We start from the raw sequence: 57,671 nt of genomic DNA, 5'->3' as shown, positions 1-57,671 counted from the left end.
CAGTTCCAAGTGAAGCAACAATCCATCCAAAGATAATCATTGACGCACTACTACCAGCAAAAGCAATGATGATTTGACCAATTGCTGCAATCGCAAATCCGATGATTTGGGTATGCGTTTTCAGAAATCTTTTCACAATAAATGGGAGAATCGTGATCGATACCATTTGAAAAACGACAAGCCCGTTTAAGATTGATGCTAAGTTTTTATTACCAAGATTATATTCTGAATAATATATAACTGTTGAAGTTCTAGCTGTATTTCCTAACCAATAGAAGATAAAAGCAAGAACCAAAGTAATCCAAGGCCAATTTCCCTTCATTGCTCCCAAGCTTTGCTTAATAGGAATCGATTTGATACTTTTTGTATTGATTTCTTTCGTTCCAGCAAAAGCAAAGAGCAGTAAGGCTATGGCAATCACGGCGTAAATGCCTACGGTTACTTGAAAACCGAATTTATCGTTTCCTTTACCAAAAAACGAGACCAGAGGCAAAGTGAATGAAGCAGTAATTAAATACCCAATCATCCCACCATTACTTCTCCAAGAATTTAAACGAACACGTTCAGTAGAGCTATTTGTTAAATTCGGTAAAATCGCAGTGATAGGTGTTCCAATACCTGTATAGACGACACCAGCAAGAATATAGGTGATTAAAGCATAGGTGAACTTGGCACTAGCTGATAAATCTGGAGTTAAAAAGGCTAAAAATACCATGAGCCCAAAAGGAACGGATAGCCACAGCCAATACGGACGGTTTTTTCCCCATTTTGTTCGTGTGTGGTCAATGACTAATCCCCAAATAGGTGCATCCAAAGCATCAAAGATACGCGCAATAAGCAGAATTAATCCGGCTGAAGCGATCGAAATTCCAAAAACATCCGTATAAAAATACATAATAAAACTAGTAAGTGTACAATATAGTAAATTACCAGCCGTGTCTGTACTAGCATATGCTAATACTCGTTTTAAAGACAATTTGGAGCTTGTCTCTTCATTTATACCGATTTCTAATTTTTTCGCTGTGTTTCCCTCCATCATTCATCTCACTCCCTAGTAAGTAATACATCTTTGTTTATTTTAAATTTCCCATCTACTAATAAAACTTGTGGAATAGTTTTCCCATTTCCCGAAACAAAATGTAAATTTCTGTCATAGAAATGATATTCAGTCGGGTAAGGTGCATAACTAGTAATCAAAAGTCCTTCGTCAGTCTTTTCAATCGAGCCATTTACAACGGAAACGGTTCCATTTTCTTCATATAAGAAGGTCTTCTTCCCAAATCCATCTAAATAGGCAACTAGCTCTTCTCCCATATCCCAATCAGCGGTTTCTTCTTCTTTCGTAAATAAACGAGTAAAGATGCCTCCGTCTCTAAAGAAAGTCGACTGGCCAAAACGATTTCGTGATAAGTCAGGCCGATTAATATGAGGTCCAGCTATACTGTAGGTGGAAGCTGCTTCCCCAGCTGTTAGTTTCATATCCGTAGCTTTTGCATTAGTATCATAGCAGTAAAGAATTCCGATAGTCGCTCGATAGGCGGCTTTTAAGTATCTACTATCATGTATTTCTTCGTAAGCTTTAAGACACGCTGCAGCTGTTACTCCTCCCCAAAGGGAATGAATCATGTAAGATAAGGCTTCCCACCAGCGATCGGGGCTTTGAGCACGGAAATCATTTGAAAAGCCAATATTTGCAAGAACTAATTCCCCATATTTTTTTGCAGCATCGAAATGTTGAGTGCTTGCTAACGCACCTGTTGCAGGACCAAATCCAGCGTTATCATAGAAATGCTCAGTAACTGCAGCTTTAAAAGTTTGGCTATTCATTGCTACATTCTGCGCGATCTTAAACCATAAAGAAGTGATTTCCTCATATTTCTCCGTTAGTCCACGACTTTTAAGCTCTTCCATTAATTCATCGATGTACAAGAAAAACACGCCTAACATTCCTGCTTCTTCTTTTCCTCGGTGGTTATCATGTAAATCAGGATTCACCCGTAAAGAGAACACGTCAGCTGCCCAGGATAGATAAGTATCCGGATGGTGTAACTGTAAAATATTCTCTTCAAACTGTGAAAGAAGATAAAAGACATGAGCAATATATTCGAAATCCATGCAACGGTAAAAATCACCATATACCTTGTTTGGTTTAGCAAAATCACCGTTTTGGAACCACTTTTGACGAATATAATAGACGCAGCTTGATTCTACTTTTTGAACTTCCTTGACATTCGTATGACCTAACAAATTATTTTTTAGCACTAAACTTAATTTCCCTAGAGATTCACCCTGATTGGAAATCGGTGAGTAGCTGTACGGGATTTCACTGTTTTCCCCATTAAACAAAACATCACTAATATAATGGGAACGATTTTCAATTATTTTTTTGATTGGTTCCATCACATTGAGGATAACGCTATCATAATATTGATTATTTATTTCAATCGTGATTTTATGTTCCCCTGGTATAGTGAAGAAGAGGTGAGCATGATGTTTATTCTTTTCATGTTTAATATCCGCAAAGATACTTTCTCTTTTTCTATCAACAGCTGCATCTAAGTATTCAACATAGGCATCTGTCAAATACTGATCACCAGGTAATTCAAAAGCGAATTCATAATTTTGTTCCGCAATAGCGAGTGGTTCGAACTCAAAGATGGGATGGCCGTAATTTTTTTGACCAATCCGATAAAAATCGCTTTGATCTTTAAAAGGCTCTAAAGAGTATTCCCATTCTTTTTCGCTTAGACCTGAAAGAATGAACCCCTCTTTTTCATATAACCAATCGGCATTTTCAAACCCTTCTGGATATCCGCCGGCTAAAATTAATTGATGAAAAAGAAGTCCATCTAAAGACGGGGAAACGCTTTCGAAAAATAGATTATTATACGCACAATAAGTTCCTACTGATAACGTTTGTCCCTTCGTTTGATACATCCCTAAATGGGGTGCCTCATTACTTCTGCGAACACACGCCAACTTAGAATAGCTCTTTGAGATCGATGGAAAGACCGCAGCAGAATGATTGGTTTGTAAGTTCAAATCATTGAGACGGAACATCACATAAGAAAAAGAAGACCATATCACAAAATCTGTAATATTCAATGCGTTTGCTGTACGATTTTTTAATGTAATATTCCATACGAAACGATTCTTTGATTGTGTTAAATCATACTTCATGATGGCTTCTACTTGATCAAAAGTATACGTGACTATAGCTTGTCCATCATCTTGAAATATGGTCGGGAATATTTCTACACTACTTATTATTTTCCCATCTATTTTTAGAGAAAAATTTCCAAACAATTTATCTTTTTCATCATATCCACTTTGAGTTAGATAGGATGAATCAATCACCCAATTCATTTTATTAGTATCTTCTTTTAATACTAAATTCGTCAAATTTCCACTCGGTGAAATTTCAATTCTAAATTGTTTATTCTCCAAAAAAATTACCCCCTTTTCAAAAGTTTTCTACAAGAAAACGGTTAAATAACTGTGTAATTAATAGTATCTTAAAGGTATAATGAATTGTAAGCGTTAACCGCCTCTAAAATATATCAAATAAAAAAAGGAATGAAAATAAATTATTCTAATCAGTTTTTAAGATATTTCACACAGTTTAACATTTTTATAAAAAAATGTTTTGGTTTGGGATAAATATTTATAATGACATTTTAAGAATAAAGTTAGAGGTGATTCATATGGAAATCGTGTCAATTGCAGTGCCGCCTTTCCCAATCTTTATTGAGGGGAATATCACAAAATATGAAAAAGGCGCATCACATCCAGATAGAAGTGATTTAGAGTATTTCGATATTATTTTTGTGAAAAAAGGGAGGCTTTACTTAACAGAGGATGGGAAAGATTTTACTGTAAATAAAAATGAAATGCTTGTATTACTGCCTTTGAAACACCATTTTTCGACCCGCCCGACAGATGAAGAAACAGAATTTTATTGGCTGCATTTCTATACAAATAGTTACTATACAGAAGGAGATGAACCGAGCAAACTAAAATCAGAAATTCCAATCCCGTCTCTACACTTTCACAATCACAGCTATACCCTTCAGTTACAAAAAAAGTGTAAATTAGTAGATTATGATGAGATTTACAAAAAAATAGATCAGCTTTTATTAGCTACGACAAACGAAAATAAAGAGTTATCATTTTGGGACATACAAATCAGTTTTTTTTCTCTTATCAATCTATTGGAGTCTCAAGGAATGGCGAAGGATAGTGGTTACATTATTTCAGAAAAGGTCGCCCAATTTATAAGAGATCATTACCATAAACCAATTACAAGCTCCATGTTAGCAGATCAATTTAACATTCATGAAAATACAATCGCTAAGTATATGAAAAAATTCTATAAAGTAACGGCACTTGAGTATTTAAATACCTATCGTCTAGAGCAAGCACGAATTTTGCTGTTAAAAACAGATTATTCCATTCAATCGATCGCAGAACAGTGTGGTTTCAGTTTTGGACCCTATTTCTCAAGCGCCTTCAAAAAAACTTATTGCATTTCGCCTCTTAACTATCGGAAACAGCATATGAGGAGTGTAAAAGGAAAAGGTTGAATTAACAAGCTTTTTCCTGTTAAGTTTTGGTTGACTGTAAATAAAAAGAATCCCATTTTATTAAACTGGGATTCTTTTATTTGAATTATTGCATAGAAAGGTAAATTCCAGCCGGCACCGACTGTCAACTTTATCAACATTCGCTGGTATTGCTTACCTTTTCTCTGGATAAAGCCTTTTGAAACTGTTCAATTAAAATAGGGACGATTTCAAAGGCATCGCCGACAATTCCATAATGACAGGACTGAAAAATTGGGGCTTCTTTGTCCTTATTAATCGCAATAATTAAACCAGAATTTTTCATTCCCACTATATGTTGAATCGCACCGGAAATTCCAATCGCAAAATAGATTTTTGGCGTAACCGTCACACCGGTTTGCCCGACTTGATGAGCATGTTCAATCCAACCCGCTTCCACCACGTCCCTGCTTGCACCAACCGCTCCCCCAAGTGTTTCTGCCAATTGGTGTATTAACTGAAATCCCTCAAAGCTTCCTAGCCCTTTTCCACCTGCAACAATGATATCTGCTTCGTCGATTCTTACTTTCTTTACCGTATCCTTTACAATTTCCAAGACTTTTGTCCGAATATCTTCTTCCTTAAGGGATATTGTTTCTTCAATGATCTTGCCAGTTCTCCCAGACTCTGGTGTCAGCGCCTTCATGACTTTGGCGCGTACTGTCGCCATTTGAGGCCGGTATTTTTTACATAGAATGGTCGCCATAATATTTCCGCCAAAAGCCGGCCTGCTCGCTAATAGTAACCCTGTGTCCTCTTCAACATCCAGCTCCGTTGTATCCGCCGTTAAACCTGTCGGCATATCGGTGGCTACCGCACTTGCCAGGTCTTTTCCTGTTGAGGTGGCCCCGTAGAGGATAATTTCCGGTTTATATTTATCCGTACAATCCAGCAGCGCCTTCATGTAGGACTCGGTCCTGTAATGTTGAAAGATGGGCTGATCATATACATACACTGTATCTGCTCCGTATTCAAAAACGGTCTTCGTTAAATGTTTAACATTTTCCCCGATTAGAATACCCGCTAATTCCACTCCCCGTTTGTCCGCCAACTTTCTACCGGCACCCAATAGTTCAAGGGATACGGAAGCAATCACTCCATCCTTTTGTTCAATAAATACCCAAACACCTTTATAATCTCGGAAATCCAATTACATTTCCTCCTTTGTTTCAAACAACTCTTTCTTTTCAAGCAGGACAGAGACCAATTGGTCTACTTGTGTCATTGGGTTTCCTTCAAGGAACGTTCCCCCTGCCGGCTTTTGTGGCGCCCAAACCTTGGAGACAATGGTTGGAGATCCCTTCAAACCAAGCTGCTTCACATCAACCTCTTCCAGGTCATCAACAGACCAGATATGAGGTTTATATCTGGCAGCTTTTATCATGTTTGGAAACGGGGAATATGGCACTTCATTGATTGTTTTTTCAACCGAAAACAAACACGGCATTGTGGACCTTACGACTTCATATCCGTCCTCCAGCTTGCGATGAACAATGACATATCCTTCTTCTTGTTTAATATCAACTACTTTATTCACAGAAGTCAGCGGTGGAATATCGAGCCTTCGTGCAATTCCAGGTCCAACTTGCCCGGTATCTCCATCAATGGACATTTTTCCGCAAATGATTAAATCTACGGGGTGTTGTTTTCCTATTTTTTCAATCGCCTTTGTCACGGCATAACTCGTTGCCAATGTATCCGCTCCCGCAAACCGGCGGTCCGTGATTAAATAGCCTTCATCGGCGCCAATTTCTATACACTTTTTAATTGCGGTAACCGCTGGAGGCGGCCCCATTGTTACAACAGAAACGATTCCACCATACCTATTCTTTAGACGAACCGCCTCTTCAACAGCATGGGCATCATACGGGTTCAATATCGCTGGCGCTGTCCTGCGATCCATCGTGTTTGTTTTTGGGTTCATCTTGATAATTTTGGTGTCAGGTACTTGCTTGATACATGCTACAATATGCATTTAACCCCTCCCCATTAATTAAAAAAGAACATGGTTCCTTTACATACCGCAATATGAAACTTTCTGGCTGAATGCCTTTTTACGACCGTTTACATTTACTTTATTAAAGAAGATGTCCTTACATTCGAATTTTCTGACAAATATCTATATAAATGTTACTAATCAATCTTCAAACTGAAAAAAGCAATGGCATCATAACTAAGCTACCGGGATGGTCTTTTCCGTTTGTTCTAATATTATTGGAGGTTTCTGCGGGGTATCCAATCTGATATCCGAGATTAAAAACACCATATTGTATGTTTCTAATCGTTTTAACAGATAATACGACTGTTAGAATCTAATTCCAACCAAAAGAGGTGAATAAAATGAATACAAAGGATGATTTTTTAGAGGGAGCCAAAGTGACCCAAGATAATCAAATATATGGAACACCAAATAGTAAGAGTAAGAGTAAGAATGGAACAGGCGATTCACCAAATGATAACGTTGGCAAGAATAAATCAGAACATAACCGTTGAACTAACAGCCAAGATATTCTTGGCTGTTTAGTAATACTTAGTTGTCAATATGAACTGCGGCCGAATTGTATGCAGATATCGTCGAAGCTATTCGTCATTTCCGTCAAAAGCATCTATCTCAAAAAGCCGCTTTGATGACAAAAAAACGCGACCCTATAATAAATGTCAAAGGTTGCGTCCATTGCCTGTGTGAATAAGTTCTTAAAGATTTTCAATTAATAAATACTATTGCTCTGATACTGCACCGTCGTCTTTATTACTTTGATACCCTTCATTTTCTTGATTGTCTTGATTACTTTGATTACCTTGCTCTTTAGAAAGCATATAAAGTTTGTAAATAATAAATAACCCAAATAGACCAGGCATCGAAATACCAAACAATATAAACCAGCTCGTGTTAATAATGTGTAAATAGATCCAATTGGACAATTTACCTCCCACCTAATCCTCTTTTCCATAGTGTGTCCAAATAACAAAAAAGCACCCATAATCATGAGCGCCTCTTTTCATTATGAAGTGCCGCAAGTTATAGCAGCCAATATCAGGAGGATAAAGAATCCCTCCCACTTCGGTCTTGGGGTTGCGGTCTTGTAATCCAAACCGGTAAAAAAAGTTCTAATTTAACGCTAACCGTTAGAAATATGTATATATTAACCAATATAATTATTTAATGTTTGCTGTAAGGTTGCTTTTGTTTCAGTATATCTAGAAAGATCAATTCCTAAATGAACCATTTTTCTAACAAGTTCTGGGCGTAATCCGGTTATAACTGATTTAGCCCCCATCAACGTGATACCAATCAACACTTTTTGAAAATGAGCAATGGTTACTTCGTCCATATCTGATATTCCTGATAAGTCGATAATTAATGTTAGAAGCCGCAACTTTGATATATCTGTTAATACTTTTTCTTCAATAATTTCCATTCGATAAGAATCAAACGTACCAATCAAAGGCAATACCGCTACCGTTTGGCTAACTGGTATGATCGGTACAGAAAGATGTTCGACTAACTTCCTTTGGGCAAGGATTAATTCATCTTTATAATGTGAATAACTAATGAAAAACGAGTTTAGAAACTCATCAATTCCATCATTAACCCTCTCTTCCAATTCGAAAAAATTGTCAACAAAATTAATATTCTCATTTAACCGATCATAAAGCCTGATAAAATACCATAATGAACGTCTTATTGCATGTACCCATTCTAATTTGAACGCAAGGGTTAGCGAATGTTTCGCCCATGCAATTCCTTCTTCATTAGCAAAAGCAATGAGGTCATCTTTTCTATTTTCCACAACATAAAAAACTAGCTTTTGAGCATTTTTCAATAAATCAATATTACCTTCTTTTAAAATACCCTCAATATTTGAGGCAACATTGACAGCCTCGGATAATAGTTTCTCCTGAAATTCATCCTTATGATTGTTGATATATTCCGAAATATTTTTACTATCATAGAACTTTTCCAATTTTGCTCCTCCTAAGGTAAGTCTCTTTTACACTTTACAGAGGTATCTATGTGTTAATACCCGTTATTAAAATAAAAAAACATATTTTATTAAAAAAGTTGACCTACGATATAAGTCAGGTCGTCTTTTCCTGTCTTCGTATAGACCTCCAAATGGTTCGAGAGTTCTTCAATCGAACAGGAGGAACTTACTAATGACTTAATACTGGGAATCGCAATACCGTCCGTATGAAGAATAAATTTTGCCCCCTTTTCATAAGAAAAGGTTTCGCATCGGTATTTTTGAGGTTTTCCTGATAAATATCCTAGGACAGGTAGTGGATAGATAAACCGACCAGAGGGGCAAGAAAGAACAAATTGAATGTTTCCCACCGAACTATAGGTGAATGTCTTTTGTAAAAAATGTACCTTTAAAATTGAAATGGTTGCACCCCTTTTATTCTTGAGGACCTGATTGCAATTATCGATTAATACCTCTACCTCTTTATCATGGTTATTTTTCACCTCTTGACGAATAGCGTTTGATGAATGATAGGCATGCTCCCCGCTCCCTAAACCGTCGGCAACCGCACAAATAAAGTAGTCGTCATTTACTTTCATATAAAAGCTATCCCCGTTAAATATATTACCTTCTTTTGGAACCTGATAGGCTATTGCCTGAATATGTTGGTTAAAGTCTAGTTCAAGCATTTTTTTACCCTGCATCTTCACCAAGTGCCTTTCATATATTTTTGATTTTTTTTTAATTTATCTCCAAATACCAAATATCCCTATATAATCCAAGTTGTTTGTTAAAACAAAACAAGAACCTTGGCATACGTTTAATAAAAACTACCCCAATTAAAAAGTTTTAAACTCTTTTTATAATGATTAGCGTAAAATCATCCCTTAACTCAAAATTCTGAAGTCTCTCGATATGACGATAAATGTTTTCCACCATTTCTTGTGCGGATAAATGCATAAAGGTTTGAATTAAATCGGTAATTAACGAACGTTCGATAAATCCATTTTCCGTCCTTGATTCAGTCACACCGTCAGATAGCAACACGATCATATCTCCGGGTTTAACCATTTTTTCATATTGCTCATATGTAATATTCTGTTCTACACCTAACACTATGCCTCTTGTTTCTAGGTCCTCAAAGGAGTGAGAAGAGGCGTGATAATAGAACCCTTGTTCATGCCCCGCAGCAGCATATGTAAATGAATGCTTAATGACATCATATATTCCGTAAAACATAGTAATAAACATACTTGAATCAACATTATTTTCTACGACTCTATTTAGATTTGTTAATACATCTTTAGGATTATTTCTGGACTTTGGTAAACTATCCATTGCATATTTAATCATAGACATACAAAGTGCAGCAGGTATTCCTTTGCCTATTACATCGGCAATAGCAATACTAATATTTTTTTCATCCTCTACAAAGCTGTAAAAGTCTCCATTCATTTCCTTTGCCGGTATACTTATGGCACCAATATCTACTCCCTCTAGCTTCGGAATTGGTGTTTCCAATAAGTTTTCTTGTATGCTGGCGGCAATTTCAATTTCCGATTTAATTTCAAATTGCTTGTCCCGCAAGCTTAGATGTTCTTGATAAGCTAAGCCATAGTTCATCATAAATTCAATGAGAAAATCAAACGAAGCTAAAATTTCATCACTAATATCTGGAAATAGATCCTTTAAGACTTTACAATGAATACTAATAATTTCTTCAGGAGGTATTTGCTGTTCAATGGATTTCCTGCTAAACATTTGTCCTTGATACAGTGCTGTTTCGGAAGATTCTTCTAAATATCTACGAAGTATTTCCCGATAACTTGATTCTAAAATCAGTTTAAAATCCATCTTCTAACCAAACTTCCTTTCTCGAAGCCATTTTACTACCCGAATGGTTGTCCCCTCCCCGATAGAAGAGGTCAGATCGAATTCATCCATTAAACGTCTCACTCCTGGTAATCCTGCCCCTAATCCACTAGATGTTGAAAACCCATCCTCCATTGCTCTCCTAATATCCGGAATTCCTGGGCCATGATCAACAGCAGTTACTTTTAAACCTTTTTTTTCAAAATTATTGACAGGCTCGAAATGAATCTCTCCCTTACCTGCATATAAATAGATATTACGTGCCAACTCAGAAATGGCTGTGGTGATTCTTGCCTGGTCAACTGTTCCAAATCCTAGCTCTTTGGCAATGTTTCTTCCTAGTTGCCTAGCTGCAACGATATCCCATTCTGATAATATTTTTACAGAGGATTCGTTTTCCATGCTTTAATCCCCCAACTCCCTTGTAATATTTCTAAGCCCTTTTCTAGATCTAATGCTGTATGGACATCTTGGAGGTGGATTCCGAGTTCAACTAGTGTAATCGCTACAGCTGGTTGAATGCCAGTTAAAACAACTTTTACACCCATCAATTTGGCCATACTAATAACATCACCTAGCACCTTAGCAATAAATGAATCAATCATATCTACAGACGTTAAATCAATTACAACACCGCTGGCACCGGTTTCATGTATTCTTTGAAGCAATGATTCTTGAAATTCTATTGCCGTTTTATCATCCAGCTCCCACTGAATGGAAACAAACAGACAATCATATAATTTTAGAATTGGTATTCTTGTATTCATTGTATTCCTCCATTGATACAATCTTTCGATTTTTCATTTCTAATACGGTTTTTAGTATTATACCAATAACACAAATACGAAGAAAAGCGGTGGCTCTAGGAAGCGTTAGTTTTAGAAAAAATAATAATAGTTATGCGTTTATTCTATTAAATTACACCATAATATACGATTATTATATAGGCTATTTACATCAATTTAAATCTATTAACCGCCTTATACTTCAATAGCCTAAAAGGATAGAGAAACTATTTAGAATGACAAAGGCAATGTTTTAACGTTACTAAATGTAACCAAAAAAAAGGACTATCAGTAAGATAGTCAAAGTTAGTAGCAACTAAGGATATGGGGGGAAAGTAGCTAATTATTATATACCCGTAGATTGTAAAGTTAAACAATAAAGTGGTCATTACTCTTTGTCTTTAAAAAGTTTCAAATAACGGAGTCGTTTAACATTGAATTTCTTTGTCAGGACTGCGTGGAATAGGACCAGCAGGCATGGTGTGCAGGTCTCAAGTGGTTTTGAAATCCTCCTTTTTGTATTTGTGGAAAGCTTCCGTATTATCCTATAGCACGCAGCTTTATTGTATTTCAATGAATAACCCGCTTTCTCTTACATTTGTTTAACAGTGTTACCTTTTTTCAACTGCTTTTTCATCGCTTTAATTAGATAACCGCCTTTAAACTTACGCGGTTCATAAGAGATGATGAATGCTTTTGGCTCGTATTGTTCTATTAATTCCATCACTTCATTTTCGCGGTTTCGTTTTGTTAGTATTTCTAATTGAAATCTCTTACTATCTCGACCCATCCCTTCAAATACGGTAACCCCTAATCCTTTATTTCTTAATAAAGTAAGAAGTTCTTCATTCATTTCCATTAAATTTACAACTAAACAAGTGTAACCAATGGCTAGCTTATTTTCTATACGTGTACCAATATATAATCCTACTCCAAAACCTACAGCATATACTACCATTTCAGCAATGCTTTGGTGACCTGAAAAAACTAAGGAAAGACCGAATACATAAATTAGGGCCTCCAGTATTCCGAATGAAGAAGCAGCAACACTCATATTCTTCACTAAAAAAATAGTTCGAAGTGTCAAGATAGGGACATATAGTAATTGAAGAGCAAAAATTAAAATAATATTTATTAGCATAAGTAACTCCTCTCAGTTGATTTATGTTTTATGTAATCATTTTTCATGATTAGCCTATTTATTTTATCATGTAAAAAAGTAAGAGACATTATCTATTAAAAAATTCCAACTTTTTACCCTTTAAAGGGGATCAAAAGCTTTGTATCGAGAATCTTTGTACTCAGACGCTAGTAGGGAGAATGGTGCGATTCCTTATCAGATTCCCTATCCCTACTTTACTAATGAAACCATTCTAATCATATCCTTATAAAAGAAAACAATACGAAGGAGTGGAAAGTTAGGTGATAAAAGTTAAGGTTGGTTTACGGCCCATTGTTAGTAGGATAAATTTACCCACTGTTGTAAAAACAGCTATTCTTCCGGGTGACTCAATGGAAAGATTATTTATTGCAACCCAGGTAGGAGAGATTTTTTACATAGGAGACGGAGTTATAAGGACTTTTTTAGATATTCGCCCGCGAATCATAAAACTAGGTGGTCCTAGTGGTGGATATGATGAACGGGGATTGCTAGGGTTAGCGTTTCATCCTGAATTTTATTATAACGGTCTGTTTTATCTTCATTATTCAGCAGCTGGCACACAAGGTCCAGGGGCTCTTTCTGACCATTTTAGTCCTAACCCATGTGATCCCAAAACCTTAAACCAAAGGTGGATAAATAGAGAAACTCAATATGATCATATTGATACAGTAGAAGAATGGATTTTACAATCAAATGGTCAACCTCAAAAACGAAGGACATTACTTAACTTAAGAAGACCCTTTTTAAATCATAATGGTGTCAATAGCTTAAACTTTTCACCTGAAACCGGAAAACTTGTTCTAACAACCGGAGATGGTGGATCCGGCTATGATCCATTTAATTTAAGCCAGGATAATTTAGAAATTGCCGGTAAAATCATTGAAATTGACGTAGGTAAGAATACATTTATTAATAATCCACCTGTAGTCACACGTTTTAATGAACTTCCTGCAACGATTCAGGAAATGCTTACAGTCATAGCTAAAGGGGTTCGCAACATACCAGGCATTTCGTTTCAAAAGTTTTATAATCAATATATCAAGTATGTAGGAAATGTCGGACAGGATTTAGTAGAGTCGATTTTTTCATTCGTTCATTATAAACCAATACCGGTTACTCAACTTGTTCAAGCGTCTTTAAGAAACACTGAACAAGACAAAGAAGGATTTATTAACTTTGGCTGGCGGGGGTGGGAAGGTGATTTTCCTACCTCGATTATAAGGGGCTGTTCCGCAAATCCGACTCTGGATGAGAAAACAATGGCTTATTACAATGAAGCTGTAAACACTTCTGTGAGGCGTCTGAAGCCTCTAACTAGTTATTTTCATAAAGATCCCCGCCCCGATAAGTTTGGAGGAACGGCACTTACAGGAGTGCAAGCCTTTATGGGGAATGGAATCCCCGATTTAACGGGAAGTGTTGTGTTTACCGATCTTGCCCGTGTTGAAGAATCTCGACCTCCGGTTAGAGGGGTTTTAGCTTATACCAGGGTTAGACCAGATGGTAAACTAAATAATTTTAGTGTGATTGAAACCGATTATAATTTTGGTGCTCAATCAGCTTATTATGTTAATTTGGGAACGAATCAGGATCAAACTAGACTATATTTAGGGGTTTACGGCTCTATGAAAGTGACAGATTTTAACCAAGGTACTGTTTTTGAAATTGTTCCATGATTGATATATTTGACTTAATACCGATAAAACTCTTTCTTGGATGTTCCTGAATCGAAATATAAAACAAACAGCCGCATACCTTGATTTCATCCTAACTATTTGTACTTCTCTTACACTAATAAAATTACATGAGAGGTCTACGAAATTAGGAACAAAAGGAATAACGAAAAAAAGTAGCAGAACATTACTCCGCTACTTCATATATTAAAAATCAATATCTATAACTTCTTCAATAGACCCTGTAACTTGATCACTTTTAAGTAATTGCCCTTCTTTCAAATCGTTCACTTCTTTAGTGTTTTCGATTGCAGCCTTTGTGTTATTTGAATTAGCGGGATCAACAGGACGAGAAGTAAGTTCATTTTTAAGTAGGTTAATCTCACTTAATAGCTCGCTGCGAAAGGACCTTAACAACGTTTGGAATTGATCCTTATCCAATTTTTGTTCACCGAGTTTCGTAATAAAATCCCGTATTTCGTTTGCTTGGAGGGACTCCCTCCCAATAGGTTCAGCTGCGAGACCAGAGGAAAATTCTTGTTTAAGTAAATTAATCTTACCTAAAAACTCTTCACGAAGTGTATCTATTAAGGTTATTGTTTCGTTTTTTTCCGATTTATCCAAATCCTGCTCAACAAGCTTCGTAATATAATCCTCCAGCTTATTTGCCTGAGCTTTTTGCTCAAGAAAAGCATACACCTTTGGAGAGATTTTCGAAGTATTTAAAGTCAACCTTACACGTTCGTTTTTACTTCCTGATTCCAAATTCATTAATCTGAACACATCCGTTTGTAGATTAGAAGCAGTTAAAAAAAAGTTTGATAGAGCGTAAAATGGCGCAAACATTTGTGAACCCAGATCTGTATACATATTGTTTAAACCAAAAGCGGACTTATCACCAAGAAGATGGTCTTTGTTGCTCATACGTTCTTCTCCCTTCTTATGCGAAAACTTCGTTTGTTTCATGCCTGCTTAAAATTTCTAGACCATATAAATTTAACTTTCTTGCATCAGGTAGGAATAGATGATTTTGCTCTCTAATTTCGACGCCATACCTTGTATCAATCGATTCTTCGATGAATCGTTTAAGGATTCCGGCGATTCCACCTATATAAACATATTTATAGACCTTATCTTTAGGTGATGGGAATGTGTTTTCAATCTTCGTTAATAAAATTTGCGTATACTCCCTTAATGACTCATGGATTTGCTCTGTAAGATCAACTTTTTTACCGCTATTTCCATCCTGTTGCTCCATTTTTGTTTTCTCTATTGTTTTGATAATGAATTCTTCTAATGAGCGAACTTCATCAAAGTACTCTAGTAACTTTTCATTTCTTAGTTTTTCAATGTGTTTTAAATATGAAATGTCAGTGAAGCAGTTCAATGAATCCCTGCTTTTAGGAGCTTGAAGTCCTGCTTGGAGCAAGGCAAGATCAACGGTCCCTCCCCCTAAATCTACAATTAGAGTTTCATAGTTTTTGAATGAATTAGCTTCCTCACGGTCTTGCAAATCAAAATCCTTTTTTATGGCCCATCGAGCAACTTCGCTTTCAATCCGGCATTTGCTTGTATCGACGTGAATGGTTACAACTCTTTCTAATCCTGGAGTTAAAATCGCTACTTGGTGCTCCCCTTCGAATCTGCTGGCCATTTTATTTTGCATATCACTGAACTTGTTCGTTTTCTTAAGTAACCAAATTGGAAGCATGGTTGAAAAGTAATTAATGTTCACTCGGTTATCGTCTGTGCCGTTTCCTTTTAATACATTGTAATAGGCAACTGATGCCAGGAACATTACATAGGGAATTTCAGATTGTGTTTTATCATGAAGCTTGTTGATATGAATGTTTCCTAACACCTGTTTTTCTGCTGATTCGCCTACTAAATAATATTTCTCTACACCGTCTATTGTAGTTTGAATGAGCATATTTTGAAGAAGGGATTGGGAGTCATTAAAAGTAGACGGAAAGTGGCCGTCTGCCTTTTCCTTCGTTATTTCCACTACATTTGTAGGAATCTCAAAATAATAACCATCCACAAGGGTTTGAAAGATAGAATTACCAAAATCGACATTCTGACGTTTTATATCCATTTTTTCTCCTCTTTTCATGTTTTTTCCTTATAATAAGTATATATTCTTCTTTTGTATTTGTCTAAATATGTTGATATTTTTTTAGATTATGATAATTTAATATTCTACATTATTCTTCAAATGCCATCTCACATTTTAAAGCCTTCAGATACCTTAACCGTGATTCAACTCTTCGTATTTCCTCACACTTTTACTCACACAAAAAACCTTCAAATATATAATTTGAAGGTTCTAAACACATACAATTTCATATCTCGGTTTTACAAAGTTAAATATTTAAAACGGGCAAAAAGGCTGTTGAGGTGGGAAGTTATGTAATTGATTGTAAATTTTACTTGGCGGGACTGCGTGCGAATCGAACCTTCCAGACCTGAATTTTAACTGCTCAACCCACTGCATTTTTTGTTAAGACTGTTGGAATTAGAGTCCCAGTTCCAATTTTTAAGACGTATTTGTCGAAATTCTTTTGCCATTACACCTACTTTTCCCCTAAAGTAACGGCTAAAATGAGCAGCGCTTTCAAACCCAGACTCGTATGCAACATCTTTTACCGGTTTAAGCGGTTTCATTTGCTTTATCTTTAACACATGTGCAACATAAGATCTGCTTAAATTCATGTTTTCTGCTACGCTCTGAAGTGTCAATTTGTTCATAAAATGATGATGAATATAATCTAAACCTCTTTTCTTTTTAAAACACAACAAAAAACTTGGCAGACAATAGGCATGCCAAGTTGGTTATATGTGACTTCTTTTGTATTAATTTTATTTCCATTTAAGTAATAACGGCTTCACCATATTGTTCTTATAATGAAAGTAAGTAATCCATAGGTTCTATTTGTATAAAAAAAAGTAAGGCAAATTGGCAGACTGCGTGGGAATCGATCCCCTCAGACCTGGCACGCAGGTCTCAAGCTTTTTTGAGGGATCCCGGTGAAAGGAAGAATCGAATTTTCTAAATCCTTATGAAAGCCCACCATGTCAGCCATGCATAATAAGTTTCCGTCGGCCCAAAATTTCGATTCCTATTAGGGAAATGAAAAGTTACAAGGTATATCCGAATCCCAAAATGGTAAAAGATTTGTCTTCATTATCGGAAGCCATCTTGATTTCTACCTGGTGTTCCCGGCAGACATCCTCCTGATACAAGATGACGGCATTACAATGAGTCCAGTTAACTTCATGTGGATCGGCGGTTATTATATGTTGGCCATTCACATATATATCGGCTATTCCAAACTCACTACTTCCTGAATCCTTATAAACAAGAATGAGACTTCTGCTGTTTATCGTCATTTTGAAACGGTCATTTTCCGATGTAGTGGTATGCATCCAGTTATTTGGAAATTGAGGAGTAACGAAAGTGTTAGCATCCAACTCTACCATCTGCAAATCGTCATCTGTTTCCCAAAAACTGCCCATATCTATCCTTGCATCTATTGGGTTATCTTTCCTATCAAGTAACTGAACATCCTTAAAACAATTACCGATAACCGGCGATTTATCTATTTTAATATCCTCACTATCTCTAATGGATTTCTTTGTTTCTGAAAATAGTAAAGAAAGACAATCCGCCATTATCGTATGACCGTCATTCGTAGGATGATAGATATCATAAAAAAATTGCCTCTTGGTTATGATGTTTCCCTCTTCTTTTGTTAGCCTAAACTGCTCTACCACTGCATCCTTTACACTTACCATTGGAAGATCATAATGCTTTCCTACGGGAGAAAGCCTATCTTGTAGATTCCAGTCATTTTCAAACACGCTGAATAATAAAATAACAGCCGGTTTGTTTTCCGAAGAAAGTATTTTTAAACTTAGGCTCTCATAACAAATCCCCTTTGTTTCGTCTCCTGCATCATTTACTGCAAATTCAACAATCACGATATCCGGCTCTACTTTTCCGTTTCTTAAAATATCCCGTTCATAGCGAATCATGCCGAGCTCAGAAGGTGTACCTCCTACTCCGGCCTTTATAAAATGGACATTCTTCCCATCATCTTTCCCAAACATTTCTCTGAATTTCAAATATGATTGGTAGGCATAACAATGAGTATGGATTGGTTTTGCTCCAGCACCCTGAGTAATAGAGCCCCCTATATATGCGATGGTAACATCCTCGCCTCTTTCTGCTTTTTCAATTGCTGCTTTTAATCTTTGATTGTTTCCTTTGCTTAAAAGGGATTTTCTAATCATGGCCTGATAACCTTTTGAGTCGAATGCGACCGGCGGTTCCAACGATATTTCAGGTACCTTATAGGCATCTTGCAGATAGAATTTGACACTTGCTGTTGCTAGTTCACCAGGATGGTCAAATTCAAAGGCAAATTTACCAGGAACATCATCATCTTGGGACCATTGGAAATCCCCAAGTTCTAAAATCATCTCGTTTCCATCTGTGGGACATGCCATTCTTAGTAGTGTTCCAGTTTCATATTTTTTCTCTTTTCCATAATTTTGTAATACAAAATTCATTTTTCCTGCATGTTGATTTTCTGTTTTTATTACGACACCTATACTGTGAACCAGCTGATGGAATCCCTCACAATGATCAAGAAGAGTCAAAATTTCCTCATCTCTCACACCACCTACAAGTTTTGCAACACTTTTTAATCGTTCTCCATCTAAATAAATTTCCTGTGAGGGCTTGCCTTCATTACGGGGAGTTGCCTCAATCACTTTATCAAACATAACGAAAAAGCTATCCCGTTTTACCACTGGATCTTTTGGTGCCTTGAAATGATCATTTCTATCTTCAGTTTTTATTAATCTACTTTTTTCATTCATTTTCCCTATCTCTCCTATTAATTATCAAATTTTTTTATGACACTTAATTTAGTGAGTTTTCATAGTTGACACCTTCTGCTAATCCAATGGGAGCATCTAGGTTATAGTTAAGGTAATAGACACCTTGTCATTATCACTGCTTCTACATTAACATTGTTTGATTAATCAACAAACAAACTATTACCAATTATCATTTTATTATATTTTTCAGAAAGGTCAATGCATTTTTGAAATCGCTTTATTTTATTGATTTAATTAGAAAACTAAAATAAGGCATTCTAATATAAATGGATTTTGACTTTAAAATTCTTAGGTATTAATTCTTCCTGAACACTTATGAATGAGATCTATAGATTTATAGCATACGATTCCGTTATGATGCAGGCCGGGATCCAAATATAGATAATAGAAAGCAAAAGAAAAAACGAGGTTCTAAAAACGATTATGATATAGTTTTTGCACAGAAAAAACGACAACTTGATTTAACCATCCGATTTAGCTAAAGAATATCGTAAGATTAATAGGTCGACCAATCTTCCATATATGTTTTCATGACCTAAGACACACCCATGCGACATTAATGCTGCTGTAAAGTGGTTCCACCCTAAGTTGTTTCCGAACGATAGAATAGGAGGGCATTCAACCATTAGAGTTTCAATGGACAAATATACACACTTTTTGCCGGGCATGCAAAAAGAAGCTGCCCAGTTTGAGCAACTCATTAAGAAATAATATGTAAGTTTAACCTTGTGTCCATTTATGAAATTTTTACATATTGTTGGACAAAAAAACTTCTATTTTCAACTTCTAAAAATTTTCTCAGAGCTTCATATAACTGGTTTGGCAGGACTGCGTGGAATCGAACCCACCAGACCTGGCACGCAGGTCTCAAGCAGTTTTGAAGTTAGAGGGAAGATATCATTTTTGATTACATTTAGTTTTATATAATGCCGTAAAGTCTTGATTTAATGCACTTTTTATCAAGACATAGATCATTTAATTTTATCTAATTAACTCAACTTCCGCACCTAGAAAAATGTAATGATTTTATATGTGTGTAATGTTTGGAGTCGTTAAAGTATGGTACTAGACTTTAAATATAGGCATGAAAAAACACCTCTTCATTTGGTATAGTTGATTTGTCGAGAATCACAATACCATACAGAAAAGGTGCCTCCTATATGATAGCGAATAATGGTCAAAATAAGCAACTACCAAATGAACTAACATCCACATTTAAAGAATTACAGGTATTAAAACATCTTAGAAAGGCTGAGATAACAAAGTCTTTGGGCTTTTCTTATGGTTACCTTTTCCAATTAATTTTTTGTTTGATCTTTGAAAACAAGAATTGGTATCGGACGCTTGAAAGTAGAAAATCTACCGATTTCCCTGCTAAGGACTCTGTCTATCGTTTCTTGAATCAGTCAACCTTCGGCGTAGATTTTTACTATTTCTTAGTGTCCACACAATTCAAAAGGTAACGAAACTCTCGAATCATGACAGACCGAAGGTCTTGGTATTAGATGATTCTTCTTATGATCGAAATCGTAGTAAATCCGTCGAATTACTAACTCGTTGTTTTGATCATGCCTCTCAAAAAATGCACTTTTATAAAGGCTTCCGTATGCTTACCCTTGGTTGGTCAGATGGTGCAACGTTCATTCCTGTGGACTTTTCTTTATTGAGCTCTAAAACAAGCCAAATTAACGGAATATCAAGTAAAATCGACAAGCGGAGCACCGGCTACAAACGCCGTCTTGAAGCCTTACAATCCGCACCAGAACAAATTCCTAATATGATTCAACGTGCGTTGAATGCTGGGATTGATGCTTCATATGTGTTGATGGATACTTGATTTACCCATCAACCACTTATTAAGAACATCAAAGAGCAAGGGCTTGATGTAATTGGCATGGTCAAGAATTTAAAACAGCGTTACCTTGTAGATGATAAGCGTGTCAGCTTAAAGAAACTCTACCGTTTGGCAGCACCTATTCAAGGAAGAAAAGGGATTCTTCGCTCTATTCATACTACCCAAGCCAATGGAGTTCCGGTTAAAATGGTATTCGTTCAAAACCGTAATAAAAAGAGCGAATGGCTAGCGATTCTGAATACAGACTGTACGCTAAGTGACCAAGAATTCATCAGAATTTATGGGATGAGATGGGATATTGAAGTGTTTTTCAAAACAACAAAATCCCTATTAAAACTCCAAAAGGAGTTTCAAGGTCGTTCTTATGACTCCTTAATTAGTCATACAACGATTGTTTTTACACGATATATTATTCTGTCCTGGCAAAATCGGTGTAGCACGGACCAAAGAACTTTAGGCGGTATTTTTTATGAACTTTGTGATTAAATTAGTGACCTCGATTGGGCAATTGCACTTCAGCAATTAATCGAGCTTCTTGAAGATACCCTTAAAGAGAGTAACAAAAAGATTCAAAAGTTAATTAAAAGTCAACTAGAGCAATGGATTGCGGGCTTGCCTAACTATATCAAGGCATACCTGCCTATTTCAGTCTACGAAAGTTGAGTAATTAAATATAAAGACATCTCTTCTGTCACCAAGTTGTGACCAAAAGTGTGATTAGTTTTCTTATTTTATTAATGGGATTATATAAGTAAATGAGGAGGTTTAAACAAACCTCCTCTTCTTCCATTTGTCACCATAGGGAGAATGAGCTTATTGAACCAGCGACCCCAACCCTGTCAATGATGAATATACTTTATAATTATAACAGTTTAATTAAGAAAGTATTGTTTTAACAAGGGATTTCAATAAGGCTTATATAATTGAATTTTTGTTATTAGAAACAGTTAGCTCAAATTTGTCCCCAATTGTCCACCCGAATAGCAATAAGGAAAAAAATTATTAAAACCTTCTAAAGACGGTACAGGTCACTACAGTTTATACAAACCTCATCCTCTTCATTCATTTTTAAAACTGGGAAAGAGACCAGGAATTATTACATCATGCCGCCCATTCATTATCATATATAATAAATAGAAAAAGTCTGAAAAAAAGGCTTTAAATCAACATTTATTAAACGATTGACATAATTGTTTTAAATGTGATTAAAAACATCAGAGGACAAACCGGAGAACAAAAGAGGATACATTAGATGTAATAATGTTTTCAGCCCTTCTCATGAGTGGGGCTTTTTCCTCTTTACAATCCTTCTTCAACAAACGCACCCATTATATGTAGTATGATTTTCCACCGTATTCAACGTAAACAACGATAGGACTTTACTTGGAGAGGTGGGTATGATAGGCTCGTCTGCCTGATGAAACCTTAACTTCAGCCTTTCAAGACAAATCGTACCCACAGAGGCTCAAAGTCAAATCCTTAAACACCTATTCTATGGATACATATAAACAATGATAAAGGGTGCACCAACATTACAATGTTTTGAAAGGGATACTATATATAAGTACCCTATAGTTTAAGTACATCATTTCACAATCTTTCCTTTCATACCAAAAAAAGGTTGCCGTAGTAACCATTAACTATTCATTTTATACCAAAATATATAGATAAATTTATCCTTGTATTGATTTTCTAAAAGGCAACCTGCGCTATTTCCTTTTTGATACTAGGAAGGTCTTCCACTATTGTTTTGTTTAGAAGTTATTTTAATTAGTATATGACGAATAAAAAACCAATTCCAAATCCAGGAATTAAAGACAACATTGGAAGCCAAATAGGACCAAATGATATACCAAAAATGATGTTTCGGGAGTACATAAGACCTATTGTCACAAAATACGCTCCAAAAGCAAATGGAACAAATGAGAATCGAGGATTTTCTCCTTCTGCAAATTTATAAGCATCATACATGGCAAACATATAAACACATGGATAAAATATAAGCCATTGGTGATTGACCACTCTAGCAGCCTCGGTTATCTTTCCAAGAAAACTTAACATGATAGCTTGGTTAAATGAACTGTTAACGTTAATAGTGAATTCTAAAACGATAAACATAATTCCTTTTATAAGGTGACCATTCAAAAGTTGTCCAAAGCCTGGAAAAGCAATGCTCCAAAGTATTGCCTCCAACTTAGTTGTCTTTTTCACTAAATATCAGCCTTTAATATCGGTATGTGTAATGCTCTTCCTTACAATTTTGATCCCTGACTGTTTGTTTCCCTTATCGATTTTTCCACTACTTTCTGAAACCCATATATAATAACTGCTAAAGAAATACAAAACACATACCACATCGTATGACTTAATTTTTTCAATTTAAATACCCCTACTCGTTCCCATAATTCAGCAAAAGGATAAGCACAAATAACATCCAATACTGCATTTGTTATAAAATATTTAAAAAAATTGCCGTAGGTCAGTTTAAATATCCATAGAGTGGCTACAAAAAAAGGACCCAATATATATGTAAAATCAACCAAACCGGGAGATAGAGGATTTTTATTTATCCACCATTTTCTCTTATTAGCAATGACACTGAACATACTTATAAATAAATTAGTAAAACTTGCTACAGGTAAAAACCTGAAAAATGATTTTTTTCCCAGGAAAGGTGTAGTTAGCCATGGAATAATTAGCATGCCTAGAGCAAATGCCATTTTTTTATTATCCTTAAACATATAATCGCTCCTATAATTGTATTTTAATTTTAAATCTGTGCTTCAAAGATTAAGTTTCCCATGGTTGAAATAAAATATAAAAAAACAAAACAAAAGAACTAATGGACCAGTCAAATAGACAGCGGAAATAATAAAAAAAACCTAGGTGGCTTTAACACTGAATTCTAAGGGAATAAGGCCGTTTAGTCTTTTTTTGCAATCTTCATGATTATAAAACAGTATATAATCCTCATTGTCTTTCTTAACTCTTAAAAATTTTGTTCGTTCACCTAAAATATTTTATCAATTTGAATTTTTTACCATATTTTATTAATTAGGTATTGTCACTGTAATTATGGGAAAGCTTAACCTGTTTTGATATTTTTATGGTTTAAAATACATTTCATTAAATTTGGAAGGAGTGTTATTCATATGAACAAAGAAAATATTAATTTAAAGCAACATGATAAAGATTGCGAATGTAAATTTTGTAAAAAACGAGTAAATATAGAAATGAACAAGGAAGAGGAAAGAAAGGAAATTGTGAAAATGTTAAAACGTATATAATATTCAGATAGGATGCGAACTAACTAAAAGAACAAAGTTTCAATGGAAAACCCTAATTTTATCACAGAGGAGGGGGTAACACCCCTACCCTCACCAACGTAATTACCGCCATCACTACACAGTCGTCGAGGCTCACGCGCTATGGGCCGCAACCGTTTTCCGCACGCTAAAGAGGATAACCTGATGGGAATTACCATCAGGCTTTTTTAGGAAAAAAATTCTTCATCTATCTTATTTATAAAATTTCACACGATCTTCTAATGGCTTAAATTCTTTCTCACCTGGTTGAGCGGTTGGATTACCAAAAGGCATTTGGGCAAGTAACTTCCAATTTGCAGGTATATTCCATGCCTGTTTTACTTCTTCGTCGATGAGTGGGTTATAGTGTTGTAAAGATGCTCCTAGCCCTTCTGATTCTAACGCTGCCCAAACCACTAATTGGTGCATACCTGATGCTTGATTTGACCAAACAGGAAAGTTCTCAGCATATGTGCTAAATTGTTCTTGAAGAGATTTAATAATAGCTTCGTCCTCGAAAAATAGTACAGTTCCGTAACCTGCCTTAAATGATTCCATTTTTTGTTGAGTTCCAGAAAAGTCTCCATTTCCAACTAACTCTCTTAAGGTCTCTGTTGTAATATCCCATAATTTATTGTGAGATTCCCCTGTCAAGATTACAAGACGTGCCGTTTGTGAATTAAAAGCAGAAGGTGTGTATTTTACTGCAAATTCTACAATTTCCTTAATTCTCTCATCCGATACTTTCACATCTTTATTAATTCCATAGAATGAACGTCTTTCTTTTAAAACAGAAAAAAAATCTTTTGTCATAGTATTATACCCTCCAGTAAATCTATATTTTGAAATAAGATATCTCGAAATCATAATAATTGAATTTGATGTTAAATGTCAATTTATTTGTTTAAAATATCTTTTTTACATCCACAAAAATTAAAATGTTACATTTGGGCTTTCTTTCCCTTTGCTTGTAAAATAAAACTCTCTCCTTTTTTTGCATCCCCTGTATAATCAGAATAAAGCCCAACATATTGTTAGGGCAGCTTTCACCGTTGCCTGTCCAATTACAATACCACCTACTATCCCAAAGGTTTGACCTATTTTAGTTGGTAATCTAGCACCGGCTTCTCTTAACAGTTCTATCGTAATTTCTAAAATAATTGCCTCCCATACAGGAGGAAATGGAACATGGGCTCTGGAACTAATAAGAGATTCAAGTAAATCCTCAGGTACGACTTCATAATGAAAGGTTAAAATGGTTACATAGATAGGGGTTGAAAATAACGAAAAGATCACACTGATAATCCTAATAATTCTAAAATATGAACCAATGATCCAGGAAAGATAGTAATCCCCTGGAGAGATGAAGAAATCTAATATTGTTGTTGGGTCAGTTAAATTATACGGAGATCCATTTGTTAATATGGCTACCTGCCCTGAAATCATTCAAACACAACCCGATCAATCTGCTCAGTTGATAAAAAAAGGGGAAATGGCGTGTTCGAATTATCTGAAATTATCTGTTTAATTTGCGAATTATCATATATGACATCAAAATCTATTTGCTTTAATCTTTGTCGAACAGTTTGAATATGTTGAGGATTGGTGATTCCATCTAAGTAGGCAATGACTACTTCAGAAATTTGACATAGAGCCAATATTAATTTGTTCAAAAATTAATTCAGTGACGGCTAATTGCTTCCTTAGTAGATGTAGATTTACATCAATATTTTCTACAAATCCGATTTTTGGCCCGATCACACTAAATTCATTCTCAGTATCATTGGTTTTCCTATATCCAAGATTGGATGATGCGACATTTATGGTAACAAAATATTCATCAAATTTCTTTAATTGGATAACAACAAATCCCTTAATAAGTCTCTTTTTAACGTTTAATGGTCTGTAGTAACAAGGACTTCTTCAAAAGGAATAAAACTTTTAAAATCATCTATCTCACTAATTTTGTTATAGTTCTTTTGAATTGCTGGCAGAAGAAGGTCATTTAGTTTCTTTGTATCAATCATGCTTTTAAAATATCTAATAGTAAGATCTTGTTTTTCAGATGAAGAGAATTGATGTCATTTGATTTAGCAGCTTGTTGAAATATAGATTTAATCGACTTTGTCTCACTTTCAGACTTTTGAGTATTTAAATTTGAAAGACATTTTATCACCTAAATAGATTTAATTACACTTAATAAAATCATCAATTCTACCATCGAAAAAAATACTCAAAACGGATACAATAACGAAAATCTTCGTTTCCTTCTTTAATTAAGATTTTATTTTTTCCCGTTCTTTACACATTCTGCTACCATAATCGTCCGTTTTGCCTGATGTTTTACTGCAGCTTGAATAGCCGAGAATTCTTCCACCATTTTTCCGTTTTGATCAACAGTTACACTCGTTCCATATGGGTTACCGCCTGCTGCAAAAATAACTGGATCAGTATAACCTGGAGATGCGATGATTGCGCCCCAATGATGAATTGATGTATAAAGTGATAAAATTGTTGCCTCCTGACCACCATGGGGGTTTTGAGCTGTGGACATGGCACTTACTACTTTGTTTACAAGTTTTCCATTAAACCATAGTCCCCCAGTAGTATCTAAGAACTGCTTCATTTGTGAAGGCATATTTCCAAAACGAGTTGGTACACTGAAAATAATCGCATCTGCCCATTCTAAGTCATCGAGTGAAACAGTTGGTACACAGGCAGCAACTTCTTCGGAATAATGCTTCCATGCTGGGTTGGAATCAATAACCGATTGTGGTGCTAATTCCGGTACTTTTAAGACCTTAACGTCTGCCCCTTCCTCTCTTGCCGCCTCAGATGCCCATTGTGTCAATTGATAATTCGTACCTGTAGCGCTATAGAAAACAATCGCAAGATTTACATTTGTCATAATACCAATCTCCTTTTTCCTTTGAAAAATTAGCAAAATTGATCCTTGTTAAATCACAATCTTTATTTTTCCCCTACATTTTAATTTCAATGCACCCATAATTAAAAATTACAACCACTGCAAACTGAAATCTTTAAAATACAAACACTATTGGACAAACTTGCTTTATAATTTGTAACCTGTGAGTTTAAACTTTTTTGGGACATATTATAAGTTTTTTATCAACTTTTCATTTTAAATGAGGGAATTTAATGTTAGTAAAAAAGGTAACTTGGTTAGAACTTTTTTGCGACCTTCTATATGTTGCAGCCATTTCTAAGTCAACAAATGTATTATTGAGGGTTAATGAAGGAGAAGTATTGTTTGGAAACCTTCTTAAATTCAATTTGATATTTATTCCTGTCTGGCGGGCTTGGGTTGGACAGACAATGTTTCTGAACCGGTTTGGGAAGGATGAATTTTATGGAATGATTTTACTCATTTTCCAAATGGTATTTGTGTTAATCTTGATATCTAGCTTATCGGTTAACTTCGATCGTTATTATCTTTCTTTTTTAATTGGATTTATTGGTGTGAGAGCCTTAACTGCTTTTCAATACTTATTGGTTTTTAAGAAGGGAAAGTATGTTGATAACAAGGCTGCCTATTATTTAGGTACGAGGTTTTGGTTAGGTATTATAATCTCAACCTGCTCGATATTCTTTTTATCCTTGAGTCGCATATTTTATTCTTTATTTAGGAATTCTCATTGACATTTTTATCCCTCTAATCGGCAGGAAATATCTTGTAAAGTATCCGGTAAACACTTCTCATTTATATGAACGTTTTGGCCTATTAATCTTAATATTATTAGGTGAATCAATTATTAGCATCTTATCCGTACTTCATCCCCAGGATGGAAATTGGAAGGCTATAGGATATTCGATCTTATCTTTTTCTTTGATTATTTCTTTTTGGTGGCAATACTTTGATAATCTCGAAAAAAAAATAGATAAGTCTATTAGAACATCTGGACAAATTATCCTCGATGGACATCTCTTCATTTATATTTCTTTAAGTTTGATTGCGGTTTCAATTAAACTTATGTTTATTAAAGAAATCAGTTATGGTTTCATTTGTTTTTATTTACTTTATATCTACAACTGTTGTTTTTCATAAATACCGATATAAATACCAGCAGCTAAAAAAATATCATTTAGGATTGTTCTTAGGTTTAATTTATTCATTCTTTATTTTCGATTTTCTCATTCCTGTTCCAGGAATGATTATCTTACTTGAAATTAATGTGTTTTTTGTTATTTATGCTAAAGTTTCAACATGAAATATAAAATTGAGAAATCCTTTTATATACATTGCTTATTAGCTTTTTCTATCGTATAAGTCAATGCAAAAGAGGAACTATTAGAACGGCTCTTAAATGTTAAAATTTAAATAATAAAAATTAAAGATCTTGGTCAAAAACTAAGTAAAAAAAACACCCTTTTCTTAAAAAAAGTTAAGGGTGTTGACCATTATTAAGTAAGAAGTTTTAGTAATTCTCCTTTTTCTGCTTACTACCCCGCCATGTTAATAATATAAACTAATTCTTTTTCCTTATTATCTAAACATAGTGTTCACTTAGGAGAAAACGACTGATGTTCTGTTTTCCGAAATTGGAGCCCTAAATATTTCCGGACAAGGTATCAATACCATTTGCAAAAACAAGCCACTCATCATGGTCTTTGCGCATATATTACTTCATGAATCTATTTCTTAGCAACATTAATATTGGAGGGAAATTCGATTGAATCCTGTAGTTTATTGGTGCCCAATTTGTAGAAACCAGTTTTACGGTATTCCTAGAGAAGTTTCTGGAACCTCAAGGATTACAACCACAGAGCGTCGTTCCCAGTATTTACTTACCCCTACTGACCATACTTTGATGTTAATTGACCATCAACCGCAAATGACATTTTCAGTTCAATCACATGATATTGCAAATTTACGAAATAACCTCGGTGGATTGTCAAAAACCGCAAAATTATTTAATATCCCTATTATAATGACAACAATTACCGCAGCAACTTTCAGCGGTAAAATTTTATCCGAAATCCAATCAGTCTTTCCTGACCGAAGTCCAATTGATCGAACGGTTATTAACGCTTGGGAAGATCCAAGAGTATTTAGACAAATCAACGAATATGGAAATCGTAAAATAGTCATGGCGGGTCTTTGGACAGAGGTGTGTTTGCTTGCACCTGTTCTGAGTGCTATCGCCGACGGATATGAAGTGTTTTTTATCACGGATGCATCAGGTGGAGTAAATAAAGAATCACATGACATGGCCGTAATACGTATGACACAGGCCGGAGCCCACCCAATTACTTGGTTACAATATTTGTTAGAATTACAGCGTGATTTTGCTATTAAAGAAACTTATAATGGGACACTCGATATTATAAAACAACACGGCGGTGCTTACGGACTGGGAATCATTTATGCGAATGAAATGTTCGGAATTCAGTACGGAAGAAAAGGAAGTAATGGAAATATTATATGAAGTACACACAAATAAACAAGAAAAAGTACCCCTTTGTACACTTTTTTATGTCTACACTAAGGGGTACTTTTTTCAGATAGCTTTTTATAATAAAATTTATTGATTTGCTTTTTTAACCCACTCAGCAACTGTTACAGTACGTTTTGCTTGGTGTTTAACTGCCGCCTGAACATCTTCAATCATTTTTCCATCTTGCCCAACAGTAACACTTGTACCGTATGGATTCCCACCAGCACCAAATGTAACTGGATCAGTATATCCAGGGGCTGCAACAATTGCTCCCCAATGATACATTGTTGTATAGAGTGATAATATGGTTGCCTCTTGACCGCCGTGAGAGTTTTGAGCGGAAGTCATAGCACTTACAACTTTATTCACTAGCTTTCCATTGAACCAAAGTCCACCTGTAGTATCTAAGAATTGTTTCATTTGCGCTGGCATATTACCAAAGCGTGTTGGTACACTGAAAATAATGGCATCTGCCCATTCTAGGTCATCCAGTTTAACTTCTGGTACATCTTTTGTTTTCTCAACTGTAGCTTTCCAAACAGGATTTCCTTCAATAGCTGATTCTGGGGCAAGTTCAGGAACTTTTAATACTTTTACTTCTGCACCAGCCTCTTTAGCACCTTCTTCTGCCCACCTTGCTAGTTGATAATTTGTTCCACCCATGCTGTAATAAATTACTGCTAATTTTACATTTGTCATTTTCTCTATCTCCTTATTAGATGAATTTCCAAATAGTTTGGATAAGAATCCCAATTCAAACACCCCTATTATTTCTTTCTTTTAATATTTATATTCATTTATTAAGCAGCTCTCTTGATGTCATCATTTGAATCTTTATGAAGGATCAGTTGACTAACAGATAATAGCTTGCTGCCATTGATTGCAAGATATACTGCAATTGCTAAAAATGCTAAATCTAACTCATAGCCGCCATCTGGCCATTTCCTAATAAGCCTACAGATAGTTTTACTTTTAATGTTGCCCCAATCATTAGTAATGCAAGTAAAGCAGAAAAGAATCGTGTCGCCAATCCAATAATTAATGCCACACCACCAATAATTTCAATTGAAGCAACTCCATATGCCATAAATCCAGGCAAGCCGATACTATCAAACCATCCTACAATATTTTCAATTCCACCTTGAAACTTAACAATTCCATGTATTAAAAATAATGCTCCTAATGTCACGCGTAAAATAAATGCTCCTATTTCGTTTTTTATCATTATTCTCTTTCTCCTCCCAAATATAGTTTTTTATTATAACTTTCTATACCATTGAGCAGCAGCTTCGACCTCTTGGGCGGATAATTGATGACCTCTATTTTCCCAATGAAGTTCTACATTCGCATTAGCCCTTTTTAATAATGATTCAAGTTCAGCCGATTCCATTGGTGAGCAAATCGGATCATTTGTCCCAGCTGCAATAAACACTGACTTCCCTGTTAAGTCTGGAAGGTCGATTCCTTTTCTCGGCACCATTGGATGATGAAGTATTGCACCATTTAATGCATTTTCATAGTGAAATAATAGACTCGCTGCTATATTCGCTCCGTTGGAGTATCCAACGGCGATAATATTATTTCTATCAAATCCATACTTTGCTGCTGCCTCATCAAGAAACTCATTTAATTCTTTTGTTCGGAAAACGAGGTCTTCTTCATCAAAAACTCCCTCAGCCAATCTTCGGAAGAATCGTGGCATTCCGTTTTCTAATACATTTCCTCGGACGCTTAAGACTGAAGCCTCATCATCAATTCTTCCCGCAAGAGGCAACAAATCTAATTCATTGCCACCAGTACCATGAAGTAATAATAACGTTGGTTTTGTTGGATCTTGGCCTTTATTGAATATATGTTTCATTATTTATCTCCCTCCAGAACACGAACCTCCACAGGAGGTAGGGTTTCTTCTAATTCTTCTCTTTGTGACTCTAACCAAGATGGCAGCATAAGTTTTTTTCCAAGTTCTTGGGGTGGTTCATCCACTGCAAAACCTGGCGGGTCGGTAGCTATTTCGAAAAGGATGCCCCCTTGTTCATGGAAATAAAGAGCTTTAAAGTAGTTTCGGTCTAGAATCTCTGTAGGATAATACCCTTTTTCAAGGAGAAGCAATCTCCATTTTTGATGCTCTTCCTCATCCTTTGCTCTCCATGCAATATGATGAACCGTGCCTGCTCCCATTAGCCCTCGGACTGAAGGATTTAAGTGAATATCAATGGTATTTCCAATATTTCCTTCAGATTTAAATCTTAGAAATTCATTTTCTTGGCCTAGGCAATCAAAACCTAAAATATTTTCTAGCACATCCGTTGTCAAATGCGGCTGCGCTGAAAATAGAACAGCCCCACCAAATCCTTTAATCGCATTTTCTGCTTGAACTCCTCCAAAGTTCCAAGTATTCAATGGTCCTTCATCTTTTTCTATTAATTCAAGTTGGAGCCCGTCAGGATCGTTAAATTTTAAATAGGTTTCACCGAATCGAATTGAAGAGGTAAATTCAACGCCAAATTTTCGTAAGCGATTTTCCCAAAATGGTACTGAACCCTTCGGTGTAACATAACTGGTCACACCAACCTGACCAGCTCCAATTCGACCTTTTAGCTGTTTTGCCCACGGAAAAAAAGTAATTACTGTACCTGGTTGACCTGTTTCATTCCCAAAATATAGATGGTACACTTCCGGACGATCAAAATTAATCGTTTTTTTAACGAGCCTTAATCCAAGTACACCTGCATAAAAATCAATATTTCTTTGTGCACCGTTTACCATAGCTGAAATATGATGAATACCTGCTGTTTTTTGCATTTTAGCCTCTCCATTTCATCAAAATGGGATTTTGCAAGGATTTATTTAGGTCTTTCGATTTCAAATGCCTCACCAATTTTTGCGTAATTATTCCCAGCTAAGCGGCTGACGGCAGCTAAGCCCCTTGGATTAATTCTTCCATTTTCATAAATATCATTTTCGATATAAAAATGAACCACTCTTCCTATCATTAGGTCACACCCCGGCGAATCTAAGCCTCCCAATTCTAAGGAATGTTCTAATAAACATTCCATTCTGATTTTCGCTTCCTTAACTCCAGGAACTGAAATCTTTACACTATCTACTGGAGTTAAATCAGCTAACTCTATCTCACTTTGATTAGGAGGAAGTCCTGCAGCTGTTTTATTTATTTTTTCAACGTTATGTTCATCAACTATATGAACAACAAATTGTTTGGACTCAGTAATATTTCTTGCTGTGTCTTTTTGTCCCCCTGCTGAGCGTTGAATAGCTAATGAAATCAACGGAGGATTGGAGGACACGATGTTAAAATAACTAAATGGCGCTCCATTCAAAACACCATCTTTTGAAATTGATGTGACTAATGCTATTGGTCTGGGTATAATGCTTCCTATTAGAAATTTATAATTTTCTCTTTCTGACATTGAAGCTGGATCAATTGAAAGCAAAGATATCATTCCTTTTCAAAAAATCAGTCTAGTTCTCTTACTTCAAACGGTAATAACGCTCGTTCAATTTTTGCTCTGTGAGGCTCATACTGTGATGGCAACATCAATTTTTCTCCCATTGTCGCTTGTGATTCATCATGAGCAAATCCTGGAGGGTCAGTTGCAATTTCAAACAGTATTTCTCCATGTTCTCTGAAGTAAATCGCATTGAAGTAATTTCGATCCTGAACAGGAGTTACTCCGTAGCCATTCTCTGCGACATATTTTTGCCAATCCAATTGATCTTGATCATCAATAGCCCTCCAGGCAATATGGTGCACTGTTCCTACACCCATTTGCCCGCGCCCAATAGGAGTTAATTTAAGGTCGATAATATTTCCAATATCAGCAGTCGAACGATAACGAGTGAAATCCCCTTCATTACCTACTAATTCAAGTCCCATCACTTTTTCTAACAATTCAGCCGTTTTTTTAGGCTGAGTTGATAATAGAGTTGCTCCGCCGAAACCTTTTATAGCAACTTCAGGTGTAACATCGCCGAAAGTCCAGGTATTAATATCCCCTTCCTCTCTTTCCACGATTTCCAGGTGAAGCCCATGAGGATCATCAAATTCCAAATATTGCTCTTCAAAGCGTTCCATTTTTGTAAAAGAAACATTGAACTTTTCCAGTCTTTTTTCCCAAAATTCCATCGCACCTTTTGGTACTACATAAGAAGTAACCCCTACTTGACCGTCCCCAATAATTCCTTGATGAGCTCCAGCCCATGGAAAGAATGTAATAATGGTTCCTGGCTTTCCGCCTTCATTACCGAAATAAAGGTGATAAGTACCTGGATCATCAAAATTGACAGTTTGCTTTACCAAACGTAACCCCAAAACTCCTGCGTAAAAGTCTACATTCTCTTGTGGATGACCGACGATTGCTGTGATATGGTGAATCCCCATTGTTTTCTTACTCATTTTGCAACACTCCTTTTCAGATATAAAATCTAATTGGGAAAAACCTACTTGTTACTACTTATTTTGTTCCTAGGACGAAAATAAAAACTTAAAATATTTATTTTTAATTTAAGTATCTCTAAATTGAAGTAATTAGAATAAAAAAGCATCTACAGCATATTGACCAGGGCCAATTAAAGCAATAGCAATGGCAATTGCCAGCAACGTAAGGTTATATTCATATCCATTTGCCGTTGCCCATAATCCGTTGGGAGCGTGGACTTTAACGATTGCCATAACCATCGTTCCTGCAATAATAATTCCTGCAAGTGGGGTTAATAAACCTAATGCAAACAAAATTCCTCCAACAAGTTCTGCTAATCCTGCCATTAGAGCCATGGTTATTCCTGGTTTCATACCGATGGAATCAAACCAGCCTCCAGTGCCTTTTAAACCATATCCACCAAACCACCCAAACAATTTTTGAGCTCCGTGACCAATGAATAAAGCACCAACTACTAACCGAATTATTAATAAACCAAGATTTATCATCTAAAATCCTCCTAATATTAGTTTATCTCGATTTCGAGATATGAAACGAAAAATTAACCCTATACTTTCTTACTTATCTTTTTCAACAGTTTGACAAATATTTCTTTCTCCTCATTATTTAAAGAACTAAACATGTAATCAACGAATTCTTGATATTTTGGCATGATACTGTCCATCATTTCTTTTCCCTCGTCTGTTAAGGCAACGTGAATTACTCTGCGGTCTTCAAGACATGCAATACGATTTAATAAATCTCTTTGTTCTAACTTATCAATAACATAAGTCATCGTGCCACTTGAAATTAAGATGCTATTACCAATTTCATGAATTGTTTGTTTCCCCTTATTGTAAAGAACTTCCAAAACTGAAAATTCAGTAATGCTTAGGTTATATTGGCTCAGTTCCAATCTCATACGATCCTGTACTGCTTTAGATGTTTGCATTAAAACAAGATAGGGTAGATTAGTACATGTTGTTTCCATTTATTTCACCTCCTACAAAATATCTCAAATTAAAACATCTTGAATATGAGATAATAATAAAACCTAAACACATATTTGTCAATAATATTTTTCATTAAACTTACATCTTCTTTTTCTTATACTCTTACACAGCACCATTTATAGAAATCCTCTTGAGACTACCCTCCTCAAAAGGGTATCGTTCATAGACGAACCCTTGTCGTAAGAAGTTGTGACGTTCATGGCTCTTTCAGCAAAACGGTAAATAAACGTCTCTCACCAGAAATGACTGGCCATTTTTGCAGTTCAAATACCGAGGACAGCCAGCGGTTTAGTTGGTGTCCAATTAGTAGGATAAACCCACATAATATCCTACTATAAAAATTCCACCATTTATGCGTTCAGTATGGATGTTTAAATTTGAATTCTAGAAACTTTAAGTAAGACCTCTCCTTCTCTTTTCTTCCATTTCTAATCATGAATTTCGAATTAATAAGTACCTACAAAATAGATTCTCTAAATATTTTTTTATTCTTACTAGCTGTATAAACCCTCATGTTGATGTATACATATAAAATAAGTAAATAGATAAAAGTAAATCTATGTTAAGGTGTGTTCTTGATAAGTTTTGTTCTATTAATTTATTTAAACAATACTAACAAGAAAAGTGAGATTTACCCTGGTTAAGGAAACTACTTCGATATTGGAGTGATGGAGGATGAACTATTTATCAGAGAGGAACAAAATTGAAGAAGTGTGTCTATTAGCTGGAAAAATCATGTTACAAAGTGGGGCTGAGACCTATCGAGTGGAAGATACTATGATTCGAATTGCAAGTTTTTTTGGTAGCGATGATCCCCAAAGTTATGTTACTCCGACAGGAATTATATTTTCTTTACACGGCACAGAGAAAACAAAATTGCTAAGAATAACCAAACGTACAACAAATTTAAACAAAGTTATCATTGTAAACAATATTTCAAGAAAAATTAGCAGCGGGGAAATATCAGTAGAGGAAGCATACACACTTTTAAGAAAAATCGAAGTAGAAGATCCTAAATATTCCTCATATGTAACTACTACTGCAGCTTCAATTGCTAGTGGATTTTCCATAATTATGTTAAATGGAGAATGGAATGACTTTTTATCTTCATTCATTGCAGGTGGGGCAGGTTTTTCATGCCAATTATATCTTCATCGCTTAGTTAATTTGAAGTTTTTTTCTGAATTTATTGCATCTTTAGTTGTCGGGCTATTGTCTTTTTTATTTATAGAAGTTGGTATGGGTCATGATCTGTCTAATATTATTGTTTCTTCGGTTATGCCCTTAGTCCCAGGTCTTCTTATTACCAATGCGGTACGAGATATTATGGCAGGACACTTAGTATCGGGATTATCCAAAGGTGCAGAAGCATCATTTACAGCATTTGCAATTTCATCAGGCATCGCAATTATATTTTCACTTTTTTAATGCGAAGAGGGGATATCATCATGATTTCACAGATTTTAACAAACTTTATTGTTTCCGGAGCATTTGCGATAATTTTCAATGTTCCAATAAAGTCACTATTACAATGTTGCTTTGTGGGTATGGTAGGGCGAGTATCATTTGTTTTATTGGTAAGTAATAAATTAGATACGATTCCAGCCACCTTAATCACAGCATTTTTTATTGCCGTAATAAGTCATCTATTTTCGAAAATTTATAAAACACCAATCATCATATTTACCATCTCAGGTATTATTCCTTTAGTTCCAGGAGGATTGGCATATGATGCAACTCGTTATTTTGTTGAAGATCATTATAACTTGGCAATTCGATATACCGCAAAAGCATTATTGACATCAGGTGCAATAGCTGTTGGGCTTGTTTTATCTGAAGCCCTCACACAAATATTAAAGGTAAGAAAGGTCTAAAATCCTTTATTCTTTTATTAGACACGGATTATACGCGATTCACACGTTTAAACTATTCTTTAAATTAACCCTACCTAGCGCAAATGTTTACGATTTCAAAAACATATTTAAAGGATATAATCCTGTTGCTTTCATGGCCTCTTCCAATCTTGTTTGAACCCCTAATTTGCGGCGAAACTTTGTTAAATTTTATTCTAAAGATCGCATTGTTAATGTTGTTTCATATCAATTCAAACTCACCCATGTTTTCAGGGTTTCCATAATCTGGTCCCCCTTTTCCATTTAATTAAAATAACTTAAATGTACCTTCTTTTGCACTTATTTAATAGATGATTTGGCCTCATGAAATTGGAATGAGCGGATTCTCCGAGGCAAGAACTGACGAATCTCCTCTTCGTTAAAACCTACTTGTAATCGTTTATCATCAATGATTATGGGTCTTCGTAATAGTCCCGGGTTTTCTCTAAGCACCTTACAAAATTCTTGAAGTGGAAGAGATTCAATGTTTATATTTAGTTTCTGGAATGCCTTTGATTTTGTTGAAATAATCTCATCCGTTCCATCTTCAGTTAGTCGAAGAATATTCTTAATCTCTTCAATTGTTAGGGAATCAGTTAAAACGTTTCTTTCAGAAAATTCAACTTGGTACTCTTCTAGCCAAGCTTTTGCCTTACGACAGGAAGCACAACTGGGTGACGAGAATAAGGTTACCATTTATAAAACCCCTCCCTAATTATATTTGATTCTTCTTAAAAAAAATCTTATATACCTTAGACTTTTAATGCCCATAATCATATATCTCAATTTAATATATTTCAAATTCGAGATAAATACATTATACCTAATTTGCTCCTAATGTCAAGAGAAGTTTCTTTTCATGTGTGTTTGCTGAAAAGTAACTCTAAACGAATATTATTATTTAAAAATTGAGGCGCTGCTAAAACTCATTCCCAATGTTAAAGTTAGGAAACATGTATCGATAACGAATTATTTTAGTTACATGGAAAAACCCCTTAATACTTTCTGTATAAAGGGGTACGGTTTTAATATTAGAGCTACTTTTAACGCACATTAAATTCTTCCAGTAACATATTTTCTGTTTGAGGCATGGTTAGACCTAAGTGCCAGCATCCCATTCCTGCTAGTTCATATTGTCGAACCAGACGGAACTTTACCAGTAAACTGCGTGGATCCTCAAACCACACTTCATGCAGATTTCCTTTCTTATCGACATATCTGAACCAAGGTGCAGCAGCATTCTCATCATAGTTAACAGGACTTTGATAGCCAGTATATAAATCAATTGCATGTTGGGTGGAATATGCTGATCCTGAACGCTTATTAGTTCCTATCACCCAATCATAGGCATATTGAGGGATCCCCAGCATCAACTTTGATCTATCAATAACAGAAACAGCATAATCAAGGGTTGCTTTTACTTTGTCTATTGGAGCAATCGGACCTGATGGCCCTCCTGGCCAATGCCAGTCATAAGTCATCAGAAACATTTTATCCAGATATTTTCCAAGTGTGCGGTAATCATAGCCTGCAGTATACGACGGCATCAGATCTCCTTCTTTTGGAGGTACAGCCATCATAACTTTCATTCCTGATGGATGAAGTTTTGCGGCTAGTTCCTGAATAAACTGGTTAAGGTTAGCCCGGTCTTTTGTCCGAACCTGTTCAAAGTCAATTACTATTCCTTTGTAATCATGACTATCCAAAAGGGAGTATATATTCTTTACTAACTTTTGTCTTAACCAAGGCGTGCCTATTAATTGATGAGTTAAATCGGGATCAAATCCCTTTTCACTTAAATTTGTAAGTGTCGCATAAGGTGGCAGGCCTTCTTTCCAAGCAATTTTATGCGCCTGGTTTTCGGGTGTTTCAATGATATTACCTTGTCTATCCGACCTATATTCAAATACGAAAATACTGGTAAGAGTCTTTTTATAACTATTCAGCATCCATTCATTGGTGTTCATGTCTTTTGGAACAAAGTATGTACCTGTCCAAATATTCATTTTCGGCGGCCGAGGGATACTCAGTTTCTGACCCGGAACAATTACACGGCTTTTTAAACCGTTTTGCCGCATTAATGTTTTATCACTAATTGCGTGACGATTTGCAATTTCCCATACACTTTCACCAGATTGAACAAAATAGGTCGACCCAGGTATTAAAAGAGCCTGACCAAGGACAAGTTGAGTATTCTTAGCTAATCCATTTAGCTTGGCTAGATTGTCTTTATTGATTTGGTATTGTTTCGAAATTTTAGTCAGACTATCACCAGATTTCACTTCATGTATTACCTGTGCATAAGCTGAGATTGGTGTCATTAAGACCATAAAAACGGAAATTATGAGAAACAAGGGTTTTTTAATCATTGGGAGCCTCCTTTAATTTATCTTCAAATTTAATAGGTTGAGTTGTATTAATTGGATAAAGTTTTCCGTTTAGGGCAAATGAAATTTTCCCTGTTTCTTCAGAAACAACCAATGCAAGTGCATCGCTTTGTTCTGAAATTCCAATAGCAGCACGGTGCCGTGTTCCTAGTCTTTTTTCTATTATATCTGTTGTTAATGGAAGGACATTTCCTGCTGAAACAACTTGGTTGCCTCGTATTAAAACTGCCCCATCATGTAACGGGTTACCAGGGTAAAATATGGATTCCAATAATTTTGGTGTTACTACTGCTCCAATTGTTGTTCCTTTTTGAATGATGGGCTCAATCGAATCACGACGTTCCACAACAATCAGTGCACCATGCCTATGTTTTGAAAGTTGTTGAACAGACGTGGATAAATCTTCATAAGTGTCCGTAAAAGATGATAAATAGCAATTCAAATAATAAGACGCAGCGATGGATTCAATTTCATTTAGATGTTCTTTAACGTCTTCGAGACTTCCCAATACACAATAATTTTCATTACCCAGAACCTTTAAGTTAGACTGAAGCATAACAATCAGATTTTCAATTCCATCTTCTAAATGTTGTTTCATAGGTGAAAAGTCACAATTGTTGTCGTCCATGTATGATCACTCCATCTCTCTTTTCGGCATAAACTTATTGAACAGTAAATTCCTTTAATAATATTTCTTCCGTTTGTGGCATAGATGTTCCTAAATGCCAGCACCCCAATCCACCCAATCTATACTCTTTAACTAGCCGAAATTTTGCAAGAAGACTTCGGGGATCTTCAAACCAGACTTCATGTATCTTTTGGTTTTTATCTACATATCTAAACCAAGGTGAGGCTGCCTTATTATCATAGAAAATTTGGCTTTCACGACTCATGTATCTCTCAATTGCGCCTTGTGTAGAATATGCTATTCCTGTACGCTGTTCACCAGAAATGGTCCAATCATAGGCATACTGTGGTATCCCTAACATTAGTTTAGATCTTGGTACTACAGTAACTGCGTAATCTAAAACAGTACGTATTTCGTTTAAAGGAGCAATTGGGCCGGACGGGCCACCTGGCCAATGCCAGTTATAGGTCATTAAAAAAATTTTATCTGCGTATTTTCCAAGTGTCCTATAGTCATACCCTCCGTAATAGGAAGGTTTTTTATCACCTGCCATCGGAGGCATTGCAATTAATACATGCATTTTTGACTTATGGAGCCTAGTTGACAATTCTTTAATGAATTGGTTTAAACTGTCCCTATCTTGGGGCCTTACCATCTCAAAATCGATTACAGCCCCCTGATAATCCTGTCTATCCAGCAATGAATATATATTATTTATAAATATTTTCCTTATTACAGAATCGCTTAGTACACGATGGACCAAATCAGGATCATAACCTCTTTGACTAATGTTTGTTATTGTTGCATATGGATATAGATTCTTTTTCCAAGCAATTTTATGAGCCTCATTCTCTGTGACTTTTATAAGCTGACCTTTATCATTTGGATGGTAATCAAATACGAATAGTCCTGAAAGTGTATTTTTATAATTTTCCAGCATCTGGGCATTGGTGTTTTTATCTTTTGGAACAAAGTATGTACCCGTCCAGATATTCATTTTAGAAGGATGGGGTATGGTTAATTTTTGTCCTGGGACGATGAGCGTTGTTTTCAGCCTGTTATAATCCATTAATTGTTTTGTGCTCATTGCGTGGCGATTAGCAATTTTCACAATGGTATCCCCCGACTGTACTACATAAGTCCAACCCGAAATTAATAGGGCTTGTCCCAAGACAAGATGAGCATCTTTTCTTATACCGTTTAATTTCGCAATATTTTCTGGTTTTGTTTTGTATGGTAATGCAATTTTATTTAAGGTATCCCCGGATCGTGTTTCATGAATAACCTGGGCATTTGTTAAGTGTGGATTATTCAAAAGAAAAACCGATATTAAAATTAACAATGACAATGTTTTAAACATTAATATATCCCCTTCTATTTTCGTAAAGATAGTATTCGATAGTTTTTTAAAAAATATAAAGGGAAAAAAAATTAACTTAATAAAAACTTTTTGGTTGATTTATATTAGCCCATTAAATATAATCAAAATGTAACCAGGTTACTTTTTTGTACACTGTAGTATAAAATAATTGAGATAGTGAGGTCATTAAAATGAACTTATTAGAATCAAAAGTAATTCAAACACAAATAGAAAAAGAAATATTTATAGATAAGATTTCAAACATTGAACTTGGAAATATAAATTATCCAGATAATAACTCTTCTTTTTATGAATTTATGGTCGGTTTGGATTTAATTCGTATAAGGGAAAATGAGTTTTATGGAACAGAAAAAAGGTACTTTGGAATAAGAACTACGGTTGATTTTCAATCTATTACAGTATTCGAACCGTTTCAGCAAAGCATTTTTGCTGTCAAGAACGAACAGGAAAAACAGGCTGCCATCGAATTAATCGAGTATTTACTAATTGAGTCTCCCAATTTCAAACGATTAGTGAAGAAATTAATAAATACGATTAAACAAACAAATGTAGTATGCGAAAAGGAAATCAAAGAATTAAAAACAAAGCTAGAATTATTAGAAAAATTATTAGAAATCCGTTATGAAGATGTTAAAATTGCCTTTCAAAGTAAAATTGCTTGATAATGCTTAGTCAGATTCTAAATGCGATTAGAGTTCCATAATGTGGGGAAAAGCTATGAAAGAAATTAGCTTTTCCCTGTTTTATTGTTTCTTCATTTTTAATGTGTTCACTTTATTTTGTTTCTGATAATTAATAAAAATCATTTATGGCGACTTTTTGACAAATTCACAGACAGTGGCGTTTTTATAAATAGTTTATGCATTTTTACTTTGTAATTAATTGAAACTTAGTTACAATAAGTATACAAGGAACAAAATTGAATATATTTGAAAGAGGTGAATGTTATTATGATGGAAGAACAGGCAGACCTTTGTCCTGAGGTTGAAAAAACTTTCGAATTAATTGGAAAAAGATGGACTGGATTAATCATATATGTATTATCAAGCGGCCCAAAACGTTTTAGCGAAATTAACTCACTCATTCCTGATTTGAGTAAAAGGGTACTGACGGAAAGAATGAAAGAATTAGAAGAACATGGGATTGTTTTACGTCATGTTATTCCTGAGCGACCAGTTAGAACGGAATATTTATTAACTAAAAAAGGAAGCGAATTAGGAAAAATACTTGGACCCATTAGTCAATGGGCTTCGAGTTGGATGAAAGAGAAATAAAAATCATTTTAACTTTATTAGGTTCACAATGAAATCGCCAAAAACATAGTTTACTCACTAGATGAGAAAGGTAGGATGAGATTATTGGCAAATGTTCTATATATCACAGCACATCCTCTTAATCCAGAAAGGTCCTATAGCCTTGAAGTAGGAAAGGTTTTTATTGATTCATATAAAGAAATTCACCCGCAGGATGAAGTTGTACACCTTGATTTATATCAAGCAGACATACCCTATCTGGATGCAGATGTTTTTAGTGGATGGGAAAAACTTCAGAAAGGAGAACGATCAATTAACGAGCGCGGAACGATCGAAAGTTGGACGACTAGCTGAACTTGGGGCGAAATTCATCTTAACGGATAAATATATATTTGTGACACCTATGTGGAATTTTTCCGTACCAGCAATTATGAAGACTTACTTGGATGCTGGAGCGGTATCAGGAAAAACGTTTAAGTATTCCAAAAAAGGATCTCAGGGTCTTTTAAAAGGTAAAAAGGCCCTGCATATTCAAGCTCGCGGAGATGTTTACTCCAATGGACCAGAAGCGAATAAGGAAATGGGGCATAGCTATCTTCAAGTAATGATGGACTTTTTCGGAATTCAAAACTTTGAAGAAATTATTATCGAAGGTCATGTGCAATTCCCAGAAAAAGCAAAAGAAATCAAAGAGAAAGCAATTATAGCCGCAAAGGAAATCACCAAAAAATTTTAAACTCTACCAAAAGTAGAGGGTGTCCCAAAAGTATAACTTTTGGGGCATCCTCTTTTTGAGCATAAAAAAATAAGAAAATCGTTCCATTTGATATAATTTAGTCACCACAACAAATTATCAGAAAGGAAAGATTTTCTTATGTACAAACAGTATAACACGAACCAATTAACTCTTCCAATGGACATTCAAGTTTTTTTTACCCCAACATCATCTCGTACGTTTAATCGACCTTGCGGTCGACAAAATCAATCCTACTATTTTCTCATCCATGTATCCAGGTGGAGGTCGACCTCCCTACCATCCTCAAATGATGTTAAAAGTTATTCTTTATGCATATTCCATTCGTATTTACTCTTCTAGACAAATCGCAAAGCAACTGAAGGAGAACATAATCTTAATGTGGCTTTCGGGTGAGCAACAACCAGATTTCCGTACCATTAACCGTTTCCGTTCTGAACGGATGAAAGAGGTTATTTATGAAACCTTCTTTTCCGTCGTTGATCTCCTTCATGAAGAAGGTTTAGTGAAACTGGAGGATTATTTCTTGGACGGTACCAAGATTGAGGCGAATGCAAATAAGTATACCTTTGTGTGGCGTAAATCTACTGAAAAATATGATAAGAAACTCGATGAGAAATTTCAACAAATTGTATTAGGCATCGAACAAGTCATGAAAGAAGACGAAGAAGCAGAACAGAATCTAGAATTGGAGGAAAAATTAGAAGAATCACCAATTACTTCCGAGAAAATCGCTGATACCGTGAGTAAATTGGAGGAAAGATTGGAACGAAATCCTAAGAACAAACAATTAAAGAAAATGAGTTAGAAAAGGATCTTCTGCCTCGAAAACAAAAGTTTGAGGAACAAAAGGCAACGTTCGGAGAACGCAACAGCTATTCCAAGACGGATAATGATGCAACCTTTATGAGAATGAAAGAGGACCATATGAAGAATGACCAGCTTAAACCTGGCTATAATGTACAAATTGGAACGGAAAATCAATTCATCATTGGATTCAGCCTTCATCAACGTGCTGGAGATCCTGGCTGCCTGATTCCCCATTTAGATCTATTGGAGAAGTATAATCGTCCAAAACCAAAGTCCGTTATTGCTGATTCCGGTTATGGAAGTGAAGAAAATTATACCCATTGTGAAAAAGCAGAAATTGAGGCATTGATCAAATATAACACGTTCGATAAAGAACAAACAAAGGCATGGAGACAACAAATCGGACGTGTCGAAAATATGACCTATGATGAAGAGCTTGATGAGTGGATTTGTTCAAATGGCAAACGCCTTATCTTCCAATATGAAAGTCGAAAAAAAACAGACAATGGGTACGATTCCGTCAAACGAACGTATCGATGTACGGAGTGCTTTAACTGCCCGTTCCAAACTTCCTGTGCCAAAAATACGACGGATTGGGGTCTTATTTGTGTTGCACTAATTTAATGAAGTGGCAATCCACTTCCAAAAAACAATTGAAAATAGCAAAAAAATAGAGGGAAAATCCCCTCTCACATCATCCGAATTTCCAAATTATACTAAAAAACTGAAAGAGAATAAAAAGCTGACCCAAAAGAGTCGTTATTCAACGACCTTTTGGGTCAGCTTCTTTTTTCAAAAAATTATTTAGAAATGCGTTTTAGTAATTCTTCTCTTTCTTCTTCGAATCCTGGCTTTCCAAGTAAGGCAAACATGTTCTTTTTATAGGCTTCTACTCCTGGTTGATCGAATGGGTTAACTCCCATTAACAATCCGCTGATTCCACACGCCTTCTCGAAGAAGTACACCATTTCACCAAATGTATATTCGTCTAATTTGTCTAGTTCCACCGACAGGTTTGGAACCCCTCCGTCAACATGCGCTAATACAGTACCTTGAAAGGCATTCTTATTGACAAAGTCCATCGTTTTACCTGCTAGATAATTCAAGCCATCAAGATTAGAAGCCTCTTCTTCAATTGTGATATCAAGTTTAGGTTCTTTTACTGATATGACGGTTTCAATCAAATCACGACGTCCTTCTTGTACATATTGACCCATGGAATGCAGATCAGTTGTAAAATCCACTGAAGCTGGATATAGTCCTTTTTGGTCCTTCCCTTCACTTTCACCAAATAGCTGCTTCCACCATTCTGAAACATAATGAAGGGATGGTTCATAGTTGACAAGGAGTTCAATTGATTTTCCTTTTCGATAAAGGGCGTTTCTTACGGCAGCGTATTGATAGCTCTGGTTTGAGGCCAAATCTGGATTATTATATTTGTCTGCAGCCGCTTTAGCCCCTTCCATCATTTTATCAATATTGAGACCTGCAACCGCTATTGGCAATAACCCTACTGCTGTTAATACCGAATATCGCCCGCCTACATCATCAGGTATTACGAATGTTTCGAAACCTTCTTCATCGGCAAGGGTTTTTAAGGCACCTTTTGCCCGGTCCGTTGTGGCGAAGATACGTTTTCTTGCTTCTTCTTTACCATACTTTTTCTCCAAATAGTCTCGGAAAATGCGAAAGGCAATTGCTGGCTCCGTGGTTGTACCGGATTTAGAGATGACATTAACGGAAATATCCTTGTCTTTTATAACATCCAATAAATGGGTAATATAGGTAGCACTGATATTTTGTCCCGCAAAATAAACTTGCGTTTCTTTTCCCATTTGGTTGTGGAATGTATGTGAAAGTGCTTCAATTGCGGCTCTTGCCCCAAGATAAGATCCCCCGATTCCAATCACGATTAAAACATCGGAATTTTGGCGGATTCTATCAGCTGCGGCCTTAATTCTTGTGAATTCTTCCTTTTCATAATCATAAGGTAAGTCCACCCAACCAAGATAATCAGAACCTGGACCTTTCTTTTTATGAAGCATCTGATGAGCAACTTGTACAAATTCACTAAGGTTGTCCACTTCAGTCTGTTGCATGAATGGTAGTGCGTTTGTATAATCAAATGAAATTGACATTTATATTAGCTCCTATTATGTTTATTTAGGTCGAGCGTAAGTATCCTATGAATAGGACACTAACGCTCTGAACCTTTTATGCATTTTTCCAGTCAGTTGCAAATTTCTCAATTCCTTGATCGGTTAATGGGTGTTTTGACAATTGCTCAATAACCTTAAATGGAATGGTCGCAATATGTGCTCCAGCCAGTGCCACACGAGTTACATGGTCTGGATGACGAACCGAAGCGGCGATGATTTGAGTATCTAATTTTTGAATACGGATCAATTCCGCAATTTTTGAAACCAGTTGTACCCCATCTTCGTTAATATCATCTAACCGGCCTAAGAATGGAGATACATAGGTTGCCCCAGCACGTGCTGCCAAGAGAGCTTGGTTTACTGTAAAAATTAGAGTAACATTAGTTTTTACACCTTTTTTAGTAAGATAACGGCAAGCCTCTAAACCATCCAAAGTCATTGGAAGTTTAATCGTAATATTTTTTTCTCCACCATTAATTTTGATCAGTTCATTTGCTTCCGCAATCATTTGCTCTGCTGTTAAAGCATTTGGAGTTACTTCAGCAGATACAGACTCTACATCTGGAACGGCATTTAGGATTTCTGCGATACGATCTTCAAATTTTACTCCCTCTTTAGCAACCAAGGATGGGTTTGTAGTAACACCGGATAGTACCCCGATTTTATAAGCTTTCTTAATCTCGTCTATATTTGCAGTGTCGATAAAAAATTTCATTATTTCTTCCTCCAATTCATAATGTATATTTATTTGCTTGTTTTCTCGACAGCGTGTCCACCAAATTCATTTCTAAGTGCGGCTACGACTTTTCCTGTAAAAGTGTCATTCTCTAAGGAACGATAGCGCATCAATAATGACAAGGCTATAACTGGTGTAGCAGTTTGAAGGTCAAGTGCCGTTTCAACCGTCCATTTCCCTTCACCGGACGAATGCATAATTCCTTTAATTTGATCCAAATGTGGGTACTTAGAAAACGCATTTTCCGTTAATTCCATCAGCCATGAACGGATAACGGAACCATTATTCCAAACTCTTGCCACTTTTTCATAATCGTAATTGAAATCACTTTTTTCAAGGACTTCAAATCCTTCCCCGATGGCAGCCATCATGGCATACTCGATTCCATTGTGAACCATCTTTAAGAAGTGACCGCTTCCTGCTTTCCCTGCATAGAGATATCCATTTTCAACAGCAGTATCTCTGAAAAGAGGTTCAACAATTCCCCAAGCATCAGGGTCTCCACCAACCATATAGCATGCCCCGTGACGAGCACCTTCCATACCGCCAGAAGTACCGGCATCCATAAAACGAATCCCCACTTCCCGTAACTCGTTATAACGTTGAATGGACTCCTTGTAATGGGAATTTCCCGCTTCAATGACAATATCTCCTTCATTTAAAAACGGTAAAACTTCACCAATAACAGAATCAACTACCGCATGCGGTACCATAATCCAAAGGATTCTTGGCTGTTCCAAGGATTCAACGAGTTCTTTAAAGCTAGTAACCCCTGCCGCTCCATATTTTTTCATTTCTTCAACAGCACTCGGGTTTACATCGAATGCTACCACTTCTTGATTGTGCTCGATGAGATTTTGTCCTAGATTTAACCCCATTTTTCCTAGGCCGATTAATCCTACCTTCATTATTAATTCCTCCAAATTTTATTTATTTAATACCTTTTTCGTGATATTAACGACATTCTCAGTCGTAAAACCAAAATGCTTCATCACCGCTCCACCATCTCCAGAAGCACCGAATGTTTCAATTGATAATACTTTTCCTTCAAAGCCAACAAAGCGATCCCATCCTAATCCGATACCCATTTCGATTGCGACACGCTTTGTTTTTGTAGAAGGGAGCACAGCCTCTTTATACTCTGCTGATTGCTTTTCAAATAGCTCCCAGCTTGGCATTGCAACGACACGGACAGAAATATTTTCTTTTTCCAGTTCGTTTTTTGCATTTGCAGCTAATGAGACCTCAGACCCTGTCGCAATTAAGATCACATCTGGGTTGGAATTCGTTTCTGCTAAAACATAAGCACCCATAGATACATTTGCCAAATTTGCTTTTGTTTCGTTAAATACCGGTAAATTTTGACGGCTTAGAACAAAAGCGACTGGTCCTTCTGTTTGTTGAAGAGCATAAGCCCAAGCACTTGCCGTTTCATTTGCATCTGTTGGTCTAATCACAGTTAGGCCTGGGATCGCACGAAGAGCAGCCAGATGTTCCACTGGCTCGTGTGTTGGCCCATCTTCCCCAACAGCAATGGAATCGTGTGTAAACACATAGATAACCGGAAGTTTTGATAAAGCCGCTAAGCGAATAGAAGGACGAAGATAATCATTGAACACAAAGAATGTACTTACAAAAGGCTTTAATCCGCCATGATAAGCCATCCCGTTTGCTGCGGCACCCATTGCATGCTCGCGGACACCGAAATAAACATTACGTGCACCGTAAGATTCGACCGCGTAAATTTGTTCCCCTTTAATCTCAGTCATCGTAGAGTGAGAAAGGTCTGCGCTGCCTCCAAAAATAGATGGCACGGATTTCACAAAATGGTTGATGGCTTCCCCGCTTGCTACACGTGTGGATACAGATTTGCTGGTATCAAATGTTAAAATATCGTTTACATCAATAAGCACTTTTCCAGAAATCGCATTGGAAAGCTGTTCTGCCAACTCTGGATTCGCTTTTTGGTAAGACTCGAATAATTGATTCCAGCTTTGTTCCTTATCGATTCCTTTATCCTTTAAATGTTCAAAATGAACTTTGACCTCTTCTGGTACGTAGAAATCTTCTTCATAAAGCCAATTGTAGGTTTGTTTTGTTGCTTTTCCCTCTTCAGCTCCAAGCGGTGCACCGTGGGCTTTATTGGTTCCTGCTACTTTAGGACTTCCATAACCGATGATCGTTCTGATCTCAATCAAACTTGGCTGGTCGGTATTTTCTTTTGCAGTTTGAATGGCATGAGTAATCGCCTCAATATCGTTGCCGTCTTCAACTCTTAAGTATTGCCAGTGAGCGGATTCTGCCCTTTTCTTGATATCTTCTGAGAAAGATACGTTCAATTCACCATCAAGGGAGATATCATTTGAATCATATAACACAACGAGCTTCCCTAGTTTCATATGCCCTGCCATTGACATTGCTTCGTAGGAGACACCTTCCATAAGGTCACCGTCCCCCACTAATGCATAGGTATAATGATCTATCACAGGAAATTCTTCTTTATTAAACTTGGCTGCTAGGTGTGCCTCCGCCATCGCCATCCCCACTGCATTAGCAATACCTTGTCCTAATGGACCTGTAGTCGCTTCTACACCAGGGGTATGACCAAATTCGGGATGTCCTGGCGTTCTGCTATTTAACTTTCGGAATTGTTTTAAATCATCCATTGAAACATCATACCCAAATAAATGAAGCATGCTGTAAAGTAAGCTAGACCCATGGCCGGCTGATAATACAAATCGGTCACGGTTAAACCATTTTGGATTCTTAGGATTATGATTTAAATGGTTCGCCCATAAAGCATAGGTCATTGTTGCTGCCCCCATTGGGAGACCTGGATGGCCAGAATTTGCCGCGTTGACTGCATCAATGGATAAAGTCCGAATGGTTGTTACTGCTAAGTTCTCAATATTTTGTGACATTTCATTTCCTCCTAGACATTCCTTATTTCTGATATGCTGCCTCTTTATTTTCTTCCCTTTCATCTAGCCACCATTTAAATCCATTTTCCGCTATCAATGAATTTGAAGCATCAGGTCCATAAGAACCGGAACGGTATTCATGAAGTGGCAATAGATTTTCCTCAAAGGCATACAAGATTGGCTGTACCCATTCCCATGATAATTCAACTTCTTTCCAATGGGCAAAGAATGTTGAATCGCCGATTAATGCATCATAAATGAGTCTTTCATATGCTTCAGGTACTCCTGAACCATTACGTTGTGAGTCCTCACAAGAAAAATTAATCTTGACGGGTTCGATTTTCCCGTTCATCGGATTTTTTCCATTCAATTGCAAAGTCACATTTTCATTTGGACTAATTTCGATAATAAGTAGATTAGGCTCTACCTTTTGATCTTTGTTATATAAAAGCTTTAATGTATTTTTAAATTCAATAACGATACGAGTAGATTTTTCCTTCATTCTCTTGCCTGTTCGTATATAGAACGGGACCCCACTCCAAAATGGGTTATCAATCCATAAACGGGCAGAAACAAAAGTATCTGTTTGAGAAGATGGATTCACACCGGGTTCCATTCGATAACCAGGCACCGATTGATCGTTGATTTCGCCAGATGCGTACTGTCCACGGACTAAGTGAAATTGAACATCCTCCTTTCTAACCGGACGAAGGGCTTCCATAACCTTCCGTTTCTCATTTCGAATTTCTGTTGCGTTGATCTTGTAAGGCAAGTTCATCGCGGTCATCATGAGCACTTGCAGCATATGGTTCTGTACCATGTCGCGAATAGCACCGGAATGATCGTAATAACCGGCTCTTTGTTCAACTCCAACCGTTTCACTGGCAGTAATTTGAACATTAGCAATATGCTCCTTATTCCAAATGGATTGGAGAACCGGGTTCGCAAATTCGAGAGCTTCGAGGTTCTGAACCATTGGCTTACCTAGATAATGGTCGATACGATAAATCTCTTCTTCATTAAATGCTCTGCTAAGTTTTTCATTCAGCTCACGGGCTGATTTTAGATCATGACCAAATGGTTTTTCGATAATCAACCGTTTCCAGCCATTCGTTTCCCCGAGTCCACTTTTCTTTATATTTAAAGCAATAATATCGAAAAACTCAGGAGAGACCGACAGATAAAACATTCGATTTTCTGTAAGTTGCAGTTCATCTTCTCTCTGTTTAACCAACTGCAGCAGTTTTTGGTAATCATCTGGTTTATTTACATCTAAGGTACTGAAACGGAAAGCATCAAGAAATTCTCCCATTTCATTCGCATCATGTTCTAATCGACGTGAAAAATTTAAGATTGATTCCTTCACTTTTTCTTGAAAATCACCATGTGACAGATTACCTCTACCTAGCCCTATAATCGATATGGGTTGAGGCAGCTTCTGATCAATATATAAATTATAAAGGGCAGGGTATATTTTTCTCTTAGCCAAGTCTCCTGTGGCTCCAAATAAAACAAAAGACATTGATTCCATGTTTCATTCTCCTCATTTTCTGAAATGATTAAAGTGCATTACCTAATTATTTTTTCCTTGTTAGGCTTCAACCTATTTTCGCTTATTTACGTTAAATTCTTTATTTTTATCCAAAGTAATGACGATGTCGGCCATCCCAACAAATAAGCCATTGTCTACAACTCCAGGTATAAGATTAAGCCCTCTTTCCAAATCTTCAGGATTAGTGATATCTGGGAAGGTACAGTCAAAAATATAATTCCCGTTATCTGTTTGGTAAGGAACCCCGTTATTTTGCCTTAACCTTGGAGATGCCCCAATCTTTTGAATATGTTTTCTTGTCATTTCAAAACCAAATGGCACTACTTCCACTGGAAGCGGAAAGCTTCCTAATTTCCCCACCATTTTGTGTGAGTCAGCAACCACTATAAAAGTGTTAGCGGTTTTCGCAATGATTTTCTCTCTTAAAAGAGCACCACCGCCACCTTTAATGAGAATTAATTCTGGGTTTACTTCATCTGCACCATCTATCGCCACATCAATTTCTTCTATTTCATTGAAATTAACTAATGGAATTCCTAGTTCTATGGCTAATTTCTCTTTTTGTTTAGAGGAAGGAATTGCTTTTATAGAAAGTCCTTCTTTGATTAATGCTCCAAGTTTAGTAATGGTGTAATATACGGTTGAACCAGTTCCAAGACCAATGACCATTCCATCTTTCACATAATCAAAGGCTTTTTCTCCGACTAATTTTTTTCATTCAAGTCCTTTACTCCTTTCATTTAAAGACCTGAAGATTTTCACCATAGTTAACTTGCCCATTGCTTCTTGATTTGCTCCATTGCGATATGGAAATTTGTTTTTGGAGTGTATTTTTATGAACTATTACATTTGTTTGATAGTTTTTCCCTTTATAATTTAGTTTTACAGTTACTTCTACCATTTGTTTCACTCCTTAATTATTTTAAATTCATTATAATTTATCATAACCAGGTTATTTTTTATATCCTTAGTTGTTTTATGTAACCATAATAATTATTAAATCATGTAACGTCAAGCAAAGCATCTCGAAATCGAGATATTTTAAACCACTTCTATCAAAAACAATTACTTTACCTAAAAATCAATAAAAAAGACCTAAGGAGTAATCCATTAGGCTCAAGACAATTCTATATCTATTTCATTTTCTAGAAAAATCGCCATTCCTTGGCCGCCACCAGCACATAGTGTTGTAATGCCAAATTGTTTTCTCCTATTTCATGTAACGGTACTCCAGACGAAACACGTGAGGCTATGGTGAACCATATTAAACGAAGTATAAATGACTTGATTAAACATCAACAAGAAGTAAATCCTGTTGATAAAACAACAGAAGATTTTTATCACCCCCTTTTCTCTATTCTGAATCCAAAGGCATTTTACATAAGTTTTAAAACTATTAATTCATAGATTCTTGAATTCATTTATCTCTAATTCGAGATAATACTAAATCAATCTCCACCGTTTGTTAAATAGTTTTAATTTAAATATTTTTAATTTATAAAAAACCCAAGTGCAACCTATTTTCTAGTGATTTTTTGCTCTTTTAAATCAATGGTAAGCTGTTTCATTCGTTGTTTTGTTAATGGATATAGAAAAACTAATATCAAAAAAATCAATAGATAGATCACACCAGGTACGATGGTAGCCAATGCATAGATTCCTTCCAGGGTACTCTCTGTTTGTACTTCACGAGTTGAATGATAGCCTATGGCTGTAATGGCAAACCCGCTGATTCCACCAGCAATTGCTTGACCAACTTTGCGGGCAAAAGAATAGAGTGAATAAACCGTCCCATCTTCTCTTAATCCAGTTAAAAATTCATGGTAATCGATGACATCTGTAACAAATGCCCATATCATTATATTAAAGAAGGCATATCCAAACATCCCTATAGCTGTTAACGAAATATATTGGATCGCGGTTAAATTGGGAAGAAAGAATAATAAAATATATACAGCAGCTGCAAGCAGCATTCCTACTGTTGTCGTTTCCTTTTTACCAAATTTACTCACTAACGGTTTTACGATTGGAATAGCAATGAATACTGTGACCGTTTGAATAATTCCTACAATACTTAATGCTGCAGCATTGTTAAAGTAATCTTTAAACAAATACACATTAACGGAACCTATCAGCATCGTACTCATCATGAATATTAGTGATGCCCCAAGGATTGCAATTAATGGTTTATTTTTTAATAGCCCTTTTATTGTATGACCTAGCTTTGCTTTTGGCCCTTCATTTTCCTCCAGCACGATCCGTTCAGTAGATAATTTATAACTCGCAAGGTAACTCGCGTAAGCAAGAATTCCAAATATGACTGCTGCCATTAGAAATCCATTTGCACTTGCCTTATTGTCAACAAATATAAGTAAAGGTCCTACTGCATTAATCATTAAGCTTGCCAACATCGCCCCCATCGTCCTGTACGTTGATAAAGATGTTCGCTCAATTGGATCAATGGTAATGACTGAGGCCATTGAACCGTATGGAATATTAACAGTACTATATAACGTTCCCCAAAGGATGTAAGTGACAAAAGCATATGCCTCATAGAACCCGTATGACATTCCAGGGATATGAATGAACATTAATACTCCAGAAATAACCAGAGGAAATGACATTCTTAAAATCCAAGGTTTAAATTTACCATGTTTACTAGGTTTTCTAGTGTCAATAAACCTTCCCCAAGTGACATCTGCAATGGCATCCCACAAACGTGCAGCTAAAAAGAGAACACCTACAAACGCTGCACTGATTCCATAAACATCTGTATAATAAACCATTAAATATGAACTTACTAAAATAAAGAAAAAGTCGTTCCCGAAATCACCAAGCATATAGCCAATTTTATCTCGAAAACCAAATGGTCTAACCTTGACATTTGAAGAGATAATATTAGGGTCTATCTTTTTTTGGCTTGCACTTTGACTCATTTCAATCCCTCATTTCTTTCATTCAAAAAAGATTATCGTTTTTGATCCAAACCATGTTGTCCTTCAATAAATCGAACTGTCCCCGTTTTTGCACGCATAACCACGGAATGTGTTGTTCCAATGTTCCCCTTATATTGCACTCCTCTTAAAAGCTCACCATTTGTTACACCTGTTGCAACAAAATAAGCATCATCCCCTTTTACGATATCATCCATTAATAAAACTTTATTAAAATCGGTAATGCCCATTTTATTTAACCTAATTTTTTCATCTTCCGTTTGTTGGATTAGTTTGCCTTGAAATTCTCCACCCAAACTTTTAAGTGCAACTGCGGCTATTACACCCTCAGGGGCTCCTCCAGAACCAAGCATAATATCAACACCCGTATTATCAAATGCTGTATTAATAGCTGCAGCAACATCTCCATCTTGCATCAGTTTAATTCTTGCTCCCGATTGGCGGATTTCCCGGATCATTTTTTCATGTCTTTCCCGATCTAAGATAGCGACAACCAAATCTTCGATATTTTTATTTTTTGCTGCTGCGACAGCCTTTAAATTGTCAATGACCGGTGCCTCAATATTAATTTTTCCTACTGATTCAGGACCCACAGCAATTTTTTCCATATACATATCTGGTGCATGCAATAAATTACCTTTCTCTGCAACAGCAATGATAGCAAGAGCATTCCAAGAACCTGCAGCAACAATATTGGTTCCCTCTAATGGGTCTACTGCAATATCAACTTCTGTCCCATCACATGTTCCTAATTGTTCGCCAATAAACAACATTGGTGCTTCATCCATTTCACCTTCCCCTATAACAACCGTCCCTTTTATCTGAATGGAATTAAACATTTCCCTCATAGCATGTGTAGCTGCTGCATCCGCTTCTTCTTTCTTACCTCTGCCCATCCACCGTCCAGCCGCTAGAGCAGCAGCTTCTGTTACTCGAACCAGTTCCATTGATAAATTTCTATCCATTTTTATTACCTCCCATTATTGTTAAAAATGATTTCTACCTTTGTTAATTTTAATTTCAATTATCTCGACTTCGAGATAATTGGTAAAAAAATAATACCTATTTTCCGTAATTTATAACTCCCAAATCCATTAACTTGCCTTGCGTAACATTCTACTTTTCGAATGAAGATTAAATACTTTTTTATACTGGATAGAGATATGAATAGCTAATAGAATACTTACAATCGCTACCCCAATATCAAAGACAAATACAGAAGGAACACTAAAAATTTTTGTTAACAATCCTGTAAGAAAGGGGATTACAATAAATGCGTACTGGATGCCATACTTAATACGCAGAACTAGATCCCTTTTTATCAGGAAAAAACTCTGCCATTAACAACAACCGCTAATTGAAATATCCCTGAAGTAGATACCCCTAATAAAAAGGAACAAACCATCACCACAATCGGGTTCAGGAAACCCCACTACTTCTTGCCCATATGTAGGCAGTCAAACTTGAATAACCATTAATAAAGCAACTGAGGTAAAGCCAGTAAGAATGATCCCTAAACCTTCTCTCCACATCTTGGGCTGGATAGAAAAGCCCCTGCTTATAGAACGATAATCCTTTACATTATCTTTGTATTTATTTGCTTTATGATTAGGGAATGGAGTTAATAGTAAAACCATTCCATTAATAAAATAAATTGCTGCAGGCACGAAAAAGGATAATCCATAGAATAAATCATGTGAAATAAAAAATACAATCATAATCGGTAAAAGAGTTGCCCCTACTGAGATAAACGCACGCCTTTAGCAAAACAGTTGCCGAGCCAGAATTCTCAGAATTCTCTGGAAAAGCTTCAACTAGGGCTGGAAACGTCCCAGAATCCATAATTGAATAACTAAAGCCTGCTATTAATGCCAAAACAAATGCTACTTGGAAGTTAGGGGCTAATGGAATACCTCCTAAAAAGATAATATTTAGAAAAGTTGCTGTAACAACCAGCGGTTTTCTTCCCATTTTATCTGAAAGCCTTCCTGAAAAACTTAATTTAACAAGTTTACCCAGCCCGATTGCCGAAATTATTAAACTAATTCCAAGAGAATCAGTACCAAGTTGTTCCGACAGGAAACTCATATTCGCATACTAAAATGATATTCATCATCCCTAATAACAAATAATTCATATACAAGCTTGATGCCATTCTAAAAAATGGACTTTTCATAATAACCTCCTTTATATCGGCTAATCAAATTAATAACTTGGTAACTTTATGTAACCATAATATCTTTTTATAATCTATCTGTCAATTTATTTGTGTCGAATTCGTGAACGAAAAAGAACAAATTCTATTCTTCTGGTAATTTTGTTCCAGTAAACACTTTATTTTAACAACTGATTTTGTTATCATTAATATAAGTTATTAAAAATAACCAAGATACTATTAGGGGATGTTTATGGATGGATACAGCAAATAAATTATGCAGCAGAGTAGAAGAGTGCTATCATATATTAGGGAAAAAATGGGTGGGACTTATAATTCACACATTAATGGAGGAACCTAAAAGATTTAGTGAAATCCATACCTTTATACCAGACTTAAGTAAAAGAGTCCTAAATGAACGGATGAAAGAGCTCGAGGAAAATGGAATTGTGTTAAGAAATGTCATTGCAGACCGTCCGGTACGGACCGAATATTCTTTAACCAAAAAAGGGACAGAACTCGGACGATCGCTCAAAGCATTAGAGGAATGGGCAGATAAATGGTTGTAAAATAAAAGACCTCTCTATGGAGGTCTTCCATTTATTTATAAACATCATTTCATTCCTCTGGTCTTGGACCTTGTTCAAGACCAGAAATTTCCACTGTCATTATTGGGATACATCTCCTTCTACTCGAACTTGACAAGATAGTCTTAAATTATCATCAATAATCCCTTCTTATTGAGGACACTGCAAAACACTTACATTTTTTAGAAGAAACGCCCTTCTGGGGCTGTTGACACAATGGGGAAGGAGCTTCGCTCCCTCCCCATTGTGTCTCTTTTATCGATATTATTAGTTTATAGCCACTTTATTTTCAACTCTTTGGTGCTAATTCATCACCTTTATCATTCGTTTTAGATTTATTGCCAACGCCGAAAAGAGACATTGCTCATGAATTTTTTCAATGCCCCTTTTATAGGTTTTATAAAGGTTGTGTTTAATTTTCATGGTTCCGAAGGAACCTTCGCACCAAACTCTTCTTAATTTTTGAACCTG

At 36.0% G+C, this 57,671-nt stretch carries 54 protein-coding genes and 6 pseudogenes (1 of these 60 running past the window's edge); 14 read left to right on the top strand and 46 right to left on the bottom strand.

Going from position 1 to position 57,671, the window contains the following annotated elements; all coding sequences use genetic code 11:
• A protein-coding gene (locus M3226_RS03025) for an MFS transporter (RefSeq protein ID WP_251562467.1) crosses the window boundary here: on the bottom strand, nt 1-1,039 show its 5' portion. 332 nt of this gene lie to the left of the window's left edge; 1,039 of the gene's 1,371 nt are visible here — the first part of the coding sequence; the start codon lies at nt 1,037-1,039; its stop codon lies beyond the left edge, outside the window.
• Nucleotides 1,040-1,044: 5 nt separating this feature from the next.
• Nucleotides 1,045-3,447, bottom strand: a complete 2,403-nt coding sequence (locus M3226_RS03020; RefSeq protein WP_251562465.1) for a hypothetical protein — start codon at nt 3,445-3,447, stop codon at nt 1,045-1,047.
• Between the two features lie 257 nt (nt 3,448-3,704).
• Between M3226_RS03020 and M3226_RS03015 the strand changes: the two genes are divergently transcribed.
• The gene (locus M3226_RS03015) at nt 3,705-4,583 is read left to right on the top strand and encodes an AraC family transcriptional regulator (protein WP_251562463.1); all 879 of its coding nucleotides are present in this window, start codon (nt 3,705-3,707) and stop codon (nt 4,581-4,583) included.
• Between the two features lie 133 nt (nt 4,584-4,716).
• Here M3226_RS03015 and M3226_RS03010 read toward each other — a convergent pair whose 3' ends face one another.
• Together M3226_RS03010 and M3226_RS03005 are read right to left on the bottom strand one after the other, a co-directional pair.
• Complete coding sequence (locus M3226_RS03010; RefSeq protein WP_251562461.1) at nt 4,717-5,751, bottom strand: electron transfer flavoprotein subunit alpha/FixB family protein; 1,035 nt, start codon at nt 5,749-5,751, stop codon at nt 4,717-4,719.
• Entirely contained in the window at nt 5,752-6,576 is an 825-nt protein-coding gene (locus M3226_RS03005; protein ID WP_251562459.1) for an electron transfer flavoprotein subunit beta/FixA family protein, read from the bottom strand.
• A gap of 365 nt (nt 6,577-6,941) precedes the next feature.
• Between M3226_RS03005 and M3226_RS03000 the strand changes: the two genes are divergently transcribed.
• Nucleotides 6,942-7,094 carry a hypothetical protein gene (locus M3226_RS03000; protein ID WP_251562457.1) on the top strand — a complete coding sequence of 51 codons (153 nt, stop codon included), beginning with the start codon at nt 6,942-6,944 and terminating at the stop codon, nt 7,092-7,094.
• A gap of 225 nt (nt 7,095-7,319) precedes the next feature.
• Here M3226_RS03000 and M3226_RS02995 read toward each other — a convergent pair whose 3' ends face one another.
• The 7 genes from M3226_RS02995 to M3226_RS02965 form a co-directional block, all read right to left on the bottom strand.
• Entirely contained in the window at nt 7,320-7,523 is a 204-nt protein-coding gene (locus M3226_RS02995) for a hypothetical protein (protein ID WP_251562455.1), read from the bottom strand.
• 221 nt (nt 7,524-7,744) lie between these two features.
• Nucleotides 7,745-8,566 (bottom strand): STAS domain-containing protein, encoded by an 822-nt coding sequence (locus M3226_RS02990; protein WP_251562453.1) that lies wholly within the window; start codon nt 8,564-8,566, stop codon nt 7,745-7,747.
• Between the two features lie 89 nt (nt 8,567-8,655).
• Nucleotides 8,656-9,255, bottom strand: coding sequence for a PP2C family serine/threonine-protein phosphatase (locus M3226_RS02985; protein WP_251562451.1), 600 nt, complete (start codon nt 9,253-9,255; stop codon nt 8,656-8,658).
• 160 nt (nt 9,256-9,415) lie between these two features.
• Nucleotides 9,416-10,420 (bottom strand): PP2C family protein-serine/threonine phosphatase, encoded by a 1,005-nt coding sequence (locus M3226_RS02980; RefSeq protein ID WP_251562449.1) that lies wholly within the window; start codon nt 10,418-10,420, stop codon nt 9,416-9,418.
• A 3-nt stretch (nt 10,421-10,423) separates the two neighbouring features.
• Nucleotides 10,424-10,840, bottom strand: coding sequence for an anti-sigma regulatory factor (locus M3226_RS02975; protein ID WP_251562447.1), 417 nt, complete (start codon nt 10,838-10,840; stop codon nt 10,424-10,426).
• A complete protein-coding gene (locus M3226_RS02970; RefSeq protein ID WP_251562445.1) occupies nt 10,819-11,205 on the bottom strand; it encodes an STAS domain-containing protein in 387 nt (128 codons plus the stop codon). Before M3226_RS02970 ends, M3226_RS02975 begins: the two co-directional genes overlap by 22 nt.
• 610 nt (nt 11,206-11,815) lie before the next feature.
• The gene (locus M3226_RS02965; RefSeq protein ID WP_251562444.1) at nt 11,816-12,364 is read right to left on the bottom strand and encodes a DUF2179 domain-containing protein; all 549 of its coding nucleotides are present in this window, start codon (nt 12,362-12,364) and stop codon (nt 11,816-11,818) included.
• A gap of 281 nt (nt 12,365-12,645) precedes the next feature.
• Here M3226_RS02965 and M3226_RS02960 point away from each other — a divergent pair, with 281 nt between their 5' ends.
• Entirely contained in the window at nt 12,646-14,061 is a 1,416-nt protein-coding gene (locus tag M3226_RS02960) for a PQQ-dependent sugar dehydrogenase (RefSeq protein WP_251562442.1), read from the top strand.
• A 204-nt stretch (nt 14,062-14,265) separates the two neighbouring features.
• Here the strand turns inward: M3226_RS02960 and M3226_RS02955 are convergent, their stop codons facing one another.
• From M3226_RS02955 to M3226_RS02945, 4 genes are all read right to left on the bottom strand, one after another.
• Nucleotides 14,266-14,982 (bottom strand): hypothetical protein, encoded by a 717-nt coding sequence (locus M3226_RS02955; protein WP_251562441.1) that lies wholly within the window; start codon nt 14,980-14,982, stop codon nt 14,266-14,268.
• Between the two features lie 16 nt (nt 14,983-14,998).
• Complete coding sequence (locus M3226_RS02950) at nt 14,999-16,153, bottom strand: ParM/StbA family protein (protein ID WP_251562439.1); 1,155 nt, start codon at nt 16,151-16,153, stop codon at nt 14,999-15,001.
• 377 nt (nt 16,154-16,530) lie between these two features.
• A complete protein-coding gene (locus M3226_RS32680; protein ID WP_374110542.1) occupies nt 16,531-16,722 on the bottom strand; it encodes a helix-turn-helix domain-containing protein in 192 nt (63 codons plus the stop codon).
• Between the two features lie 474 nt (nt 16,723-17,196).
• Entirely contained in the window at nt 17,197-18,942 is a 1,746-nt protein-coding gene (locus tag M3226_RS02945) for an SGNH/GDSL hydrolase family protein (RefSeq protein WP_251562437.1), read from the bottom strand.
• 1,181 nt (nt 18,943-20,123) lie between these two features.
• Between M3226_RS02945 and M3226_RS02940 the strand changes: the two are divergent.
• A pseudogene (locus M3226_RS02940) lies at nt 20,124-21,481 on the top strand (IS4 family transposase).
• Between the two features lie 1,107 nt (nt 21,482-22,588).
• Here M3226_RS02940 and M3226_RS02935 read toward each other — a convergent pair.
• Entirely contained in the window at nt 22,589-23,029 is a 441-nt protein-coding gene (locus M3226_RS02935) for a hypothetical protein (RefSeq protein ID WP_251562435.1), read from the bottom strand.
• A 41-nt stretch (nt 23,030-23,070) separates the two neighbouring features.
• On the bottom strand, nt 23,071-23,559 hold the full coding sequence (locus tag M3226_RS02930; protein WP_251562433.1) for a hypothetical protein: 489 nt from the start codon (nt 23,557-23,559) through the stop codon (nt 23,071-23,073).
• A 411-nt stretch (nt 23,560-23,970) separates the two neighbouring features.
• Between M3226_RS02930 and M3226_RS32165 the strand changes: the two genes are divergently transcribed.
• A complete protein-coding gene (locus tag M3226_RS32165) occupies nt 23,971-24,105 on the top strand; it encodes a hypothetical protein (RefSeq protein WP_285857711.1) in 135 nt (44 codons plus the stop codon).
• Between the two features lie 231 nt (nt 24,106-24,336).
• Here the strand turns inward: M3226_RS32165 and M3226_RS02925 are convergent, their stop codons facing one another.
• The 5 genes and pseudogenes from M3226_RS02925 to wrbA (M3226_RS02915) all read right to left on the bottom strand — a co-directional run bounded on the left by M3226_RS02925 (nt 24,337) and on the right by wrbA (M3226_RS02915) (nt 27,031).
• Nucleotides 24,337-24,936, bottom strand: coding sequence for a nitroreductase family protein (locus M3226_RS02925; protein WP_251562431.1), 600 nt, complete (start codon nt 24,934-24,936; stop codon nt 24,337-24,339).
• A 198-nt stretch (nt 24,937-25,134) separates the two neighbouring features.
• Nucleotides 25,135-25,569 carry a spore germination protein gene (locus M3226_RS02920; protein ID WP_251562428.1) on the bottom strand — a complete coding sequence of 145 codons (435 nt, stop codon included), beginning with the start codon at nt 25,567-25,569 and terminating at the stop codon, nt 25,135-25,137.
• Nucleotides 25,566-25,781: a spore germination protein gene (locus M3226_RS32675; RefSeq protein WP_374110534.1), complete on the bottom strand. Its 216-nt coding sequence runs from the start codon at nt 25,779-25,781 to the stop codon at nt 25,566-25,568. Before M3226_RS32675 ends, M3226_RS02920 begins: the two co-directional genes overlap by 4 nt.
• Nucleotides 25,759-26,004, bottom strand: a pseudogene (locus tag M3226_RS32670) (spore germination protein); the annotation flags it as partial. The gene M3226_RS32675 and the pseudogene M3226_RS32670, both read right to left, overlap by 23 nt.
• A gap of 403 nt (nt 26,005-26,407) precedes the next feature.
• Nucleotides 26,408-27,031: an NAD(P)H:quinone oxidoreductase gene (gene wrbA / locus M3226_RS02915; protein ID WP_251562426.1), complete on the bottom strand. Its 624-nt coding sequence runs from the start codon at nt 27,029-27,031 to the stop codon at nt 26,408-26,410.
• 251 nt (nt 27,032-27,282) lie between these two features.
• Here wrbA (M3226_RS02915) and M3226_RS02910 point away from each other — a divergent pair.
• Nucleotides 27,283-28,352 (top strand): annotated as a pseudogene (locus M3226_RS02910) (low temperature requirement protein A).
• A gap of 462 nt (nt 28,353-28,814) precedes the next feature.
• Nucleotides 28,815-29,570 (top strand): hydrolase, encoded by a 756-nt coding sequence (locus M3226_RS02905; RefSeq protein ID WP_251562424.1) that lies wholly within the window; start codon nt 28,815-28,817, stop codon nt 29,568-29,570.
• A 96-nt stretch (nt 29,571-29,666) separates the two neighbouring features.
• On the opposite strand, the gene wrbA (M3226_RS02900) is transcribed toward M3226_RS02905, so the two are convergent.
• The 8 genes from wrbA (M3226_RS02900) to M3226_RS02865 form a co-directional block, all read right to left on the bottom strand.
• Nucleotides 29,667-30,278: an NAD(P)H:quinone oxidoreductase gene (gene wrbA, locus M3226_RS02900; RefSeq protein ID WP_251562422.1), complete on the bottom strand. Its 612-nt coding sequence runs from the start codon at nt 30,276-30,278 to the stop codon at nt 29,667-29,669.
• A 217-nt stretch (nt 30,279-30,495) separates the two neighbouring features.
• Entirely contained in the window at nt 30,496-30,804 is a 309-nt protein-coding gene (locus tag M3226_RS02895; RefSeq protein ID WP_374110533.1) for a DoxX family protein, read from the bottom strand.
• Nucleotides 30,805-30,837: 33 nt separating this feature from the next.
• The gene (locus tag M3226_RS02890) at nt 30,838-31,440 is read right to left on the bottom strand and encodes an alpha/beta hydrolase (protein WP_251562420.1); all 603 of its coding nucleotides are present in this window, start codon (nt 31,438-31,440) and stop codon (nt 30,838-30,840) included.
• On the bottom strand, nt 31,440-32,384 hold the full coding sequence (locus M3226_RS02885; RefSeq protein ID WP_251562418.1) for a ring-cleaving dioxygenase: 945 nt from the start codon (nt 32,382-32,384) through the stop codon (nt 31,440-31,442). The genes M3226_RS02890 and M3226_RS02885 overlap by 1 nt, the downstream gene beginning before the upstream one ends.
• Nucleotides 32,385-32,425: 41 nt before the next feature.
• Complete coding sequence (locus M3226_RS02880; RefSeq protein ID WP_251562417.1) at nt 32,426-33,034, bottom strand: flavin reductase family protein; 609 nt, start codon at nt 33,032-33,034, stop codon at nt 32,426-32,428.
• A 23-nt stretch (nt 33,035-33,057) separates the two neighbouring features.
• Nucleotides 33,058-33,996, bottom strand: coding sequence for a ring-cleaving dioxygenase (locus M3226_RS02875; RefSeq protein WP_251562415.1), 939 nt, complete (start codon nt 33,994-33,996; stop codon nt 33,058-33,060).
• Nucleotides 33,997-34,128: 132 nt separating this feature from the next.
• Nucleotides 34,129-34,527: a DoxX family protein gene (locus tag M3226_RS02870; protein ID WP_251562413.1), complete on the bottom strand. Its 399-nt coding sequence runs from the start codon at nt 34,525-34,527 to the stop codon at nt 34,129-34,131.
• A gap of 59 nt (nt 34,528-34,586) precedes the next feature.
• Nucleotides 34,587-35,009 carry a MarR family winged helix-turn-helix transcriptional regulator gene (locus M3226_RS02865; RefSeq protein ID WP_251562411.1) on the bottom strand — a complete coding sequence of 141 codons (423 nt, stop codon included), beginning with the start codon at nt 35,007-35,009 and terminating at the stop codon, nt 34,587-34,589.
• A 697-nt stretch (nt 35,010-35,706) separates the two neighbouring features.
• On the opposite strand from M3226_RS02865, the gene M3226_RS02860 reads away from it, so the two are divergent.
• Nucleotides 35,707-36,459, top strand: coding sequence for a threonine/serine exporter family protein (locus M3226_RS02860; RefSeq protein ID WP_251562410.1), 753 nt, complete (start codon nt 35,707-35,709; stop codon nt 36,457-36,459).
• 20 nt (nt 36,460-36,479) lie between these two features.
• Nucleotides 36,480-36,905 (top strand): threonine/serine exporter family protein, encoded by a 426-nt coding sequence (locus M3226_RS02855; protein WP_251562408.1) that lies wholly within the window; start codon nt 36,480-36,482, stop codon nt 36,903-36,905.
• A 318-nt stretch (nt 36,906-37,223) separates the two neighbouring features.
• Here the strand turns inward: M3226_RS02855 and spxA are convergent, their stop codons facing one another.
• From spxA to M3226_RS02835, 4 genes are all read right to left on the bottom strand, one after another.
• Complete coding sequence (spxA, locus tag M3226_RS02850) at nt 37,224-37,619, bottom strand: transcriptional regulator SpxA (RefSeq protein WP_251562406.1); 396 nt, start codon at nt 37,617-37,619, stop codon at nt 37,224-37,226.
• Nucleotides 37,620-37,966: 347 nt separating this feature from the next.
• On the bottom strand, nt 37,967-39,292 hold the full coding sequence (locus tag M3226_RS02845; protein ID WP_251562404.1) for a glycosyl hydrolase family 18 protein: 1,326 nt from the start codon (nt 39,290-39,292) through the stop codon (nt 37,967-37,969).
• Entirely contained in the window at nt 39,285-39,938 is a 654-nt protein-coding gene (gene cdaS / locus M3226_RS02840) for a sporulation-specific diadenylate cyclase CdaS (RefSeq protein WP_251562402.1), read from the bottom strand. The genes M3226_RS02845 and cdaS overlap by 8 nt, the downstream gene beginning before the upstream one ends.
• A gap of 34 nt (nt 39,939-39,972) precedes the next feature.
• A complete protein-coding gene (locus M3226_RS02835; RefSeq protein ID WP_251562400.1) occupies nt 39,973-41,298 on the bottom strand; it encodes a glycosyl hydrolase family 18 protein in 1,326 nt (441 codons plus the stop codon).
• Nucleotides 41,299-41,489: 191 nt separating this feature from the next.
• Between M3226_RS02835 and M3226_RS02830 the strand changes: the two genes are divergently transcribed.
• From M3226_RS02830 to M3226_RS02815, 4 genes and pseudogenes are all read left to right on the top strand, one after another.
• On the top strand, nt 41,490-41,981 hold the full coding sequence (locus M3226_RS02830; RefSeq protein WP_251562399.1) for a hypothetical protein: 492 nt from the start codon (nt 41,490-41,492) through the stop codon (nt 41,979-41,981).
• Between the two features lie 291 nt (nt 41,982-42,272).
• Nucleotides 42,273-42,593 carry a winged helix-turn-helix transcriptional regulator gene (locus M3226_RS02825; RefSeq protein WP_251563205.1) on the top strand — a complete coding sequence of 107 codons (321 nt, stop codon included), beginning with the start codon at nt 42,273-42,275 and terminating at the stop codon, nt 42,591-42,593.
• A gap of 84 nt (nt 42,594-42,677) precedes the next feature.
• Nucleotides 42,678-43,308: pseudogene (locus M3226_RS02820) on the top strand (FMN-dependent NADH-azoreductase).
• A gap of 138 nt (nt 43,309-43,446) precedes the next feature.
• Nucleotides 43,447-44,718: pseudogene (locus tag M3226_RS02815) on the top strand (IS1182 family transposase); the annotation flags it as partial.
• 218 nt (nt 44,719-44,936) lie between these two features.
• On the opposite strand, the gene M3226_RS02810 reads toward M3226_RS02815, so the two are convergent.
• The 11 genes and pseudogenes from M3226_RS02810 to M3226_RS32945 all read right to left on the bottom strand — a co-directional run bounded on the left by M3226_RS02810 (nt 44,937) and on the right by M3226_RS32945 (nt 56,546).
• A complete protein-coding gene (locus tag M3226_RS02810; RefSeq protein ID WP_251562397.1) occupies nt 44,937-46,274 on the bottom strand; it encodes a glucose-6-phosphate isomerase in 1,338 nt (445 codons plus the stop codon).
• A gap of 76 nt (nt 46,275-46,350) precedes the next feature.
• Nucleotides 46,351-47,010: a fructose-6-phosphate aldolase gene (gene fsa, locus M3226_RS02805; RefSeq protein WP_251562395.1), complete on the bottom strand. Its 660-nt coding sequence runs from the start codon at nt 47,008-47,010 to the stop codon at nt 46,351-46,353.
• Nucleotides 47,011-47,039: 29 nt separating this feature from the next.
• Nucleotides 47,040-47,939, bottom strand: coding sequence for a phosphogluconate dehydrogenase (NAD(+)-dependent, decarboxylating) (gene gnd, locus M3226_RS02800; protein WP_251562394.1), 900 nt, complete (start codon nt 47,937-47,939; stop codon nt 47,040-47,042).
• An 18-nt stretch (nt 47,940-47,957) separates the two neighbouring features.
• Nucleotides 47,958-49,952 carry a transketolase gene (gene tkt / locus M3226_RS02795; RefSeq protein ID WP_251562391.1) on the bottom strand — a complete coding sequence of 665 codons (1,995 nt, stop codon included), beginning with the start codon at nt 49,950-49,952 and terminating at the stop codon, nt 47,958-47,960.
• 22 nt (nt 49,953-49,974) lie between these two features.
• Nucleotides 49,975-51,483 (bottom strand): glucose-6-phosphate dehydrogenase, encoded by a 1,509-nt coding sequence (gene zwf, locus M3226_RS02790; RefSeq protein WP_251562389.1) that lies wholly within the window; start codon nt 51,481-51,483, stop codon nt 49,975-49,977.
• A gap of 72 nt (nt 51,484-51,555) precedes the next feature.
• Nucleotides 51,556-52,218: pseudogene (rpiA, locus tag M3226_RS02785) on the bottom strand (ribose-5-phosphate isomerase RpiA); the annotation flags it as partial.
• 22 nt (nt 52,219-52,240) lie between these two features.
• Nucleotides 52,241-52,405, bottom strand: coding sequence for a BA3454 family stress response protein (locus M3226_RS02780; RefSeq protein WP_374110532.1), 165 nt, complete (start codon nt 52,403-52,405; stop codon nt 52,241-52,243).
• 616 nt (nt 52,406-53,021) lie between these two features.
• Nucleotides 53,022-54,440 (bottom strand): MFS transporter, encoded by a 1,419-nt coding sequence (locus M3226_RS02775; protein ID WP_251562388.1) that lies wholly within the window; start codon nt 54,438-54,440, stop codon nt 53,022-53,024.
• Between the two features lie 32 nt (nt 54,441-54,472).
• Complete coding sequence (glpX, locus tag M3226_RS02770) at nt 54,473-55,423, bottom strand: class II fructose-bisphosphatase (protein WP_251562386.1); 951 nt, start codon at nt 55,421-55,423, stop codon at nt 54,473-54,475.
• Nucleotides 55,424-55,915: 492 nt separating this feature from the next.
• The gene (locus tag M3226_RS32970; RefSeq protein WP_251562384.1) at nt 55,916-56,125 is read right to left on the bottom strand and encodes a hypothetical protein; all 210 of its coding nucleotides are present in this window, start codon (nt 56,123-56,125) and stop codon (nt 55,916-55,918) included.
• A gap of 25 nt (nt 56,126-56,150) precedes the next feature.
• A complete protein-coding gene (locus tag M3226_RS32945; RefSeq protein WP_251562382.1) occupies nt 56,151-56,546 on the bottom strand; it encodes an MFS transporter in 396 nt (131 codons plus the stop codon).
• Between the two features lie 324 nt (nt 56,547-56,870).
• Between M3226_RS32945 and M3226_RS02755 the strand changes: the two genes are divergently transcribed.
• Entirely contained in the window at nt 56,871-57,182 is a 312-nt protein-coding gene (locus M3226_RS02755) for a winged helix-turn-helix transcriptional regulator (RefSeq protein WP_251562380.1), read from the top strand.
• Between the two features lie 321 nt (nt 57,183-57,503).
• Here M3226_RS02755 and M3226_RS32660 read toward each other — a convergent pair.
• Nucleotides 57,504-57,671 (bottom strand): transposase (locus M3226_RS32660; RefSeq protein ID WP_374110541.1); only part of this gene is annotated, 168 nt, incomplete at its 5' end.

The organism is Neobacillus cucumis (genome assembly GCF_023715505.1).
The sequence above is the reverse complement of the archived record's forward strand: the minus strand, read 5'-3'. Positions and strand labels throughout refer to the sequence as shown.

What these genes read in the sequence shown, in the direction of transcription:
- M3226_RS03015 (WP_251562463.1), top strand. Translation starts at nt 3,705, where the DNA reads ATGGAAATCGTGTCAATTGCAGTGCCGCCTTTCCCAATCTTTATTGAG.
- M3226_RS03005 (WP_251562459.1), bottom strand. Translation starts at nt 6,576, where the DNA reads ATGCATATTGTAGCATGTATCAAGCAAGTACCTGACACCAAAATTATC.
- M3226_RS03000 (WP_251562457.1), top strand. Translation starts at nt 6,942, where the DNA reads ATGAATACAAAGGATGATTTTTTAGAGGGAGCCAAAGTGACCCAAGAT.
- M3226_RS02985 (WP_251562451.1), bottom strand. Translation starts at nt 9,255, where the DNA reads ATGCTTGAACTAGACTTTAACCAACATATTCAGGCAATAGCCTATCAG.
- M3226_RS02980 (WP_251562449.1), bottom strand. Translation starts at nt 10,420, where the DNA reads ATGGATTTTAAACTGATTTTAGAATCAAGTTATCGGGAAATACTTCGT.
- M3226_RS02975 (WP_251562447.1), bottom strand. Translation starts at nt 10,840, where the DNA reads ATGGAAAACGAATCCTCTGTAAAAATATTATCAGAATGGGATATCGTT.
- M3226_RS02970 (WP_251562445.1), bottom strand. Translation starts at nt 11,205, where the DNA reads ATGAATACAAGAATACCAATTCTAAAATTATATGATTGTCTGTTTGTT.
- M3226_RS02965 (WP_251562444.1), bottom strand. Translation starts at nt 12,364, where the DNA reads ATGCTAATAAATATTATTTTAATTTTTGCTCTTCAATTACTATATGTC.
- M3226_RS02955 (WP_251562441.1), bottom strand. Translation starts at nt 14,982, where the DNA reads ATGAGCAACAAAGACCATCTTCTTGGTGATAAGTCCGCTTTTGGTTTA.
- M3226_RS02950 (WP_251562439.1), bottom strand. Translation starts at nt 16,153, where the DNA reads ATGGATATAAAACGTCAGAATGTCGATTTTGGTAATTCTATCTTTCAA.
- M3226_RS32680 (WP_374110542.1), bottom strand. Translation starts at nt 16,722, where the DNA reads ATGAAACCGCTTAAACCGGTAAAAGATGTTGCATACGAGTCTGGGTTT.
- M3226_RS02945 (WP_251562437.1), bottom strand. Translation starts at nt 18,942, where the DNA reads ATGAATGAAAAAAGTAGATTAATAAAAACTGAAGATAGAAATGATCAT.
- M3226_RS02930 (WP_251562433.1), bottom strand. Translation starts at nt 23,559, where the DNA reads ATGTTTAAGGATAATAAAAAAATGGCATTTGCTCTAGGCATGCTAATT.
- M3226_RS32165 (WP_285857711.1), top strand. Translation starts at nt 23,971, where the DNA reads ATGAACAAAGAAAATATTAATTTAAAGCAACATGATAAAGATTGCGAA.
- M3226_RS02925 (WP_251562431.1), bottom strand. Translation starts at nt 24,936, where the DNA reads ATGACAAAAGATTTTTTTTCTGTTTTAAAAGAAAGACGTTCATTCTAT.
- M3226_RS02920 (WP_251562428.1), bottom strand. Translation starts at nt 25,569, where the DNA reads ATGATTTCAGGGCAGGTAGCCATATTAACAAATGGATCTCCGTATAAT.
- wrbA (WP_251562426.1), bottom strand. Translation starts at nt 27,031, where the DNA reads ATGACAAATGTAAATCTTGCGATTGTTTTCTATAGCGCTACAGGTACG.
- wrbA (WP_251562422.1), bottom strand. Translation starts at nt 30,278, where the DNA reads ATGACAAATGTAAAATTAGCAGTAATTTATTACAGCATGGGTGGAACA.
- M3226_RS02895 (WP_374110533.1), bottom strand. Translation starts at nt 30,804, where the DNA reads ATGATAAAAAACGAAATAGGAGCATTTATTTTACGCGTGACATTAGGA.
- M3226_RS02890 (WP_251562420.1), bottom strand. Translation starts at nt 31,440, where the DNA reads ATGAAACATATATTCAATAAAGGCCAAGATCCAACAAAACCAACGTTA.
- M3226_RS02885 (WP_251562418.1), bottom strand. Translation starts at nt 32,384, where the DNA reads ATGCAAAAAACAGCAGGTATTCATCATATTTCAGCTATGGTAAACGGT.
- M3226_RS02875 (WP_251562415.1), bottom strand. Translation starts at nt 33,996, where the DNA reads ATGAGTAAGAAAACAATGGGGATTCACCATATCACAGCAATCGTCGGT.
- M3226_RS02870 (WP_251562413.1), bottom strand. Translation starts at nt 34,527, where the DNA reads ATGATAAATCTTGGTTTATTAATAATTCGGTTAGTAGTTGGTGCTTTA.
- M3226_RS02865 (WP_251562411.1), bottom strand. Translation starts at nt 35,009, where the DNA reads ATGGAAACAACATGTACTAATCTACCCTATCTTGTTTTAATGCAAACA.
- M3226_RS02860 (WP_251562410.1), top strand. Translation starts at nt 35,707, where the DNA reads ATGAACTATTTATCAGAGAGGAACAAAATTGAAGAAGTGTGTCTATTA.
- M3226_RS02855 (WP_251562408.1), top strand. Translation starts at nt 36,480, where the DNA reads ATGATTTCACAGATTTTAACAAACTTTATTGTTTCCGGAGCATTTGCG.
- spxA (WP_251562406.1), bottom strand. Translation starts at nt 37,619, where the DNA reads ATGGTAACCTTATTCTCGTCACCCAGTTGTGCTTCCTGTCGTAAGGCA.
- M3226_RS02845 (WP_251562404.1), bottom strand. Translation starts at nt 39,292, where the DNA reads ATGATTAAAAAACCCTTGTTTCTCATAATTTCCGTTTTTATGGTCTTA.
- cdaS (WP_251562402.1), bottom strand. Translation starts at nt 39,938, where the DNA reads ATGGACGACAACAATTGTGACTTTTCACCTATGAAACAACATTTAGAA.
- M3226_RS02835 (WP_251562400.1), bottom strand. Translation starts at nt 41,298, where the DNA reads ATGTTTAAAACATTGTCATTGTTAATTTTAATATCGGTTTTTCTTTTG.
- M3226_RS02830 (WP_251562399.1), top strand. Translation starts at nt 41,490, where the DNA reads ATGAACTTATTAGAATCAAAAGTAATTCAAACACAAATAGAAAAAGAA.
- M3226_RS02825 (WP_251563205.1), top strand. Translation starts at nt 42,273, where the DNA reads ATGGAAGAACAGGCAGACCTTTGTCCTGAGGTTGAAAAAACTTTCGAA.
- M3226_RS02810 (WP_251562397.1), bottom strand. Translation starts at nt 46,274, where the DNA reads ATGTCAATTTCATTTGATTATACAAACGCACTACCATTCATGCAACAG.
- fsa (WP_251562395.1), bottom strand. Translation starts at nt 47,010, where the DNA reads ATGAAATTTTTTATCGACACTGCAAATATAGACGAGATTAAGAAAGCT.
- gnd (WP_251562394.1), bottom strand. Translation starts at nt 47,939, where the DNA reads ATGAAGGTAGGATTAATCGGCCTAGGAAAAATGGGGTTAAATCTAGGA.
- tkt (WP_251562391.1), bottom strand. Translation starts at nt 49,952, where the DNA reads ATGTCACAAAATATTGAGAACTTAGCAGTAACAACCATTCGGACTTTA.
- zwf (WP_251562389.1), bottom strand. Translation starts at nt 51,483, where the DNA reads ATGGAATCAATGTCTTTTGTTTTATTTGGAGCCACAGGAGACTTGGCT.
- M3226_RS02780 (WP_374110532.1), bottom strand. Translation starts at nt 52,405, where the DNA reads ATGGTAGAAGTAACTGTAAAACTAAATTATAAAGGGAAAAACTATCAA.
- M3226_RS02775 (WP_251562388.1), bottom strand. Translation starts at nt 54,440, where the DNA reads ATGAGTCAAAGTGCAAGCCAAAAAAAGATAGACCCTAATATTATCTCT.
- glpX (WP_251562386.1), bottom strand. Translation starts at nt 55,423, where the DNA reads ATGGATAGAAATTTATCAATGGAACTGGTTCGAGTAACAGAAGCTGCT.
- M3226_RS32945 (WP_251562382.1), bottom strand. Translation starts at nt 56,546, where the DNA reads ATGAGTTTCCTGTCGGAACAACTTGGTACTGATTCTCTTGGAATTAGT.
- M3226_RS02755 (WP_251562380.1), top strand. Translation starts at nt 56,871, where the DNA reads ATGGATACAGCAAATAAATTATGCAGCAGAGTAGAAGAGTGCTATCAT.